This window comes from Actinopolymorpha sp. B11F2, assembly GCF_040195635.1.
In the GTDB taxonomy this organism is placed as follows: Bacteria; Actinomycetota; Actinomycetes; order Propionibacteriales; family Actinopolymorphaceae; genus Thermasporomyces.
In genome coordinates, this window is the sequence record NZ_JBEFTX010000002.1 from 57,672 (window position 1) to 114,317 (window position 56,646).

The 56,646-nt window shown below is 67.3% G+C and carries 53 protein-coding genes and 2 pseudogenes (2 of these 55 running past the window's edge); 28 read left to right on the plus strand and 27 right to left on the minus strand.

The features are described from left to right. Window positions 1–619 carry the 3' portion of a response regulator gene (locus ABN034_RS04155; RefSeq protein ID WP_349689634.1) on the plus strand. It extends 92 nt beyond the left edge of the window, so only the last 619 of its 711 coding nucleotides appear in the window; the start codon falls outside the window, past its left edge; the stop codon is at window positions 617–619. Here ABN034_RS04155 and ABN034_RS04160 read toward each other — a convergent pair. After that, window positions 616–999, minus strand: a complete 384-nt coding sequence (locus ABN034_RS04160) for a response regulator (protein WP_349689635.1) — start codon at window positions 997–999, stop codon at window positions 616–618. The two genes, ABN034_RS04155 and ABN034_RS04160, sit on opposite strands and share 4 nt — an antisense overlap. Window positions 1,000–1,613: 614 nt before the next feature. Here ABN034_RS04160 and ABN034_RS04165 point away from each other — a divergent pair. The 3 genes from ABN034_RS04165 to ABN034_RS04175 all read left to right on the plus strand — a co-directional run bounded on the left by ABN034_RS04165 (window position 1,614) and on the right by ABN034_RS04175 (window position 5,654). After that, on the plus strand, window positions 1,614–2,447 hold the full coding sequence (locus tag ABN034_RS04165) for an aldo/keto reductase (protein WP_349689636.1): 834 nt from the start codon (window positions 1,614–1,616) through the stop codon (window positions 2,445–2,447). Window positions 2,448–2,488: 41 nt separating this feature from the next. Further along, window positions 2,489–4,759: an alpha-L-rhamnosidase gene (locus ABN034_RS04170; RefSeq protein WP_349689637.1), complete on the plus strand. Its 2,271-nt coding sequence runs from the start codon at window positions 2,489–2,491 to the stop codon at window positions 4,757–4,759. A 304-nt stretch (window positions 4,760–5,063) separates the two neighbouring features. Next, window positions 5,064–5,654, plus strand: a complete 591-nt coding sequence (locus ABN034_RS04175; RefSeq protein WP_349689638.1) for a GNAT family N-acetyltransferase — start codon at window positions 5,064–5,066, stop codon at window positions 5,652–5,654. Here ABN034_RS04175 and ABN034_RS04180 read toward each other — a convergent pair. From ABN034_RS04180 to ABN034_RS04205, 6 genes are all read right to left on the minus strand, one after another. Further along, a complete protein-coding gene (locus tag ABN034_RS04180; RefSeq protein ID WP_349689639.1) occupies window positions 5,587–6,882 on the minus strand; it encodes a methyltransferase in 1,296 nt (431 codons plus the stop codon). The genes ABN034_RS04175 and ABN034_RS04180 overlap by 68 nt on opposite strands. Window positions 6,883–7,008: 126 nt before the next feature. Further along, entirely contained in the window at window positions 7,009–8,076 is a 1,068-nt protein-coding gene (locus tag ABN034_RS04185; RefSeq protein WP_349689640.1) for a phosphotransferase enzyme family protein, read from the minus strand. 104 nt (window positions 8,077–8,180) lie between these two features. Continuing rightward, entirely contained in the window at window positions 8,181–10,115 is a 1,935-nt protein-coding gene (locus tag ABN034_RS04190; protein WP_349689641.1) for a glycoside hydrolase family 97 protein, read from the minus strand. After that, complete coding sequence (locus ABN034_RS04195; RefSeq protein ID WP_349689642.1) at window positions 10,112–10,504, minus strand: hypothetical protein; 393 nt, start codon at window positions 10,502–10,504, stop codon at window positions 10,112–10,114. Before ABN034_RS04195 ends, ABN034_RS04190 begins: the two co-directional genes overlap by 4 nt. A 47-nt stretch (window positions 10,505–10,551) precedes the next feature. Beyond that, entirely contained in the window at window positions 10,552–12,252 is a 1,701-nt protein-coding gene (locus tag ABN034_RS04200; protein WP_349689643.1) for a glycosyl hydrolase family 28-related protein, read from the minus strand. A 44-nt stretch (window positions 12,253–12,296) separates the two neighbouring features. Beyond that, on the minus strand, window positions 12,297–12,437 hold the full coding sequence (locus ABN034_RS04205; RefSeq protein ID WP_349689644.1) for a hypothetical protein: 141 nt from the start codon (window positions 12,435–12,437) through the stop codon (window positions 12,297–12,299). A 149-nt stretch (window positions 12,438–12,586) separates the two neighbouring features. Here ABN034_RS04205 and ABN034_RS04210 point away from each other — a divergent pair, with 149 nt between their 5' ends. Continuing rightward, complete coding sequence (locus ABN034_RS04210) at window positions 12,587–13,387, plus strand: sugar phosphate isomerase/epimerase family protein (protein ID WP_349689645.1); 801 nt, start codon at window positions 12,587–12,589, stop codon at window positions 13,385–13,387. Window positions 13,388–13,485: 98 nt separating this feature from the next. Here the strand turns inward: ABN034_RS04210 and ABN034_RS04215 are convergent, their stop codons facing one another. Then, window positions 13,486–13,668 carry an aldo/keto reductase gene (locus ABN034_RS04215; RefSeq protein WP_349689646.1) on the minus strand — a complete coding sequence of 61 codons (183 nt, stop codon included), beginning with the start codon at window positions 13,666–13,668 and terminating at the stop codon, window positions 13,486–13,488. A 52-nt stretch (window positions 13,669–13,720) separates the two neighbouring features. Between ABN034_RS04215 and ABN034_RS04220 the strand changes: the two genes are divergently transcribed. After that, entirely contained in the window at window positions 13,721–15,478 is a 1,758-nt protein-coding gene (locus tag ABN034_RS04220) for a glycoside hydrolase family 97 protein (RefSeq protein ID WP_349689647.1), read from the plus strand. 261 nt (window positions 15,479–15,739) lie between these two features. Here the strand turns inward: ABN034_RS04220 and ABN034_RS04225 are convergent, their stop codons facing one another. Beyond that, window positions 15,740–16,546: an ROK family protein gene (locus ABN034_RS04225; RefSeq protein WP_349689648.1), complete on the minus strand. Its 807-nt coding sequence runs from the start codon at window positions 16,544–16,546 to the stop codon at window positions 15,740–15,742. Window positions 16,547–17,049: 503 nt separating this feature from the next. Next, complete coding sequence (gene ppgK / locus ABN034_RS04230) at window positions 17,050–17,841, minus strand: polyphosphate--glucose phosphotransferase (protein ID WP_349689649.1); 792 nt, start codon at window positions 17,839–17,841, stop codon at window positions 17,050–17,052. Window positions 17,842–18,073: 232 nt separating this feature from the next. Between ppgK and ABN034_RS04235 the strand changes: the two genes are divergently transcribed. Then, entirely contained in the window at window positions 18,074–19,312 is a 1,239-nt protein-coding gene (locus ABN034_RS04235; RefSeq protein WP_349689650.1) for an MFS transporter, read from the plus strand. Here ABN034_RS04235 and ABN034_RS04240 read toward each other — a convergent pair. Further along, complete coding sequence (locus tag ABN034_RS04240) at window positions 19,283–20,530, minus strand: MFS transporter (RefSeq protein WP_349689651.1); 1,248 nt, start codon at window positions 20,528–20,530, stop codon at window positions 19,283–19,285. The two genes, ABN034_RS04235 and ABN034_RS04240, sit on opposite strands and share 30 nt — an antisense overlap. 178 nt (window positions 20,531–20,708) lie before the next feature. Between ABN034_RS04240 and ABN034_RS04245 the strand changes: the two genes are divergently transcribed. Continuing rightward, on the plus strand, window positions 20,709–21,203 hold the full coding sequence (locus ABN034_RS04245; RefSeq protein WP_349689652.1) for a GNAT family N-acetyltransferase: 495 nt from the start codon (window positions 20,709–20,711) through the stop codon (window positions 21,201–21,203). A gap of 82 nt (window positions 21,204–21,285) precedes the next feature. Here the strand turns inward: ABN034_RS04245 and ABN034_RS04250 are convergent, their stop codons facing one another. Beyond that, complete coding sequence (locus ABN034_RS04250) at window positions 21,286–21,792, minus strand: NUDIX hydrolase (RefSeq protein WP_349689653.1); 507 nt, start codon at window positions 21,790–21,792, stop codon at window positions 21,286–21,288. Continuing rightward, on the minus strand, window positions 21,701–22,351 hold the full coding sequence (locus ABN034_RS34265; RefSeq protein WP_502878964.1) for an NUDIX domain-containing protein: 651 nt from the start codon (window positions 22,349–22,351) through the stop codon (window positions 21,701–21,703). Before ABN034_RS34265 ends, ABN034_RS04250 begins: the two co-directional genes overlap by 92 nt. On the opposite strand from ABN034_RS34265, the gene ABN034_RS04260 reads away from it, so the two are divergent. Then, complete coding sequence (locus tag ABN034_RS04260) at window positions 22,244–22,867, plus strand: hypothetical protein (RefSeq protein ID WP_349689655.1); 624 nt, start codon at window positions 22,244–22,246, stop codon at window positions 22,865–22,867. The genes ABN034_RS34265 and ABN034_RS04260 overlap by 108 nt on opposite strands. Window positions 22,868–22,968: 101 nt before the next feature. On the opposite strand, the gene ABN034_RS04265 is transcribed toward ABN034_RS04260, so the two are convergent. From ABN034_RS04265 to ABN034_RS34270, 3 genes and pseudogenes are all read right to left on the minus strand, one after another. Beyond that, entirely contained in the window at window positions 22,969–23,655 is a 687-nt protein-coding gene (locus ABN034_RS04265; RefSeq protein ID WP_349689656.1) for an alpha/beta fold hydrolase, read from the minus strand. A gap of 2 nt (window positions 23,656–23,657) precedes the next feature. Further along, window positions 23,658–24,041, minus strand: a pseudogene (locus tag ABN034_RS04270) (DinB family protein); the annotation flags it as partial. A gap of 358 nt (window positions 24,042–24,399) precedes the next feature. Continuing rightward, window positions 24,400–24,459 (minus strand): annotated as a pseudogene (locus ABN034_RS34270) (hypothetical protein); the annotation flags it as partial. A 122-nt stretch (window positions 24,460–24,581) separates the two neighbouring features. Between ABN034_RS34270 and ABN034_RS04280 the strand changes: the two are divergent. Both ABN034_RS04280 and ABN034_RS04285 read left to right on the plus strand, forming a co-directional pair. Further along, window positions 24,582–25,553: a BadF/BadG/BcrA/BcrD ATPase family protein gene (locus tag ABN034_RS04280; RefSeq protein ID WP_349689657.1), complete on the plus strand. Its 972-nt coding sequence runs from the start codon at window positions 24,582–24,584 to the stop codon at window positions 25,551–25,553. 113 nt (window positions 25,554–25,666) lie between these two features. Further along, entirely contained in the window at window positions 25,667–26,641 is a 975-nt protein-coding gene (locus ABN034_RS04285) for an aldo/keto reductase (protein ID WP_349689658.1), read from the plus strand. Between the two features lie 53 nt (window positions 26,642–26,694). Here ABN034_RS04285 and ABN034_RS04290 read toward each other — a convergent pair whose 3' ends face one another. Further along, window positions 26,695–27,282: a dihydrofolate reductase family protein gene (locus tag ABN034_RS04290; RefSeq protein WP_349689659.1), complete on the minus strand. Its 588-nt coding sequence runs from the start codon at window positions 27,280–27,282 to the stop codon at window positions 26,695–26,697. Between the two features lie 202 nt (window positions 27,283–27,484). On the opposite strand from ABN034_RS04290, the gene ABN034_RS04295 reads away from it, so the two are divergent. Next, window positions 27,485–28,201 (plus strand): VOC family protein, encoded by a 717-nt coding sequence (locus tag ABN034_RS04295; RefSeq protein WP_349689660.1) that lies wholly within the window; start codon window positions 27,485–27,487, stop codon window positions 28,199–28,201. 46 nt (window positions 28,202–28,247) lie between these two features. Here ABN034_RS04295 and ABN034_RS04300 read toward each other — a convergent pair whose 3' ends face one another. Next, entirely contained in the window at window positions 28,248–28,931 is a 684-nt protein-coding gene (locus tag ABN034_RS04300; RefSeq protein WP_349689661.1) for a response regulator, read from the minus strand. Continuing rightward, on the minus strand, window positions 28,924–30,003 hold the full coding sequence (locus ABN034_RS04305; RefSeq protein ID WP_349689662.1) for a sensor histidine kinase: 1,080 nt from the start codon (window positions 30,001–30,003) through the stop codon (window positions 28,924–28,926). Before ABN034_RS04305 ends, ABN034_RS04300 begins: the two co-directional genes overlap by 8 nt. A 116-nt stretch (window positions 30,004–30,119) precedes the next feature. Between ABN034_RS04305 and ABN034_RS04310 the strand changes: the two genes are divergently transcribed. Both ABN034_RS04310 and ABN034_RS04315 read left to right on the plus strand, forming a co-directional pair. Next, entirely contained in the window at window positions 30,120–31,286 is a 1,167-nt protein-coding gene (locus ABN034_RS04310; RefSeq protein ID WP_349689663.1) for an NYN domain-containing protein, read from the plus strand. A 65-nt stretch (window positions 31,287–31,351) separates the two neighbouring features. Next, the gene (locus ABN034_RS04315) at window positions 31,352–32,611 is read left to right on the plus strand and encodes an alpha/beta fold hydrolase (protein WP_349689664.1); all 1,260 of its coding nucleotides are present in this window, start codon (window positions 31,352–31,354) and stop codon (window positions 32,609–32,611) included. A 43-nt stretch (window positions 32,612–32,654) separates the two neighbouring features. On the opposite strand, the gene ABN034_RS04320 is transcribed toward ABN034_RS04315, so the two are convergent. Further along, window positions 32,655–33,647 carry a zinc-binding dehydrogenase gene (locus tag ABN034_RS04320; protein ID WP_349689665.1) on the minus strand — a complete coding sequence of 331 codons (993 nt, stop codon included), beginning with the start codon at window positions 33,645–33,647 and terminating at the stop codon, window positions 32,655–32,657. A gap of 129 nt (window positions 33,648–33,776) precedes the next feature. Here ABN034_RS04320 and ABN034_RS04325 point away from each other — a divergent pair, with 129 nt between their 5' ends. Together ABN034_RS04325 and ABN034_RS04330 are read left to right on the plus strand one after the other, a co-directional pair. Next, on the plus strand, window positions 33,777–34,601 hold the full coding sequence (locus tag ABN034_RS04325; RefSeq protein ID WP_349689666.1) for a phytanoyl-CoA dioxygenase family protein: 825 nt from the start codon (window positions 33,777–33,779) through the stop codon (window positions 34,599–34,601). A 41-nt stretch (window positions 34,602–34,642) separates the two neighbouring features. Then, entirely contained in the window at window positions 34,643–35,404 is a 762-nt protein-coding gene (locus tag ABN034_RS04330; protein ID WP_349689667.1) for an SDR family NAD(P)-dependent oxidoreductase, read from the plus strand. A gap of 75 nt (window positions 35,405–35,479) precedes the next feature. Here ABN034_RS04330 and ABN034_RS04335 read toward each other — a convergent pair whose 3' ends face one another. Together ABN034_RS04335 and ABN034_RS04340 are read right to left on the minus strand one after the other, a co-directional pair. Then, a complete protein-coding gene (locus ABN034_RS04335) occupies window positions 35,480–36,040 on the minus strand; it encodes a GrpB family protein (protein WP_349689668.1) in 561 nt (186 codons plus the stop codon). An 80-nt stretch (window positions 36,041–36,120) separates the two neighbouring features. Continuing rightward, window positions 36,121–37,281, minus strand: coding sequence for a GAF domain-containing sensor histidine kinase (locus ABN034_RS04340; RefSeq protein ID WP_349689669.1), 1,161 nt, complete (start codon window positions 37,279–37,281; stop codon window positions 36,121–36,123). Between the two features lie 562 nt (window positions 37,282–37,843). On the opposite strand from ABN034_RS04340, the gene ABN034_RS04345 reads away from it, so the two are divergent. From ABN034_RS04345 to ABN034_RS04390, 10 genes are all read left to right on the plus strand, one after another. Further along, window positions 37,844–38,932 (plus strand): ABC transporter substrate-binding protein, encoded by a 1,089-nt coding sequence (locus tag ABN034_RS04345; RefSeq protein WP_349689670.1) that lies wholly within the window; start codon window positions 37,844–37,846, stop codon window positions 38,930–38,932. 41 nt (window positions 38,933–38,973) lie between these two features. Next, on the plus strand, window positions 38,974–39,768 hold the full coding sequence (locus ABN034_RS04350; protein ID WP_349689671.1) for an ABC transporter ATP-binding protein: 795 nt from the start codon (window positions 38,974–38,976) through the stop codon (window positions 39,766–39,768). Next, complete coding sequence (locus ABN034_RS04355; RefSeq protein ID WP_349689672.1) at window positions 39,758–40,603, plus strand: ABC transporter permease; 846 nt, start codon at window positions 39,758–39,760, stop codon at window positions 40,601–40,603. Before ABN034_RS04350 ends, ABN034_RS04355 begins: the two co-directional genes overlap by 11 nt. 64 nt (window positions 40,604–40,667) lie before the next feature. Further along, entirely contained in the window at window positions 40,668–41,483 is an 816-nt protein-coding gene (locus ABN034_RS04360) for an ABC transporter permease (RefSeq protein WP_349689673.1), read from the plus strand. An 87-nt stretch (window positions 41,484–41,570) separates the two neighbouring features. After that, window positions 41,571–43,097: an amidohydrolase gene (locus ABN034_RS04365; RefSeq protein WP_349689674.1), complete on the plus strand. Its 1,527-nt coding sequence runs from the start codon at window positions 41,571–41,573 to the stop codon at window positions 43,095–43,097. Further along, window positions 43,087–43,848, plus strand: a complete 762-nt coding sequence (locus ABN034_RS04370) for a FadR/GntR family transcriptional regulator (protein WP_349689675.1) — start codon at window positions 43,087–43,089, stop codon at window positions 43,846–43,848. The genes ABN034_RS04365 and ABN034_RS04370 overlap by 11 nt, the downstream gene beginning before the upstream one ends. A gap of 144 nt (window positions 43,849–43,992) precedes the next feature. Further along, window positions 43,993–45,366: an amidohydrolase family protein gene (locus ABN034_RS04375; protein WP_349689676.1), complete on the plus strand. Its 1,374-nt coding sequence runs from the start codon at window positions 43,993–43,995 to the stop codon at window positions 45,364–45,366. A gap of 23 nt (window positions 45,367–45,389) precedes the next feature. Then, on the plus strand, window positions 45,390–46,211 hold the full coding sequence (locus ABN034_RS04380) for a creatininase family protein (protein WP_349689677.1): 822 nt from the start codon (window positions 45,390–45,392) through the stop codon (window positions 46,209–46,211). After that, the gene (locus ABN034_RS04385) at window positions 46,208–47,803 is read left to right on the plus strand and encodes an N-acyl-D-amino-acid deacylase family protein (protein WP_349689678.1); all 1,596 of its coding nucleotides are present in this window, start codon (window positions 46,208–46,210) and stop codon (window positions 47,801–47,803) included. The genes ABN034_RS04380 and ABN034_RS04385 overlap by 4 nt, the downstream gene beginning before the upstream one ends. A 62-nt stretch (window positions 47,804–47,865) precedes the next feature. After that, window positions 47,866–48,930: a DMT family transporter gene (locus ABN034_RS04390; RefSeq protein WP_349689679.1), complete on the plus strand. Its 1,065-nt coding sequence runs from the start codon at window positions 47,866–47,868 to the stop codon at window positions 48,928–48,930. A gap of 21 nt (window positions 48,931–48,951) precedes the next feature. Here the strand turns inward: ABN034_RS04390 and ABN034_RS04395 are convergent, their stop codons facing one another. The 3 genes from ABN034_RS04395 to ABN034_RS04405 all read right to left on the minus strand — a co-directional run bounded on the left by ABN034_RS04395 (window position 48,952) and on the right by ABN034_RS04405 (window position 51,272). Next, complete coding sequence (locus ABN034_RS04395) at window positions 48,952–50,016, minus strand: MASE1 domain-containing protein (RefSeq protein WP_349689680.1); 1,065 nt, start codon at window positions 50,014–50,016, stop codon at window positions 48,952–48,954. A gap of 158 nt (window positions 50,017–50,174) precedes the next feature. Continuing rightward, window positions 50,175–50,675, minus strand: coding sequence for a pyridoxamine 5'-phosphate oxidase family protein (locus ABN034_RS04400; protein WP_349689681.1), 501 nt, complete (start codon window positions 50,673–50,675; stop codon window positions 50,175–50,177). Between the two features lie 15 nt (window positions 50,676–50,690). Beyond that, entirely contained in the window at window positions 50,691–51,272 is a 582-nt protein-coding gene (locus ABN034_RS04405; RefSeq protein WP_349689682.1) for a dihydrofolate reductase family protein, read from the minus strand. Window positions 51,273–51,490: 218 nt separating this feature from the next. Here ABN034_RS04405 and ABN034_RS04410 point away from each other — a divergent pair, with 218 nt between their 5' ends. Continuing rightward, window positions 51,491–54,313 (plus strand): ATP-binding protein, encoded by a 2,823-nt coding sequence (locus ABN034_RS04410; protein WP_349689683.1) that lies wholly within the window; start codon window positions 51,491–51,493, stop codon window positions 54,311–54,313. Between the two features lie 38 nt (window positions 54,314–54,351). Here the strand turns inward: ABN034_RS04410 and ABN034_RS04415 are convergent, their stop codons facing one another. Next, entirely contained in the window at window positions 54,352–55,299 is a 948-nt protein-coding gene (locus ABN034_RS04415; protein WP_349689684.1) for a serine hydrolase domain-containing protein, read from the minus strand. Window positions 55,300–55,650: 351 nt separating this feature from the next. Between ABN034_RS04415 and ABN034_RS04420 the strand changes: the two genes are divergently transcribed. Then, entirely contained in the window at window positions 55,651–56,478 is an 828-nt protein-coding gene (locus ABN034_RS04420; protein ID WP_349689685.1) for a phytanoyl-CoA dioxygenase family protein, read from the plus strand. A gap of 103 nt (window positions 56,479–56,581) precedes the next feature. Here the strand turns inward: ABN034_RS04420 and glnII are convergent, their stop codons facing one another. Further along, window positions 56,582–56,646, minus strand: partial view of a glutamine synthetase gene (glnII, locus tag ABN034_RS04425; protein WP_349689686.1) — the 3' end only. The gene runs 934 nt beyond the window's last position; only the last 65 of its 999 coding nucleotides appear in the window; its start codon lies beyond the right edge, outside the window — the gene reads right to left on this strand; the stop codon is at window positions 56,582–56,584.

Sequence of the window (56,646 nt, forward strand, 5' to 3'; positions counted from 1 at the left end):
CGTCCTCTTCCGGGAAGGAGTAGTCGGCCTCCTCGACCGGTCCGGTTGGGATGTCGTGGGCCAGGCGGGCGACGCCGACCTACTCGTCGCGCTGGTCCGCGAACTCGTCCCTGACCTGGTCATCATCGACATTCGGATGCCGCCGACCCACAGCGTCGAGGGATTGGAGGCGGCGCGAGAGATCCGCGCGGCGTTTCCGCAGGTCGGAATCCTCGTTCTTTCAGCCTACGTCGAGGTCGAACACGCGATAGAGCTGCTGGCCAGTGGGCGGCCAGTCGGCTACCTCCTCAAAAACCGTGTCACCGACATAACAGAACTCACAGACGCCCTCGAACGGATATGCAAGGGTGGCGCTGTCGTCGATCCGGTCCTCGTACGCGAACTCGTTGTGGCCCAGCGCCGGGCCGATCCACTCGGCGAACTCAGCCTGCGCGAACGCGAGGTCCTCGGCCTGATGGCCGAAGGCCGCTCGAACGCCGGAATCGCCAAGCAACTCTGGGTGACCGAGGGCACGGTGGAAAAGCACATCCAACACATCATGACCAAGCTGGAGCTCCCCGAGACCAGTGACGACCATCGTCGGGTGCTCGCGGTCGTCGCCTTCCTCGAGAACCGTTAGGTCTCATCGACGGCATCGCCAAGGATTCGCCGAATCGCATTCCCGGACAGCACGGATTTGTCCAGGAATCCCAGCGCGGGGCTGTCCTCGACCAGCTCCTCGAAGTCCTTCTCGGGATGACTGGAGATCAGGATGATCTTCGGCGGAGCGTACTTTCGAGACAGCCGAGCGGTCTCAGCCAGGGCGCGGGCGAGCTCGAAGCCGCTCTCCCCACCCAGGTTTATGTCGACCAACGCGACGTCGGGCCAGGACTCCTCTGCCTGGCGAACGGCCTCCGCGTGAGTGGCCGCGACACCGACCACAGCTATGCCCTCGCGCTCGAGAAAGTCCTTGGCAGCCCGGACAAATCGCGCGCTGTCGTCAACCAGAAGGCATCTCATAACACCACGATGGCAACCGGGAGCCGCTCAAGCATCCCCGCTGGCCCGAAGCTTGTCCCGAACCGGTCGAACACGGCCAACTACCCGAAGGACGACATGGGGGAGTGTGGTCTATCGAGCCTCATCCGCAGCATGACGCCTCAGTCCGAGGCTGAAGCGCCGCGCCTGCCCAGGGACCAGGCATCGTCATCTAGCGTCCGCGTAAATGGCTGTGTGCGACGCGACAGGGACTTTGTGTCGCGTCGCACCTTGAATAGTCCTACGACTCACCGTGTCGGCGGTCAGCCGTCGCGGACATCAGTCCCACTGAGGTAACGTTTCCCAGCGCAGAGGTCGGCCCGTCTGCGGCGTCGGCCTCCTCGCAGGTGCAGTACATCAACACCCGTCCCAGCAGGCTCCGACGTCATCGTCGTGTCCCGCCAACGATCCGAACGCGATCTATGGTGCCCTCAAGCAGGCCTGGCAGGGCGGCGCCAAGGTCGTCACCTCCGACTCCAACGCCAAGCCCAGGTGCCGGGACTTGGTTCGCCAACCAGGCTGCTGCGGCAGGCATCGCGAAGTGTCAGGTCAAGACCCATCGCAGACCAAGATCGGCGGTGAGGGGAGGGGGCCGAATGACGGCACTTGTCGGCCGCGTGGCTCTCGGGGTTGCCGGCTTCTCGTTCGCTCCGCGTGACCGGTCGGCTGACCTCGCCACGATCCGATCCGGCATCGATGCGGGGACTGCGATCCTCGACACCGCGCGTGCGTACGCCCACGTCGATGCGCCCTGGTACGGCGAAGAGCTGGCCGCGGAAGCCGCCCGGGGTACGAGCGTCATCGTCGGGACGAAGGGAGGTCATTCGCGAACCGGTGCGACCTCCTGGGACGCGGACATCAGCGAACGTCGGATCCGATCTGATGTCGAGACAAGCCTGCGCGTGTTCGGCGGCGAGTACCTCGATCTCTATTACCTGCACAGAGTCGATCTCGCCGAACAACCCGTAGAGGAAGGCGTCTCAGCTCTCGCATCGCTTCGCGACGAGGGAAAGCTGGCCCGGATCGGACTCTCGAACGTCAGCATCGGCGCGCTCGAGCGGGCTACGGCAGTCGCTCGCATCGACGCCGTACAGAATCACCACAGTTCGATGGGGCGTGAGTCAGCTGACGTGCTTGCTTGGTGCGAAGCCAACGACGTGCCGTTCTTCGCATACTCGCCCGTGCGGTCCTCGGCCGCGGCCCAGGCACCACGTCTCGCGGACATGGCGAACGCGCGTGGTGTCTCACTCCAACGCCTGCAACTACGCGCCCTTCTGGCATCGTCGCCCGTGCTGTCAGTGGTCTCGGGTGCTACCCGACCCGAGACTGTTCTCGACTCGCTGGCGGCAGAGTCCGAGCCATGGGACGACGACCTCGAGGCCGCCTACACAGCGGACCTCGCACTCGCGGTCGCGAGCGCACAGTCGTGAGGGCTGAGCCCGCGCCGCGACCGCCTGGCCGAAAGGTGAACATGTCTGCTTCCTGGTCCGCCGCGATGATCACTCCGTATGCCGATCTTGGTTCGGCTCCGTTGTTCCGCAAGGAGGTTGAGCTCGACGCCGGTCATGGTGGGGTTGAGTCGGCGGTGCTGCATATCAGCAGTCTCGGTGTCTTCGAGGCGGCGATCAATGGCCGCCCGGTCGGTGACGATGTGCTGAGCCCTGGTTGGAGCAGCTATGAGTGGCGGCTGCGTTACCGCTCCTACGACGTCACGACGCAGCTCGAGGAGCGCAGTGTGCTCACGGTTTCTGTGGGTAACGGCTGGTACCGCGGCCGGCTCGGCTTCTCCGGGATGCGCGAGCTGTACGGTGACCGGCTTGGCGTCATCGCTCAGCTGGAGATCGGCTTCGCCGACGGGCACCGGCAGGTGGTTGTGAGCGACGAGTCCTGGACCGCCGTCGGGTCCGATGTCCTGTTTGATGACCTCTATGACGGGCAGATCATCGACGCCCGCCGGCGGGACCCGGACTGGTACACCTTCGGTGCGAAGCAGCAGTGGGGGGTTCTGAACGCGCGCACGCTCGACTTCGAGGTGGCCCGGCTGGTGCCGTACGTCGGTCCGCCGGTGAAGCGGCACGATGTGCTCGCGCCGGTGAGGGTCTGGAGCTCACCATCGGGGCGGACGCTGGTCGACTTCGGCCAGAACCTGGTCGGCTGGCTGCGCTTCACGGTCCGCGGCCCGCGCGGCGCCGAGATCCGGATCCGGCATGCCGAGGTCCTCGAGGACGGTGAGCTCGGGGTGCGGCCGCTGCGGGACGCCCAGGCGACCGACCGGTTCATCCTCAGCGGCGGAGACGACTTCTTCGAGCCCACCAAGACCTTCCACGGGTTCCGGTACGCCGAGATCACCGGCTGGCCTGGGGAGCTGACCGCCGACTCGGTCGAGGCGGTCGTGGTGCATTCCGAGCTGCGGCGTACCGGATTCTTCGAGTGCTCTGAGCCGCTGCTCAACCAGCTGCACCGCAACGTCGTGTGGGGGACCAAGGGCAACTTCCTCGATCTGCCGACCGACTGCCCGCAGCGCAACGAGCGGCTCGGCTGGACTGGCGACATCGCCGCGTTCGCCCCGTCGGCGGCGTACCTGTTCGATGTGGAGGCGTTCCTGTCGGACTGGCTGGTCGACCTGGCCCTGGAGCAGCGCCACCACGAGGGCGTGGTGCCGTTCGTGATCCCGGACGTGCTGAAACTCCTGCCCAGCCCGGCGGAGTTTCCCAAGCCTGACAGCACGGCGGTCTGGAGCGATGCCGCGGTGTGGGTGCCCTGGACGCTCTACCAGGCCTATGGCGATCGCAGCGTGCTGCAGCGGCAGTACGACTCGATGGCCGCGCACGTGCGGCGGGTCGGCACGCTCACGTCGCCGAACGGGTTGTGGGACACGGGCTTCCAGTTCGGCGACTGGCTCGACCCGGACGCCTCGCCGCACGAGCCGTGGAACGCCAAGGCTGACAGGGGCGTGGTCGCCACCGCGTGCCTGTTCCGCTCCGCCCGGATCGTCGCCGAGACCGCGGCGCTGCTGGGGCGTACGGGGGACGCGGCGGAGTTCCAGGCGCTGGCCGACCGGACCCGCACGGCGTTCAACACCCATTACGTCTCGGCCGACGGCATCATCGTCTCGGACTGCACCACGGTCTATACCCTGGCGATCACCTTCGGGTTGCTTGACGAGCAGATCGAGCAGCTCGCGGGCAAGCGGTTGACCGAGCTGGTGGCAGAGAGTGGCTACCGGATCTCGACCGGGTTTGCCGGCACTCCGTTCATCACCGACGCGTTGACGAAGACCGGTCACCTCGACGCCGCCTACGCGCTGCTCATGCAGCGCGAGTGCCCGTCATGGCTGTACCCGGTGACGATGGGCGCCACCACGGTCTGGGAACGCTGGGACTCGATGCTGCCCGACGGCACCATCAACCCCGGTGAGATGACCAGCTTCAACCACTACGCACTCGGCGCGGTCGCGGACTGGATGCACCGGGTGATCGGCGGCATCGCGCCGCTCGAGCCGGGCTACTCGCGGGTGCTGATCGCACCACGACCGGGCGGCGGCCTCACCTGGGCCAAGACCAGTCTCGACACGCCACACGGCCCAATCCGGGTCAGCTGGCGCACCGACGACAGCACACTGACGGTCGAGACCGAACTCCCCGCAGGAGTCACCGGCGTACTCTCACTCGACGGCGAGCCAGACACCGAACTCGGCGCAGGCTCGCACGCCACGCAGGCCCAGCAAACCTCGACGACCTGATCGCCCAACTGGACCCCTGCGGGCACTCGGTGCCTTACAGCAAAGATCCAGGTGTGTGGTCTCCGCGCTCCGAGCGAGAACCTGCAGGATCCGGTCATCGATGATGCCGTCTGCAAGAACTTCGGCCAGGACGAAGAACGCGAGGTTGCTGTCCGCGGCATCAGCTTGACCGACCACCCCGGCCACACCCACGACTGGCTGGCTGAGGTGATCATCGCGACCGGCACCGATCGCTACGACCCAGAGCGCAAAGGACCGCTGCACAGTTCGCGCTCGGATCATCGAGGAGGGCAGGATCGTGGTCATGGTGAACGGCATCACGCTCGCTGCCAAACCGACCTTGTTCGGCGATCTCGTACTGCTGCGGCCGGTCGATGTGGCCGACGTCGATGGCGCGGCCGAGTTGGTCACCGATCCGGAGACGGTCCGGCTCACCGGCACGCATGCGGCGTTGGATCGGGAGCGGCTGGAACGGTGGTACGCGACGCGGAGTGAGCAGGATGACCGCCTCGATCTGGCGGTCGTGGAGCGGGCCACGGAGCAGTATGTCGGCGAGGTAGTCCTGATGCAGCTCGATCAGGACAATCGATCGTGCTCGTTCCGGATCGCGCTGATCGGCGCTCGCGCGGTCGGACGCGGGATGGGCACCGAAGCGACTCGGCTGGTGTTGGCGTACGCCTTCGAGACGGTCGGTGTGCACCGAGTCGGCCTGGAAGTCTTCGCGTTCAACCCCCGAGCCCGGCACGTCTATCAGAAGGTCGGCTTCGTCCACGAGGGAACCAAGCGCCATGCTCTGCGCTGGGACGGAGCCTGGATCGACGCTGACATCATGGCAATCCTGGCTGACGACTGGGCCGCCCATCGAGGCTGGCCAGACGTCGGTGTACGCAACTGAGCCCGACAACTGGCAGTGACAGTTGGCGTTGCGCAAGCACGAGCAGGTTGCGTGGGGTGATCGAGCGATCGCAGAAGTCGCCGACCTGCACGTCGAAACCGGCCTCTTCGAGTCCAACGACGAGATCCATGACGAGCCACAACTCCAATGCGCGGCGAAACGCGTGGCGGACAAGCTCGAGGCGGCGGATCTCGGCACGGCGCTGCTCACCGACGGCGAGCCAATGCGCCCACTGAACTGCGGCCGGCAGGTCTACACCCTCGCGCTGTGCCAGCGCGCGGCAAAAGTCGGTGAAGTCGCCTGACAGCCAGCGCGAAGGCACTGGGCGGAAGGTGCGGGCCGCCTCTCCTTCGAGCTCGTTGCGCAAGGCGATGAACCCCAACTTCCAGGCCTGGTCACGGGCAAGGCGCCGGCGGTCGTGACGCGGAGCCGTCACGGTTTCAGTCACGGCCAGCCGGATGAGGTCGGCGTCAAGAGGCAGCGAGGCGTCGCGGGCGAGCGGACGATAGGCGTCAGCAATCCCGCGGTGGTAGCAGCACGGGGCAATGACGTAGCCGTTGGCGCCAGCGCGTGCCGCACCGCGTACCAGAGCGCGGTGCAGTTCGCCGCAGGCATGCAGGGCGAGTACCGTACGGCCTTTCACGAGGGCATGGGAGTAGTCGTCCAGGGCGTCGGCGCAGAGCACTGTCTGGTCGATGCCGGCGCGCTCGGCGAGCTGGGTGGCGTCGGCGCACAGCTTGGGGTCGATCTCCAGCGATTGCACGGGTACTCGGTCGGCGATTGCGAGCCGCCGCCCCAGGTGCCCCTTCCCGGCGCACCACTCCAGCAGGGGCCCTTGTGCAGGCGGTGTGTGCGCGGCGAAGGCATCGATCTGGTCGCGTTTGCGGCCGCGGATACGTCGGTCGAGGCGAGGGGGCATGGCCGGCAGATCACGGACAGGCAGAGGCGGGAGGTTCACCAGCCGGCCGAGTGTGTCGGCGACCGGAAGCCAGGGTGTGAGCCAGTCGCGGCAGGCGTCGGGGTCGTGGGACAGCCTTTCGACCGTGAGGCTGTCGATGCCGAGCACCGCGTCGGCCAACTCAGGTCGGGCCGCACACCAGTCCGGGCGGCGCACGTGGAACGGCGAGGGGTGCCAGTACGCCTGATGGGCCTCGAGCGCCGCCTGCAACTCGCCAAGACGACGGCGGTGCGCACGGCCAACTGCCGGCTGAGAAAACGAGCGCAGCATCCCACACACCCCTCGATCGGGTAGTGGGCAGCTGCGAGCAACTGCCATCTCGACGGCGGAACGCCACGAGACGACTCTTCGACAACGAGCCGAGCGTGTCACAACACGCCTGGCCCTGACAACCGGCTACCTCGGCATCTCTCCAGTCTCCATGCGCAGCACGGCTTCGGCCTCCGCAAGTCGTTCGAGCATCAACTCCGCGGCGCGGTGGCGGGCGCGGGCGTAGGTCTGCAGCGAGGAGGTGACGGCGGTCGGGTTCACCAGCGGTTCGGCGAGCGGATAGGACGAGGTGGCGGAGTAGACGAGCCCGACCCGGACGCACGCCACCAACTCGGCGGCGGGGACCGCGGGGTAGGCGTGCCGGTACGCGGCGACCAGCCGGGCAACGCCGTGCGGCCAGTCCTCGCAGGCGAGCACGGTGCGCGGGTCGCAGCCGATGCGCGCCAGCTCCCACGCCGCCGGCCGCGGGGTCGGAGGGCTGAAGTCGATGATGCCCGCCACCCGATCCCCGTCCAGCAACAGGTTCGGCGAGGCCAGGTCCCCGTGCACCACCTGGACCGTCAGCGGCGGCACGCCGTCGAGAAGCCGCGCCAAGGTCGGCCACCAGGTCAGCCGCTCCTCGATCGCCTGCCTTGCCCAGCCCATGAAGCCGTCAGCATGGGGCCGCGTGGTGTAGGCGGCAGCCAGCGCCTGGAGGCGGTGCCGGGCGCGGTCGAGGTCGCGTAGGCGGTTGCCGGGGACACGGCCGGGTACGGCGACGGGATGGCGGGCGAGGTGGTGGTGCAGCCGGCCGACCACCTGCCCGACGGCCTCCCAGCGTCCCCCGGATAGACCGCCTTCCGCGGTCTCCACGGCGCCCACGTGCTCCCATACCGACATGGCCGGATCGGGCGGCGAGGTGTGCAGCAGCTCGCCGTTCTCGGCGGGCAGCACAACGGGTACGGGCACGTTGCCGTTGGCGGCGAACGCCGCCAACGCCACGGCGGCGCGCTGGCGATCGAGCTCCGCCCGGTCGGCTCCGGGGTAGGTCTTGACGAACCACACGCTCCCGTCGTGGGCGTCGGCGAGGTAGTTTCGGGTGTGGGTGCCGTCCGGGCCCGGGCGCAGTCGCCGCACGCTGAGGCCGTAAACACCGGCCAGCACGTCGGCAACCTCCCGGCCGCGGTCGACGTCTATGTCCCTCACGCTGCTCATCCTGGCTCCCTCCAGTTCCGATCCCAGCTTCAGGGTGAGCTCCTCGTGGCCATGCTGGCCCGCGACCGCGCGTATCGAGGCTGGGAGTGGCGGAGGGCCGTCGCTCAGCCCGTGGAGTCGCACGTGGTGCGCTGCGGTGTCCACCGGCAGGCGAGACCGGCGAACCCGCCCTCGGCCACGACATCGACCGACAGCATCTCGCCCGCGTTCAGCACTTGCCGGTCGCGGACCAGCCCGGCAGCGCCGTCGTTGACGACCTCGACCAGCCAGAGCCCGTCGGGGAGGTCCAACGCCACCTCAAGAGTGCGCGCGGCTCCCGATGTCCCCGCACCGAGGAACCACCGTTCACCGCTGCGCCGAGCCATCACCACGTGATCGCCGGGCCGGCCGGCGAGCAGCCTGGTGTCGTCCCACACGGTCGGCACCTGTTCGAGGAACCGCCGCGCCTCCGGCCGCGCGTCGTACGCCTCCGGGCTGCCCGCGAGGTTCTGGACGCCCGACTCGAACACCACCGACAGTCCCAGTTCGTGCGCGTCGGAGGTCGGCCGACTCTCGCGCTGGAACGCCATCGGCGTGTAGTCCATCGAGCCGACCTGGTTCCGCGTGAAAGGCAGGGCGGTAAGGTGGCTCGTCGTGAGGTTGCTCGACTTCTCCGCGCCGTGGACACCCTCCATCGTCATGAGGTGCGGCCAGGTGCGGTGCCAGCCCTTGGGGACGGTGGAACCGTGGAAGTTCACCAGCAGGTGGTGCTCGGCCATGTCGGCCAGGGCGTCGTCGTACCACCGCAGCCGTTCCTGCGACTCCGAGTCCATGAAGTCGAGCTTGACACCCTTGACGCCCCACTGCTCCAGCAGCGCGAACCGCTCGGCGCGTTCGGGGGCGGTGTCGAAGTCGGAGAACCGCAGCCACGTCATGATGTCGACACCGCGCGCATTGGCGTAGTCGACGAGGTCCGGCATCCAGGTGAACTCCGGAACCCGGTCAGTCCAGGCCCGCTCGCCGGTCTCCAGGTCGTCGTACCAGCCCGCGTCGACCACGACGTACGGCCAGCCGCGCGCGGCGGCGTAGTCGACGAATCCCTGCTGGCGTTCGAGGCTCTGCTGGGCGGACCGGCCGCCGGCCAGCCACGTCCACATCGCGTTTCCTGGCCGGATCCAGGACGTGTCGGCCAGCCGTGACGCCGGTGCCACGTCGTCGACCATCGTCGACTCGGTCACGGTCGCGAGGTCGCCGACCACCATCACCCGCCACGGCGTGGCCAGCGGCCCGTCCACCGCGATCTGCGGATCCCAGAACGACACGTCGAGGCGGTACGTGCCAGTTGCTGCCTCGTGTAGCAACCTCGGACCGGAGTACGAACCGTCCAAGGCTGACTCGGTGAGCAGCAGATACGTGCTGTCGACCTCGAACAGTGCCGGAACCTGGAAGTCCGCCAAGGGCGCGGATGCCGCGGTGTACTCGAGGAACGGGTTCTCGTAGTCGCGCCGGTGTCGGGCCAGCCACGCCGACGCATCCGCGGGCACGGTGAACGCAGACGCCTCACCGGTCACCGCGCCGTAGTCGGCCGGCAGGATGTACCGGTAAGCGACCCCGTCGGCAGACACGCGTACGACCAACGACAGCTTGGCGCCGCCCTCACCTTCGAAGCCGAACCTCGCCTCCGTCATCGGAGTCTGGCGCTGGATCCGCTTGCCCACCGTCGTGGCATAGCGTTCCAGGACCACGCCGTCGGACCGTCCGGTGAATCGCAACCCGGCGGCCAGGTTGGCCTGCTCGGTGACGATCCCGACCGGCGACGGCTCCAGCACCGTCGTCCCGCCCCGGGACACCGAGAGCGCCACGGTCCCAGCGACCGCGTCGTAGGTCAGGTCCGCGACGGGACCACCCGGATCGGGCGCCCGTACCGTCCAGCGCTCGGCGGCCGCGACGGGCGGCGCCACCATGCCCATCACCAGGGCGCCGACCGCGAGGCCGGCGAGAGCCACCGCCATCCGGCACCGCCGCGACCGACCAGCCGCGGCACCGTCTGCAGCGTTCATCGAAGTCCTCCTTCAGGTCCGACCCCGTATGAGCTTGTCGATGCCGGCCGGGGCACGGCGATGCCGCCGTACTTGTCCCAGCCGTTCGCGATCCGGTCGATGTAGAGGTCGGCCTGGTCGGCGTCGACCCTCCAGGTCCACTGCCCCTCCGACACCGGGCAGGGGTAGGCGCGGATCTGCTCGGCCCCCGCGTGCGCCTCGTCCAATCCGGTCCAGATCGTGCGGGCCAGCTCCTTCTCGTCGTCCGCCGGTGCGCCGCGTACGTAGAGCCAGTAGCCGAAGTACACGGTGGCGACCGCCTGATGGATCTTCGCGGTCAGTACCGTCCCTGGTCGACGGTGGTCCCCCGACCGCGGGGACGGCGCCGCGCCGGTTCCGCAGAGTGTCATCGCCACGACGACGCACACCGGCAATGCCGCCGCGGCAAGTGCCCGCCTCACAACCGCGCGCGGAGTTGGGCAGCGTGCAGATCCGCGGGGACGACTCCCGAGCCGAGCGCCTCCGACACCGACCCCAGATCGCCGGTGAAGTCGCGGGGGAGCCCACTGGCGAAGGTGGTGGCGCCGGCGATGCCGACGACGGCAGCCCGTGGTGCCATGTCGTGGATCGCGATCGCGTACGTACGGCCGTTGGTGACCCGGACGTTCCAGTGCGCGAACCGGGCGCCGAACCGCGGACCCGCGTCGCCCGCGCCGCCGACGAAGGCGTCGTTGGTCACGGTGATGTCGGTACGCACGTTCTCGAACGGCAGTGCCCGGTGGGAGTCGAAGGTGCCGTTCTCCATCACGCCGTCCGACCAGACGTTCCCGGACGCGAGTCCCTCGACGTTGATGCCGTGATGCGTCGAGCCCGACGGCAGCGGCACGGTGGCCCGGTCGATCCGGAACCGGGTGACGAGGTTGTCGTGGGCCTGCACCCGGCAGATGTAGGAGTGGTGGCGCTGCCGGCCGCCGACCGACACGTCCCGTAGGGTGACGCCCTTGCACGAGTGCAGGCCGAAGCCGTTGTCCGCGTTCTCCACGTGGACGTTGCGCGCCCAGCAGTTCAGGGCAGCCGAGAAGGCGGGGCCGTTGAAGCCGAAGTCGCGGTTGTGCGGTTGCTGCTGGGTGAGCCGCATCCGGAGGGTGAGGTCCTCGATCCCGGACTCCCGCACCACCGGGCCGAGCGTCTGCAGGCGCGGCTCCCACACAGTACGGAGGTCGAACTTCAGCGGCTGTGCCAGCGTCACCTGGTCCCCTGACACGTGGATCACCTCGACCGGCCACCTATAGTCGACGAAGTTGGGTGCGCCCGCCCACGTACTGATCTCCGGGCGCAGTCGGGTGGCCCGCGAGTTCCAGTCGTAGGCAGCGGTGCCGTCGACGTCTCCGGCCAGATGGGCCAGGAGGCTGGAGTCCGGGAGGTTGCGGACGGCGAGGAGGACATGGTCCCCGGCGCGGATGTCCCCGGCGTCCTCGACGGTGAGCGTGCGCGCACCTCGGGAAGCGTCGGCGACGACCGGGGTGAGCGTCTCGTTGTCCATCCAGCCCTCGTTGCCGAGGAACTCGGCGTCCCGCATCGACTCGAGCAGGCGCTTCGGCACGAACCAGACCAGGCCGCCGCTCCACGACCACTGGCTCAGATCGCCTTCCCTGCGGTTGAACGCGTACCCCTCTTCCAGGGACTTGTCGCAGAAGATCACAGTCCTGCTCGTACCGAGTCCGCGCAGGACCACACCGGAGTGGTGCATCCGGATCAGCCCCGACGTCTTGTAGGTGCCGGGCGGCAGCAGGACCGCACCGCCGCCGGCCGCCGCGGTCGCGTCGATGGCCGCGTTGATCGCCACGGTGTCGTCGGTGTTGCCGTCGCCCGCCGCGCCGAACGTCTTTGCGTTGACCCGTTCGGGCAGCCGCGGGATGTCCCGCTCGCCGCGGCGGTAGCCGGCGTACGACACGTTCGGGATCTGGGGATGGGTGTCGGGTGCGGCGAGGTACTCCTGCCAGAGTTGAGCCGGTGCCGGGTGGGGCGCAGGTGCCAGGTACGGCGGTGCCGGCTGGGCGACCGCCGCGCGGGCGGAACCGCCCAGGGTGGCCGCACCCACGAGACCGCCACCTGCCATCCGCAGGAGGTCACGACGACGGGGACCACGGTTGCCCATGAGGCGTTCCTTTCGCTCTCCTGTCTGGCGCTCGACCGACGGCGTCAGGCTTGGTCCCCGTGGACGGTGACGCGGGTGAACTGCAGGTGGTCGACGAAGCCGAGGGTGTTCGACTCGTTGGCGCGCCTCGTGTCCTGGCTGTCGCGGACGTGCACGTGCCGGATCGGGAACGCGAGCGCGTACATGGACGGCGTGGACGAGGCGACTCAGGCGACCGTAGGTTCGTTATTTTCGGCCGTCAACAAACTTGTCCGCTACCGCTCACCCTCGGCTGGACACGCGAGTGCGTCGGTAGGCTCGCAGGGACCGACATTCGAGGGAGCGGGTGAGGATCATGAACGCCGCGGAATCCGGGAGCGGCACGCGGTCGGAGCCGGGTGACCGCGCTGTGCCGAACGAGCGGATCGGTGTCGTCGGCTACACGGTGCGTGCCGCCATGCCGGCACCGGACACCGAGGCGACGCTCGCGGCACTGGCGTCGTGCGGATACGTGAACATCGAGCCGTCGAGCGGGCTCTACGGCTATACCGGGGCGGAGCTAGGTGCGCTGATCGACGCCGCCGGCATGAAAGCACCGTCGGTCGGTCTTGGCCTCGGTGAGATCGAGGACGACCTCGACGGCGTCCTCGCCACCGCGGAGGCGCTCGACGCCCGCTACGTGCGGATCTCCGGCTCCCGCTCGTGGGACGCCGCGGAGTACTCGCGCGTGGCCGGCGTCCTCAACGACGCCGGTGCCCGCACCCATGCCGAGGGCATCACGCTCGCGTACCACAACCACGCCTTCGAGTTCGAGGCCGAGAACGGCGGACGCTTGTACGACATCCTCGTGCGCGAGACCGACCCGGACCTCGTCGACCTGGAGCTCGACCTGTACTGGTCCGTCGTCGGCGGCGTCGACCCGGTGGAGCTCTTCACGGAGTACCCCGGCCGGTTCCCGCTGCTCCACGTGAAGGACCGCGCGCCCGACGGCTCCATCGCCGACGTGGGGACAGGCACGATCGACTTCGGGCGGATCTTCGCCCACAGCGAGCTGGCTGGTGTGGAGTACTACTTCGTCGAGAACGACAGTCCGAAGCCAGACGGCATCACCTCGGCGAGGGCCAGCTACGCGAACCTGCGGGCCTTGCGGTACTGAGGCGAAACGAGGGCGACGGCCCGCCGCGTGCCCGGCTGGTCAACCTTGCTGGACCCCGACGGCTGAGTGCCTCGCGACCCAGGGCGCTCTCTCGGTGCTCAGGGCAGCACGCGTTCGAGGTCGGCCCAGAACTCGTCGGGAATATCACGCGCGAACGCGTTCATGTTGGCGCGGATCTGGCCGGGAAGGTGGGCACCGACGAGTACGCTTCGGACCGCCGGCTGGCGCAGGGGAAACCTCAACGCGGCCGCCGCGGCACGGCCACGGGAGGTGCCGGGCACGCCTTCCCGTGTTCCTGCCGTGTGACGTTCCTCGTGTGGAAGGACTGCCCGCATGCCGAACTGGACCCTCGCCGCGGATGACCTGGAGGCCGAGGTCACGCTCTCGGACGCGGGCGAACTCTCGCTGGCGTTACGGCACCGCGGCCGCGACGTCATCGCACCGTCCAGGCTGGGACTCCGGGCGGCCCATGAGGATCTCAGTCAGGGACTTGCCTTCGAGGCGATCACGACCAAGGAGATCGACGACTCCTACGCCACGGTGACGGGCAAGCGACGGGAGCATCGCTACGTCGCCAAGGAGTGGACGCTGTCGTTCACCAAGCGCGGCCATCGCCTCGACCTCCAGGTACGCATCAGCGAGCAGGGCGTGGCCTATCGGTACTCCGTGCCGTGGACCGGCCCGGTGACCGTCTGCGAGGAGGTCTCCGAGTACGTCTTTTCGTCAAGCGCCCGCGCCGTGCTGTTGCCGTACGACAACGGGCGATGCGACTACGAGGAGATCCACCACCACACGTCTGTCGCTGACGCGGAAGAGATGGTGTACGGCTGCCCGGCGCTGTTCGAGGTCGGCGACGTCTGGGTGCTGGTCACCGAGTCGAATCTCGACGCCACCTATGCGGGATCCCGGCTACGGTTCGACGGAGCCGCGTTCCGGGTGGACCTGCCGGATTCGTACGTCACCACCGCAAGTCCACTCGTGACGCCGTGGCGCACGGTGATCACGGGCGACCTCGCCACGATCGTAGAGAGCGACCTCGTCACCAGCCTGGCCGAGCCGTCGGAGGTCGAGGACACCTCGTGGATCAACCCGGGAGCGGCGGCCTGGTCATGGTGGTCCGACGGCGCGTCCGCGAGCGACGCAGAGGCCCAGCGGAGATGGGTCGACTTCGCCGCGGCGCAAGGTTGGCCGTACCTCCTGGTCGACGCGGGTTGGCGCGCGGACTGGATACCCGAGCTGATCTCGTACGCCACCGAACGGGGGGTGGGCATCTGGCTGTGGTCGCACTGGCAGCACGTCGACAGCGAGATCGAGCACCGCGAGAAACTCGCGCTCTGGAAGGAATGGGGCGCGGTCGGGGTCAAGATCGACTTCACCGAGTCCGACGGACAGGACCGTATGAGATGGTTCGACTCGATCCTCGCCGCCACCGCCCGGCTGGAACTGATGGTCGTCTTCCACGGCGGCACGATCCCGCGCGGCACCGAGCGTACGTGGCCCCATTTCATGACCGCGGAGGCGGTCAAGGGAGCGGAGTGGATCAAGCCGAAGCCCGGCAAGGAACCGCTCTATCCGCCAACGCACTACCTGTCGCTCGTCTTCACCCGCAACGTCCAGGGCCCGATGGACTTCACGCCATGTACGTTCACGGCTGTCCGCGAGATCTCTGCAGGGTTCGAGCTCGCGCTGGCTGTGCTCTTCGAATCCGGCGTCCAGCACTTCGCCGACAGCATCGAGGCGTACGACTCCAGGCCGGAGGTGCGGCGCCTGCTCGCCGAGGTCCCCACAGCATGGGACGACACCAAGCTGCTGTCCGGCGACCCCACCAGTCACGTCGTGCTCGCCAGGCGTCGCGGCGATGAGTGGTACGTCGGCGCTGGCTTCTCCGGGAACGCGCGCGTCGCCACTGTGTCGCTCGACTTCCTGGGCGATGGCACGTGGACGGCAGACGTCTACCGGGACGGCCCGGTCGACCGGATCATCGCCGAGACCATCACCGTCGACGTCGGCGGCAAGGTCGACGTTCCGGTCGCCGCCAACGGCGGCTTCACGCTCCGCCTGCGGCGTGGCGGTTCGGAGGCAACCGCATGAGCCACGACCTCAGCAGTCGCGGGCCGCTTCTTTCGGGAGGTCGGCAAGGGTGAGCAGCCCGCCGGTCGGTACCTCGATCAGGTGGACGCCAGATGCCAGCTCGATGGTTCGGTCACTGGCAGGTCGTCCCTGACAGTCCAGGACGGTGGCGCTGGCGGTACAGGGTGTTCGGACCCGGCGAAGCCGTCGCGGGCGAGGGGGTTCCTCGCGACGGGGTGGCGGATGGTGGGCGTGTCATTCACCTTTCCTACCGTCGGGGCTCTACAGAGTGAACATCGACTCGATGGCTACCGCGGCGGCACCGCGAGCCCACTGCTCGAAGGGTCTCGGACGCAGGATCACCTCGCATTCCGCGGCCGCGCCGAACGCCTGGCTGGCGAAGGCGCTTCTGAGCGGGTCTTCGAACAGGTCGAACGCCGACAGCCCCGCGACGTCGCCGGTCACGATGATCCGCTCGGGGCCGAAGAGGTTCGCCATCGCCGCCATGGCCAACCCGATCGCCGACCCGGCCCGCGCGAAGACTGCCAGTGCATTCCGGTCGCCCGCATGCGCGATCCTGATGGCTGCGTCGATGTCCAGCGACTCGTCTCCCATGTCCCTGCGTACCGCCTCGACAATGGGGCCTGTTCCGGCGACCGCCTCCACGCAGCCCTTCCCGCCGCAATGGCAGAGCGCTTCGTCGCCGCCGACGGGGATGTGCCCGATCTCTCCGGCTACACCGTGCGAGCCCGCCACGAGGCGGTCACCCACGACCAGGCCGCAGCCGATCCCGATGCCGACCGTGACCAGGGCGAAGGAGGAGGCGCCGATGCCCTCACCGAACCATTGCTCTGCGACGGTGAGGGACTTGACGTCGTTCTCCACGGTCACGTCGAGGCCCGTTGCCTCCGCAGCCAGCTTCGCCAGCGGGACCTGGTGCCAGCCGAGGAACGGCGAATAGCGGACCAGGCCTGCCCCCCGGGTCGACGTCCCCAGAGACCGCGAGGCCGAGGGAGTGGCAGCGGTCGCCGAACGTGGGTGAGGTCGCGAGCAGGTCGGCCACCAGTCCAGCCAGCTCGGCAACCGCATGCTCCGGCGCGGAAGCGGTCAGTTGCCTGTGCGCGGACGCCTGCACTCGCGCGCGCAAGTCCGTGACCACGCCGATCAGTTCGTTCTCGGTGATCTTCACGCCGGCGAAGAACTCTCGGTCCCCCCGGATCGCGAGTGGGCTCGCCGGTCTCCCCGCCCCGGGCCCGGTACGCTCACTCGCCTGCAGTTCCTCGAGATAGCCGGCCTCGATGAAGGACGGGCGACCTTCGTGACAGCGGCCGAGGAAAGCCCGGTGCGGCGGGCGATCTCGACCCTCGAGACTGGCCCCTGGGTGAGCACCATGCTGAAGACGGTCGCCGCCGCGGGGCTGGTGAGCGGGTTCGGCCGGCGAGCGGGCATGAGGGCAGTCCAACTATTTCCTTCTTGAGGAATTGAATTTGGCCTGCAGTCCCTGAGTTCGGACCTGCATCGTTGACTGAAGTCGCCTGCGCTGCGGCCCCTTCAAGCCATGCCCGTGCGCACGACGGTGTACGCCGCACGGTTCACCGGGCGAGCGACTGGGTGGGGAGACTGGGAGCGAACAACGCCGCGCCGACGATGCCGGCGTTGTTCTGTAGCTGTGCGGGGACGACCTTGGTGCGCAGTTTGATGCGTGGCAGAAACTTTTCGGCCTTCTTGCTGACCCCGCCGCCGATGATGATCAGCTGCGGCCAGAGTAGCTTCTCCAGCAGGGCTAGGTACTCCTGCAGGCGCTGCGCGTACTTCTTCCAGGAAAGGTTGTCGCGCTCCCGGATCGACTCGGCGGCCCAGTCTTCGGCGTCGCCGTGATGCAGCGGCAGATGGCCCAGCTCGCTGTTCGGTACCAGGGTTCCGTCGGAGAAGAGCGCACTGCCGATGCCGGTACCAAGCGTGACAACCACGACGACACCACGTTGGCCCCTGCCGGCACCGAACTGCATCTCCGCGATCCCCGCCGCGTCAGCGTCGTTCACCACCGCAACGGCCCGCCCAGTGGCGTGTGCGAACAACTCCGCGGCGTTCGTTCCGACCCACGCCGGATCGATGTTCGCCGCGGTCTCCACCACGCCGGCCCGGATCACGCTGGGCAGGGTCAGCCCAATCGGCCCACCGACCCCGACCTGGTCGAGCACCGCGACCACCACACCTGCGGTCGCGTCGGGAGTGGCTGGAGACGGCGTGCGCAGCCGGACGCGATCGGCGACCAATCGGCCTGCACCAAGATCCACGTGCGCACCTTTGATCCCCGTACCGCCGATATCGACGCCGACGGCTGTTCCATCCCTGAACGCTCCGCCGCCCATGGAAGTCACCATTCCTCCCCCAACGCTTCGTGAACCGGAACATCGGACACCGGCCGTGGGACCTGGATCTGTCCTCGTCCTTCCACTGTGCCGCAGGCCGGCCGAGGTAAGGGCCCAGTCGTCGGCGCAACTGGCCGGTGGAGTGTGGCCTGAGTCCGGTTGCGTTCTACCGTATGACACGACCGGGACGGCCGGCGATCGAGATCAACGGGCCGGTAAGGATGGGCTCTGGGACCCTGTTCTGGTGACTGACGTAGAGGGGCGTACCAACGCGGAGGTTGCATCCCTGACCGCGCGCCCCGATCGACCGCGCGGTTTCACCCGTTGGATCGCGGCGAATGTCGGCTCGGCGGTTCCTCAGTCGATGGCACCCATCACCTTTGGGCTGGCGACTCTGTCGCAAGGGGACCTCGACGGGGGTGCCCTGATGATGACGGCTATGACCGTCGCACAGGTGATCGGTGCAGTACCCATCGCCGCTGCGGGCCGACGGTTCTCCGTGACTGCCTACGCCCGGGTTCTCACCGCGTTCCGGACGCTCGCATTCGTCGGCCTCGTTCTCGCCATCGCAGGCGGAGCGCCGGTGGCCGTCCTGGTGGTCGCCGCCAGTCTCGCCGGGCTGGTCAATGGGGCGATCTTCGGATTGCTGCGGGCGCTCCTGAACGACATGGTGGCGTCGAACAAGCTGCCGCGCGCGCTCGGCGTCGCCGCGACCGCCAACGAACTCGTCTTCGTGAGCGGACCGATTCTCGCCTCGACGATCGGAGGCGCGTCGGTGGTCGCAGCAGTCGGCATCATGGCGATCACCAGCGCACTGCCCCTGGTGGCGCTCCCTCGCATCGCGCATCGCACACCGTCGGCGTCGACCCGCGTGCCACCGGAGTTGATACGCCTGGACACGATGGTCTGGTTGCTCGCGGCTGCCAGCGCTGCCGCCTGCGTGGCTTCGGTCGAGGTCGGCGCCGTGGCGCTGGCACTGCGCCACGAACTCGCGCCAAGCGCAGCGTTGCTTTTCACGGTTCCACTGTGTGTCGGATCGGTGCTCGGAGGCGTCTGGGTCAGTGTCCGCAACCGCCGCCTGCGGCAGCGGACCGTCGTCGCAATGATTCTGCTGACCGTTGTCGGCATGGTCGCCGTCGCTTGGGACGCGTGGATCGGCTCCGTGATCGCCGGAGTCGTCCTCATCGGCTTGTTTCTCGCCCCGCTCGGGATGTCGTTCTCGCTGTTCATCGACGACGTCCTCCCGCCGGCCCGACGCGCCGAAGGCTTTGCTCTGTTACGTACGTCGAAGTCCGTCGGCCTCATTACCGCATCTGCCGTGATCGCGTTCGGGTCGCTGGCGGCGTCCTTCCTCGTCTCGGCGGCGCTCGCCTTCGTGTCGGCGGTCATCATCCTCACCGTGCATGCACGCGGCGTCGGGCGCAAAGGCTCCGATGAGACGTCCGCCACGGGATCAGCCTGCTGGGGGCGGCGGCGTTCGTAGGCGCCACAGCTTCGACGTGGCGAGCCAGGCAGTCCCAGCCAGCGCGCCGATTGCGCCGACTGCGAGCGTGGGGAGGACTCCAAGAAGCGGCGCCAATCCGGCGCCGACGAATCCGCCGAGTGCGTCTACGCCTTGGACGATGAACAGGACGCTGCCATTGACCCTTCCCCGAAGGGTGCTCGGAGTGAGGAGTTGTTGTGTCGTCTCCTGGTGGACTTCCCACAAGGTCCAGCCGAACGCGTTCACCAGGCGGGAGAGGACCAGCAACGGGAGGGCAGCCGGCCCGACAAGTGCGGCGAGCGGGACCAGGGCGATGCCGGCCGCGCGGAGCAGCGATCCTGTGAAGATGGTTCGTCCGGTCGTGAGCCGCACGCCAACTGCTCGAGCGGCCAGGCCACCCAGCAGTCCGCCGAGGCTTCCGACGGTGAAGATGACACCGATCATGGCGGGGGACAGGTTGAGGTCGCGGGCGAAGAAGACCATCTGGACCGCGTAGACGATGGCGAAGGAGAACACGAAGGTGGCGTCGGACAGGGTGAACGCGCGGACCAGTGGCTGACGCCATGCGAATCGCAGTCCGGCGACAAGCGCGGGCCAGACACTCTCTCGGGTGGTCGCCGAGCGGCTTGGCTCCTGGTGGCGGACACGCCACAGAAGGAGGCCGGAGAGGACGAAGGTCAGCGCTTGGATGCCAAGGGCGGCCGCAGCGTTGAGGATCTGCACGAGTCCGCCGGCCAAGCTCGGACCCGCCGTACGCATGGCGCCGTCGGTAACGGCCAGCTTGGCGTATCCGTCGGGGAGGTGCACGGCCGGAACCAGCGAGGGCAGGTAGGAGCGATAGGCAACCTGGAAGCAGACGTCCAGGGTTCCGGCAAGGAACGTCACGAGGTAGAGCTGGTTCATGGTGAGGATGCCAAGCGCGGCGCATGCTGGCACCGAGCCGACCAGGATGCCTCGACCGGCGTGGGCAATGATGAGGATTGGTCGTCGCGGCAGTCGGTCGATGACGATGCCGGTGAACAACCCGAACACGAGCCAGGGTGAGCCCGCGATCGCCAGCAGGAGTCCGACCTGAGCCGCAGTCGCCTGCAGCGTCAGGATGGCGACGAGAGGTAGTGCGATCCGTCCGAACTGGATACCGAGCAATGACAGGCTCTGTGCGGACCAGCACTTGAGGAAGTCAGGGTGTCGCCACAGGCCATCGAGACGGTTGAGCACGCATGCCTCCTACGCGTGCCCGCCTCTGTCCCTGTACGACGATGTGAAGTTGAGTCCACCGGCCAGGATCAGCCGTGGCCGCAGATCATATGACGGTCGCCGGTCGGTCGACAACAATCGGCACCTCATGAGGAAGGAGCCGGGCACACGCCCGGCCGCGCAGGACTCCAGTCCGTTCGTGATCACCACAGCGTTACGCGGGCTGGTGACCTTGATGAGCAGAAAAACGTTGGCAAGGGGTGTTTCCCAGGTGCTAGACACGACGCCCATGCAGATCACGACTCGTGCCGCGTCCTTGGCGGACGTTGACTTCCTCGTCGGCCTGCTCGGCGACGGCCATCGCCCGGACGCTCTCGATCAGATCCAAGGACGGATCGAGAACAGCATCACCTATGTCGTCTGCGTCGGTGATCGACCTGTGGGGCGGCTTCGCCTCGTTCGCACGGAGCAACACATCGAGATCGCCGGCATCCAGATCGACCCGGCGTGGCAGAGTCAGGGTGTCGGCACCGCGGTCATCAAACAGGTCCTTGACGAGGCCTGCTCAACTGGTCGTCTTGTCGAGCTGGACGTGAACAAGGACAACCCGAATGCCGAACGGCTCTACGCACGGCTTGGCTTCCGACGACTGCGCGAGGACGGCAACGACTACCGCATGACAACGGCCACCTGAGCCACATGTGCACAGGACAGGCGGGGGAGGTAGCCGATCTCTCCGCAGACGGGCAGGGCACCTGGTCCGCCCCGGCGGTCGGCTAGCCGGTTTGAGCCCGCCGGAGCCCTTCTTCGTAGATGGGCTCGAATCCCGACATCGTGGGCAGAGGCCGTACCTGATGCGGTGGGAAGAGCCCGCGGTCGAAGCTCTCGGCGTTGGGCTCGAACAGGCTGAGCTCGATCAGCCTGCATCGGAAGTAGACCTGGGTCGAGATCGGGTACGGCCAGCGGTACTTGGCCGGCTTGGGGAAGAAAGCTTCAAGTTCCTGATACCCGATCAGTTCGATGATCTCCACCTTTGCCGATGCCTCCTCCCAGACCTCGCGTACGGCTGCCTGATCGGGCGTCTCTCCTGGGTCGATGACTCCGCCCGTGATGTCCCAGTCGCGGTCCCGAAGCCGGGTCAGAAGCAACTTGTCGCCCTCGTAGGTCAGGCCGAAGGCTGTAGCGCATCGTTCAAGCGGGGGAAGCTCGTCGGCGATGTACATCCGTCCCTCGGTCTGCGGCAACGAAGGGATGTCGTGCCGGGTCTGCACAAGCTTCCTCATGAACTCCTCCGTGGCAGAGACAAGTTTTCGGCCGACGATGTTCCAGGCGCTCGACAGCCTGGTCGAGGGGGAGAAGGACGACGACGCCGATCTCCTCTTCGACCTCGCGGCGGGCGGTGGCGCGCGGCGTCTCATCCGAGACTGCTGAACCGCCGGGGAAGCTCCACCGGCCGTCCCCGTAAGTGGCTCTCACCAGGAGCAACCGGTCCTCGGCGTCGAAGAACGCGGCACTGTGCGCCTCCCGTTGGGTGGCAGTGGCCCGTGTCGGACTGGCTCTCGTTCGTTTGTCTGGCTCACCGTCGTCACGATAGGACTGAATCACGGCCTGTGTCGGGTCGGTCCGTACGCTGACCGACACCCCGTCGTCCGCGCGGACTCCACCCGCCGACGCCAAGTCGGTGACCCGTCGACCCTCGAGGAGCCGCGAGATCCGTGATGCCAAGGAGTCAGCATGAGGTTGTACGCAGACGCTGCTGGTCGCCGGCTGGGACAGGTTGTGGGAGACATGACCGCGCTGGCGTGGTTGGTTCTCACAGCGCACATCGCTTCGTCGGTGCATGAGCGCGTCGGTGCGTTGGCCGCTCCTGGTCGCCGGCTGGAAGGCGCCGGCCAGGCTCTGCGCAGGCAGTCGGCGGCCGCACAGGGCAGCGTGAACGATGTCCCCGGCGTTGGAGACGCGATCGGCAAGCCACTGAACGCCATCGCGCAAACTGGGCAGACGGTCGCAGCGATCGGGCGCAGCCATCAGAGTGTCGTAGGCGACGTCGCTCTCCTGCTCGCCCTCGGGGTCGGCGCCGCGATGCTCAGTGTTGTCCTGGTGTGGGTGGCTCGACGAATCCGCTGGGTCCGTCGGGCCACGGAGGCCGACGCCCTCTCCGCGTCGGCCGGCGGTACGAAGTTGCTCGCCTTCCGGGCATTGTCGCGGGCGCCGGTCTCGAAGCTTCGGCCGGTCGCACCGGATCCTGCTGGCGCCTGGTTGCGTGGAGACGACGACGCCGTACGACGGTTGGCCGACGTTGAACTCACGTCCCTCGGCCTGCACCTCGCTCGCGCCGTGGGCAGCAAGAGCCCATGACGAGGGCGATGTATCCAGCAAGGGCTGGCTGTGAGCTCTGTGAGCGTGTGAACGCCCGGCAGAAACTCTGAGGAATCGTTCGAGACCCGGTAGCAGCCAGGTCACTTCTCGGCGGCCGCCGCGGCAAGGAGCTGGGCGAGCTCGATCGGCCTGCTGACCATCGGCCAGTGACCCGAGTCGATGTCGACGAATTCAAGGCGCTTGACCCTGGCCAGCTCGGGTAGCTGGCCGGCGCCGATCCACTCCTGAGCTTCCGCGGGAGTGAATTCGGGGCAGATGAGTACGACCGGGACGTCGAATCGTCGCTCGTCCACCAGGCGTACGACGCCCTTGGTCACCCCCTCGGGGACAGGGACCGCGGCTGCGGCGATGCCGCGCCGGGCCTCCTCGTCAAGGTCAACGGAGTCCGGGCCGTCGAATGGCTCCCAGCCCGGGAAGGGCATGGCGCCGTCCTTCGACTCGAAGAAGTCGGCGTAGGTTTCCCCGTCGGCAGACGGGAAGCCGCCGATGAGGGCGACTTTGGCGACCCTGTCCGGTCGCGCCTCGGCGGCCAGCCAAGCCAGGGTGCAGGCGGCGGAATGCCCCACCACCATGACCTTTCCAGACGATGAGTCCACCGCGGCGAGCACCGATGCCACCTGGTCGTCGAGCGTGGCGTACGCGGATCCGTCGCCCTGGCCCGGCAGCGTGAGCGGCACGGCGCGGTGGCCGAGTTTCTCGAGCGGAGGCACGACGTCGTTCCATACGGATCCGTCGAGCCAGAGACCAGCAATGAGGACGATGTCCATGATCAGGTCACATTCTCCAGGGCGGTCAGATCGCGTTCGGCGTAGAGCCGATGTTCCCATTCCTCGTTGAGGACGATGCGCAGACATTCTGCGTGAGGGAAGTTCTCCAGCCGGGGCCAGCCCGGCTCAGTGCGCGTCACCTCGGAGCCGAGCAACTCGTCGGTGAGTGAGTCCATGACGTGGCGGACCATCGCCTGCCGTTCGCGGCGGACGGTGAGCACCTCGTCGAGCGAGGGTCGTGCCTCGCGGTCCCACGGGATGCCGTCCCACCCGGGCGCCTCGTCCCACGGCAGGTCCCACGCGTGCCACGGCGAGGCGTTGCCGAGGATCATCCGACCCACCCACGCAGCGCTCGCGAAGTTCAGGTGCCGCAGCGTCTGGATGAACGTCCACTCGTCGTCGACACTGCGGTGGAGCGCCGACTCGGGGAATGTCCTCGCCCGCTGCGACGGTGCCCTCCCACAACCGTTCCAGGATTGCCCACGCCGTACGGAACCCGTCGGCGTCGTCGGGGCGCATCTTCGCCCGGTCGGGCATGCGACGGTTCAGTTCGGCGTCGACGAGCGGTGCGATGTCGACACCGTTCACGACGACGTTCTGAAGCTCTCCATAGATCTCCACGTTCACCAACTCGACTCCGCGCAGCTGACTCTCGCTGAACCGGCCGCCGCGGATCTGGGCTCCGGTGAAGTCGACCGCGCGCATCCTGGAGTTGTTGAGGTACGCCTCGGTGAAGGTGGCGTCCCGAAGGCTCACCCGCTCGAAGCGTGCGCCGGTGAGGTCCTGGTCGCGGAACTCTGTCATGGGGTGTCACGGTAGGCCATGTTCCGGACGATCTGCTACCGCTTCAATGCCGGGCGCGCGGTAGTGTGAGGGATGCCTACGACAACAGTCTCTCGAGCGCAGCAGGACGACGGCAGGTGGTAATGGGCGACGAGTACGTGATTGGTGTTGACTCTGGCGGCAGCCACACTCGGGTTGTGTGCGTCGACCTCGACGGACAAATGAGGGGGTCGTCGCAGGCTGCTGGGGGCAGTCCTACGCACAACGTCAATGCTAGGGACCATGTTCAGTCCGCCATTCACGATGCGATACAACGAGCTGGCGTTGAGGTTGGCAACGCCGTTGGACTGGTATCCGGCATGGCTGGCTTCGATGGCGAGCGTGACCTGGGCTGGGCTTCGAAATATCTCGATGTCAGTGGCCTCGCGTGCCCGCGCTACATCGTCAATGACGCAGTTGTAGCCCACGCTGGAGCTTTTGCCGGCAACCCGGGGATTATCGTGGTGGCCGGTACAGGCTCCATGATCTTCGGAATTACTGAAGCGGGAGAACAGGTTCGTAACGACCGATACTTCCACTATGCCGGCGGTGCTCGGCACTTGTCCTTCGACGCCATGGCACGCATTCTGACTGACGAGGACACCGAGGCGGACGCGGACCTGGTGCGTGAGGTGTTCCAGTTCTGGGGAGTATCCGACAAGCAGGGGCTCCGCAAGATAGTCCGTGACCACGAGTCTGCGGACCGCAATGATGTCAAACACTCCTACGGCCGAATGGCTCAGCTGATAACAGCCGCAGCGGAGACGTCTCCACTTGCCGCTGCCGCGTGCTGCCAACTTGCCGTGGCGACCTGCGTGGGTATTCGCCTGCTCGCCGGGCATTTCGAATCGACAGTTGTCTCAGTAGCCCTGCAGGGAGGCCTAGCTCGGTCCGTTGCCTTTGCAAAGAGTGTCGAGGCCGAGCTGGCAGCCGCACGAGGGAAACGCATGGACGTTGTCGACCCGGTGCTCAAGCCCGCTGCGGGCGCGGCACTGTTGGCCCTACGGCGAGCTGGCGTGGACACAAACGAGCGGGTGGTCAGGGGACTCGCGGCGTGCGATCATCTCATCAGGTAACGCGCTCCGGACTCGCGTGCGTCGTGGTGCGCTAGCGTGACGCGAATTGGTCTGGAATCTTGGGATCGGATTGGCGGTCCTGGTGGGCCATTCGGCCCGTACAGTCATGCAGCATGGACAAGCGAGTAATCGGTGGTATCGAGGTCAGCGGGTTGTGTCTCGGGGCGATGATGTTCGGGACAACGGTGGACGAGGACACCTCGTTCGCCTTGCTGGACACGTTTTTCGAGGCAGGCGGGACGTTCATCGACACGGCGAACTGCTATCAGTTCTGGGCCGGCGACGGGCAAGGGCATGAGAGCGAAGAGCTGCTCGGGCGCTGGCTGAAGAGCCGCGGACTGGCCACCGGCGCAGGACGCGAGCAGATCGTCATCGCGACGAAGGTCGGCGCCCGGCCCGATCGCGAGCGCGGGGACTCGTGGCCGGCCAACATCGAGGGGCTCTCGACCCAGGTGGTGACATCCCAGGTCGACGTCAGCCTGCGACGAATGGGCCTGGACTACGTCGACCTCTACTACTCGCATCACGAGGACCGGACAGTCCCACTCGAAGAGACGGTTGGCGCGTTCGCGTCGGTGGCGGAGTCCGGCAAGGCTCGTGCGCTCGGCGTCAGCAACGAACCGACGTGGCGGATCGAGCGCGCCCGGCGGATCGCCGCCTCGCACGCATGGCCGTCCTATGTCTGTGTCCAGCAGCGCCACACGTATCTGCAGCCGCGCCCCGGTGCCTACGACGCGTTCATGCCGGCCGCGAGCGGCGAACTGCTCGACTACGTACGAGAAGAAGAAGACGTCACGCTGGTTGCGTACTGGTCGTTGATGGGCGGCGCGTACACCGACCGTGCGGACAAACGGATCGACCCGATGTACGACCATCCCGGGGCGTCCGCGCGACTCGCGGCCCTTCGCTCGGTCGCGGACGAGCTGGGCGCAACACCGAACCAGGTGGTGCTCGCCTGGATGCGGGCGAGCTCGCCGTCGATCCTCCCGCTGTTCAGCGCGAGTTCGGTCACCCAGTTGAAGGAGTCGCTCGGATCGACGGAGCTGACGCTGACTCCGGACCAGATGGAGCGCCTCGACCAGGCCTGACTTTCAGCTCATCCGCGTTGGCGGTAGGCGACGAAGATCGGCTTCATGCGGTCTCAGTTGGTGTGACGTACGCGGTAACGGAGGTGCGTGACGTCTCGATCCTCGAGCCGGCGGACGAGATCGAGCTCGATGTGAGCACTACCGAGGTGGTCGAACAGCCTCCGGCCGTCCCCGAGGAGGACCTGAACCAGGTGGATCTCCATCTCGTCCATCTGCCCGGCTCGGAGAAGCGCTTGGGCGGCCCCCGCCCCGTGGACCATGACCGCGCGGTCCCCGGCGGCCGCACGAGCCTCGCGGGCACAGTCCTCGACATCGGTGACGAATCGCGCGTGGCCGGGCGGCACGTCCTCGTCGTCCACGTGGTGGGTGAGGACGAAGATCGGCACGCCGTCGTGATGGTCGCCCTGCCAACGCCCGGCGAGTTCGAAGGTACGACGGCCGGAGATCACCGCGCCGGTGGCCATCGCTTCGCGGTATACCTGCCCGCTGGGGCCGTCGGACTCCCGATCGTCAAGCCAGTTGAAGAGGCGTCCACCGTCGCGTCCGAGCTCCTGGCCGGGTCGATCGTCCGGGCCAGCGATATAGCCGTCGAGCGACATCGACATGTACAGCCGGATCGGATTGCTCAGCCTGGTCTCCATCTCTCCTCCATGACTGTGGGACGCACCGTTCCCGATCCTCGGTAGGAACGGGAGTGTCACAGGGAAAGACTTCAGATCAGCGACAAACTCATCGGTCCCACGAGTCGGCCCCATGGCCGACAAGAGCGATGTCGCGTCCCAGGCGACGGTGGTGAGACCGGAGACTTGATATGCAAGCCGAAACTTGCCTATCATGTCCTTGATGGTAGATGTCTTTGCTGCGCTGGCCGATCCGACAAGGCGCCTGCTCCTCGACGAGCTCGCGGCCCGGGACGGTCAGGCGCTGTTCGAGTTGTGTACGCGGCTGATCACGCGACACGGCGTCGCTATCACCCGGCAAGGGGTCTCCCATCACTTGGGTGTGCTGGAGGAGGCCGGCCTGCTCGCGGTGCAGCGCGAGGGTCGCACGAAACTGCACTTCCTGCGTACTGACGAGCTGGATCTCATCGGCCAGCGATGGAAGCCCAACCGAGACAGGGGAGCCGGCGTGCTCAAGATCAACGTGACGAGTGTCTTCGTGGACGACCAGGACAAGGCTCTGGCGTTCTACACCGACAAACTGGGCTTCCTGCCCAAGAACGATGTGCCGACGGGCGAATACCGCTGGCTCACGGTGGTGAGTCCGTCCGACCCCGACGGAGTGGAGCTGCTCCTCGAACCGAACGCCCACGAGGCCGCCAAGGCCTACCAGCGGGCCCTGGTGGAGGACGGGATTCCGGCGACGTCGTTCGCCGTCGAGAACCTGGAGAAGGCCCACGCCGACCTCGCCGCGAAGGGAGTGACGTTCGTGCAGCCGCCCACGGCGATGGGGCCGATGATGACGGCGGTCCTCGATGACACGTGCGGCAACCTCATCATGATCGCGGCGCCGGTCCCCGCATCGGACGCGGGGTCTCCTCGAGGGGACAGCGAGTCGTGACCGGGAGCCGCGGCGGCACGCTGCGGGGCCGGCACGTACATCGTCGTCAGGAACGGTTGCCGCTGCGGGGTTGGGCGATGCCGTGTTCCCAGGCCCAGGCGGCGATTCCGACCCGGTTGCGGATGCCGAGCTTGTCGCCGATGTTGGCGATGTGGGTCTTCACCGTTCCCGCCGTGATGTAGAGGTCGGACGCGATCTCGCTGTTGGTCTTTCCCATGGCGATATGGCGGGCGACCTCGATCTCGCGGCTGCTCAACGTCGCTCGTGCGGTGTCGCCAGCTGGTCGGGCTGTGCCGCCGAGAAGATGGCTGAGCAGGCGTACGGTGACCTCGGGACTGATGAGCATGTCACCGCTCATCGCCGCGCGGATGGATTCGATGAGCAGCGTGGGTCCGGACCGCTTCAGCAGAAATCCGCAGGCGCCGAGCGAGAGCGCTTTCGCGACGTACTCATCGAGATCGAACGTGGTCACCACGATCACCCGGATCCCTGCGCTGGCAGGAGATTCCATCAAGGTACGGGTGACCTCCAGCCCGTCGAGGTGCGGCATCCGGATGTCCATCAGGGCGACGTCCGGTCGTACATGGCGGGCGAGGTCAAGCGCGGCGCGGCCGTCGGCTGCCTCGCCGACGACGAGCATGTCCGGTTGGGAGTCGACGATCAGTTTGAAGGCCACTCGGATGTCGCGTTGGTCATCGGCCAGGAGGACACGGATCGGTTTGTCAACCACGGTTCGCTCCCGTGCGCGAGATGGGCATACAGGCGGCAACCGTCCACCTGCCGTGTTCGTCTGGCCCGGCGTTCAGGTCGCCGCCGAGGGCGCGCGCCCGTTCGCGGAGGTTGAGCAGCCCTCTGCCCCCGAGGGTACGGCTGACGCTGGTGATCCGAACGCCATGGCCGACGTCATTGCTGACGTGGACCTGAAGGACATCCTTGTCATCGACCCGCACCTCGATGGTGACCTGCTCCGTCGACGGGGCGTGCCGCCGGATGTTGGTCAGCGCCTCGACCACGATCCGGTACGCAGTCATCTCCACCTGCGGTCGTCGTAGCACCAGACGTTGGCTGCGTTCGTCCTGCGCCAGCGACACGTGACACTGCGGGCGTTCGACCCGGAAGCGCTCCACCAGGTCGGGGAGGTCCGAAAGCCTCGCCAACGGCGGCCGGTGGTCGTGGGAGTCGTGGCTGTCGGCGAGCATCGCGACCAGATCGTCCATGGCGGAGAGTGCCTGCAGGCCGGCCGTCTCGATCCGTTCGAGGGCCGCACGGAGTCGGGCGGGGTCGTCGGCGTGGACGAACCGCGCGGCCTGCGCCTGCGCGACAATTCCACTGACATCGTGTGCTACGAAGTCGTGAAGGTCGTGTGCGAGGTCGAGCCGCTGCGCCTGCCGGGCAGCGGTCACCGACCGGTCCAGTCGTACGGCCGCGATCCGCGGATAACCACCCGTCACCACCGCACCCACCGAGGCAAGTGACCACAACGCGCAGCCACCGATCACGCTCAGCGGCGTCAGCTCCTCCGTCGGCAGGAAGCGCACGATCCACAGGGTTTGCGCGGCCGCGATGACCGCGCCGACCAGGTAGGCCGTACGGGCCGGCGCCCACCGGACGACGAAGGCGAGCAGGAGCAGCAGGGCAACCACCTCGACGCTGCCGATGAGACCAGCGACCTGACTGGGTGCGGAGCCGGTGTGCACGACGTACGCCGTGGCGGCGAGGGAGGCGACGGCGACCACGACCGCGGGGATGACGACCCACGGGCGCGGCCGAGCAAGATCGGGTCGCCATCGGATGACCTGCATGCCCGTCAGATTAGGGCCTGGCAGGCGGCCGACCGCATCGGCCGATCGGCAGATGCCTTGAGAACCTGCCGATCGGGGGATGGTGGCCTTCGGCCGCGACGCGGACAGTGGCTGCCATGAACAGCATCGACGTTTCCTCAGGAACCGCGCATTTCGACGATCGACAAGGGTTGCCTGATCAACAGCTTGGCGGGCCCCACTCACCCGGCCGGCACCACTGGCGTGGCGCCCGGGCGGGGATGGTCCCCTATGTCGCTGCGGCACTGAGCGCGGGCTACGCCCTGGCAGGGTTGTACTGGACCAGCGGAGGTCACGGATTTCCGTTCGGAACCGAGAACGATCCGTTGGCCCACCATCAGTCCGTCCTCGAGCACGTGACCCGCGCGAATGCCGCTCCCTGGGTCGCGGCGGCCGGCCTGTTCGGGGTCTGCGTCGCACTGGCGATGGTTCGCTTGCGCTCGATGGGAGTCGTCGGACGGCTGCTCCTAGGCGCCGCCTGGCTCCAGGCAGTTGTGTACTCCCTCGTCATCCCCGACGGGCGACCGTTGGTGGCGGCAGCGCACATCCCGATTCTCCTGGCCGGAAAGCCGTTCGGGTGGCCGCCGGGGGTGACGATCTCCAGCCAGGTGTCATGGCCGGTCGCCAACCAGCTCATCCTGATGTTCCTCGGTGCGACCTGGGCGGCATCGGCGGTCATCTTCCGGCGCCGCGCCGTGGGGGCCTGCAGCGTATGCGGTCGTACGCAGGTTCCGGCGAGTTGGACGACCCCACAGTCGGCCGCGCGGTGGGGCCGCTGGGGGGTGGGCGCCGCCATCGCGGTGCCGGCCGTGTACGCCGCCACCCGCCTCGCGTGGGCCGCAGGTATCCCGCTCGGTGTCTCCCGGAGGTTCCTCACCGAGCAGGCCGCGGACACCCCCGAGATCTTCGTCGCCGGAGCGTTCATGGCCGCGCTGGCTCTGGGCGGAGCCACGTTGACCCTCGGGCTCGTGCGGCGGTGGGGCGAGGTGTATCCGCGCTGGGTACCGTGGCTGCGGAACAAGCCCGTACGCCCGCGTACGGCCATCATTCCCGCGACGGCGGTCGCGTTCCTGATCACCGGGCCGGGAGTGGGCTGGGTCCGCTCGGCGGTACTCGGCTACTTCCCGGAGGGGGCGATGGGCGAGGACTGGGGGACTGTCGCTCCCGGCGCTCTCTGGCCACTCTGGGGCATCGGGCTCGGTGCCGCCACGTACGCCTACTACCTGCGACGTCGCGGCCAATGTGCCGTCTGCGGCCGCCGATGAACAGGGGGTGGATCCGCCCTTCGGCAGATGGCCGGGCGGGTGCCGTCGGGCGAGGATCGGGCACCATGAAGCGGTTACTTCCCCTCATTCTGGCGTTCGGCGTCTCCGGTCTTGGCGGCCTCGGTGCGTTGGTCGGGGTCGCGGCGGTCAGCGCGACGCCAGCGTTGTTCCTGTCCGCGGGGCTTGTGGTGTTCGTAGGTGCGAGCATCGCCCTGGTCGTTCTGGTGACCCGACGCTGGCCCGACCGGACCCGCAGGCGACGCCGAGCGATCCTCATCGGCACGACTGCCGGGATCATCGGCTTCACCTTCACCGTCGTCGTGCCTCCAGCCGAGCCGGCGCTCCCACCCGAGCCGGTGGCCGGCCAGGCATCCGTCCTCCTGCCGACGGGTTCGCGGATCGCCTACGTGCGGCGTCCGGCGACAACTCGGGAGCACGCCGAGCCGATCATCTTCCTGCACGGCGGTCCTGGCGTGCCCGACCTCGCCGGCGACACGGCGTACTTCGGCCAGCTCACCCGCGACGGCCACGACGTCTACGTCTACGCCCACATCGGTTCGGGGGCGTCGGCGCGGCTGGCCGACCCGGCGGAGTACACCATGGACCGACACCTCGCCGACCTCGAGGCATTCCGCCGCCACATCGGCGCCGACCAGGTGACGCTGATCGGGCACTCCTTCGGCGCGAGCCTGGCCGCCGCCTATGTCGCTGACCACCCGTCCAGGGTGGTGAAGGCGGTGTACTCCTCACCCGGAGACCTCGACCCGGCGGCGGGAGGTGCGAGCCTCACCCCTCGGCTCAGCCTCGGCCGGAAGCTGCAGGTGTACGCGTACCTGATGCGGCCGCGCGACCTGCTGGCGTACACCTTGGTCCAGGTCAATCCGAAAGCCGCACACACGTTGACCGGTGACGCGGACATGGACGCCCGCTTCGACGCCCACTACAACCGGACCCGCTCGGCGTTGCGTTGCGACGGGCGGCCCGGTCCTGAGCTGCACGGCCTGGGCGCCTACGCCAACCTGTATCCGCAGTCGGCGGTCCGGTCACGAGCCCGCGACCGCCGAGCCGACCTTGCCCGCGCCGGCGTACCAGGGCTGGTGATCAAGGGATCCTGCGACTACCTGTCGTGGTCGTCCGCGATCGGCTATCTGGACGTGCTTCGAAAAGGCCGGCTGGTCTACCTCCGCGGTGCTGGACACAACGCCTATCAGGAGCGGCCGAACGCCTTCCTCGCCACCGTCCGGGCCTTCCTCGCCGACGATCCACTTCCAGTGCGCCCCTACCAGGGCCGGCAACAGCCACCCGAGTTCGAAGGACCCGCCTGACCTAGACGGTCATCAAGGCGAGAGGGCACCCGCGCGGCTTCCTCTACCGCCAGTCGAAGATCACGCCCATGGTGGCTGAACGGTCGGCGTCGAGCAGTGCGTACGCATCGGCACAGTCGAGGGGCGTGAACCTGTGTGTGACGAGAGTGGCCATTCCCGCGAAGCGCCCCGACGCCACGAGGCCGAAGAACAGCCGGCGTACCTCGTGTTCACGTTCGCCCAGGAGGTGGCGGCCATGTGCGCCCACCACCGTGAGGCCACGAACGATCAGGTCGGAGCTGAGCCGCTGCTGGGAAGGATCACCTACGTCGCCGACGACGACCACACGGCCATGGTCGGCCACGGCAGCCAGCGCATGAGTGAGAACGTTCGGGTCGGCTGTGCAGTCGATGATGGTGTCCGGCGCCGCGATTCCCGACAGGCCGTCGGCCAGGTCCTGCTGCAGGACCGTGGTGGCGCCGCCCGCCTGGGCGAGGTCGAGCCGTAGTCGCCCACTGCGGTGCACCACGACAACCTCGGCCGCTCCAGAAGACGCCAGCCAACGTACGGCCATCTGACCGATCGGGCCGGCCCCGACGACCAGCGCCGAACTGCCAAGACGGGCGTGCGAGGCTTCCGCGCCGACGAACCCGACCTTGGCCACCGCGAACCACGCGGCATCCTCGTCTGAGACGTCGTCAGGCACCCGCGTGCACAAGCTGGCGTCGGCGACATGGTGCGACGCGTGGCCGAGGAGCGCCACAACCCGGTCACCTGAACCGAAGTCGCCCGTGACGTCGCTGCCGACGTCGATGACCTCGCCCACGAGCGAGTACCCGGGTCGATGGGGATAGCTGAACCACCGGTCCCAGTGCGTTCCGGGTGCGAAGCTGCCGTGGTACACGATCCCCTCGGTGCCCGTACTGATCAGAGATACGCGAGTGCGCACCAGAAGCTGACCAGGATCGAGACCGGGTAGCTCGACCTCGCACAACTCGACCTTGCCTGGCCGCGGAAAGACGACTGCTTCGGCCATGTGCCCCCGTTCTTTCGTCAAGGCACCCAACATAGACGCTCACCTGGGAGGTGGCCGTCGGAGACTACCTGGCGTGCTCGACCCGGATCAGGGGAGATCAGGCTGTCCCACACTCGCCATTGCCTGGCCGAGCTGTGGCAGGTGAGACTGATGTCGACGATCAGTACGACACGAGTGGCGGAAGGGACGATGGTGATGGCGGAGAGCGTTGATGCCGTCGACATGGCAGCGGTCATCCGCGACGTGACGGCTGAGGAGGTCGCGTTCTACGAGGAGAACGGCTGGGTGAAGTTGGACCGGCTGGTCACTCCTGAGTACGCACGAGAACTTCGGCGCGTGGGCGAAGCGCACGAAGACGGCATCCATCCGCCGGGTTCGTGGAACTCCCTCGCGACCGATCCCGGCGTCGAGCCGTTTCGGGCGCTCATGTTCAGCGAGCGCATGGGTCGCAATGCTGAGCGACTGATCAACAGGAGGCGCCTGACAGACGTGCAGGTGCCGTTGCGATACCGGGCCGACCACTTCGTCCGTCGCCCCCCGGGCGGCATCCATGGAACTCCATATCACCAGGACTCGGTCGAACATGGCTCGGATCGGGCCGGCGAGCTGCAGTTCTGGCTTGCGTTGGACGAGGTCACTCCGGAGATGGGTGCGATGCGGTTCCTGTCCGGCGTCCATCGCGCTGGCCCGCTGGGTGCTGTGCTGCGGGACGAGCGGGACCTTCTCGAGCAGTATCCGAAGCTGCTGGATCTCTATCAGCTGTCGCCGCCGTTCCACTACCAGCCCGGAGACGCGACCGTCCATCACGGTTACATGGTTCACGGTGCGCCGCCGAACACGAGCGACCGGGCACGGTGGAGCTACATCTTCTCCTACACACCCGCAGACACCCGCTGGCCGCACGGCGTCACGAAGAACTGGGGAAGCGAGAAGGTTCCGCTCGATGGCGCCAGGAACCCGATCGTGTATCCCTAGGCCGGGGTACGAAACGGCACTGGCGCTCGACAGGAGACACGATGATCGATCTTTCTGGCCGCCACGTCATGATCGTCGGCGGCAGTCGCGGCATTGGCGCGGCCACCGCACGGATGGCGGCTTCCGCCGGAGCGGCGGTGTCGTTGACCTATCGTCAGCACGCCGACCAGGCGGCCGCCGTGGTCAAGGACATCGAGCAGCTGGGCGGACGCGCGAGTGCCTACTGTGCTGATGCCGCCGACGCCGATGCGATGACCCGCGCGTTCGGTGACGCGGTAGCCGCCCTCGGGCCGTTGCAGGGTCTCGTCGTCTCGGCAGGCATCTATGCCGACACCTGGTTGCCCATCGACACCCTGACGACCGAGGCATGGGACCTCGTGATGGCGGTCAACCTGCGCGGGACGTTCACCGCCGTGCAACTGGCCGCCCCGCACATGCGCGCGGCCGGAGGCGGCAGCATGGTGATCTACACCTCGACAGCAGGCCAGTCCGGCGCGGGCGGCAACTCGGCCTATGCCACGTCCAAGGGCGCACAGATCGCGTTCATGCGTTCGGCGGCCAGCGAACTCGCACCCGACCAGATCCGGGTCAACTGTATTGCGCCGGCATGGACCGAAACGGAGACCGCGACCGCCCTCATCGACAAGTTCGGTCGTGAGGCGATCCGGTCGCGGTGTCCGCTGGGCCGGACCGGGCTTCCCGACGACATCGCCGGGCCGACGTGCTTTCTGCTCAGCGATCTGGCGTCGTACATGACCGGATCAACCCTGACCGTCGACGGTGGTCAGGCGATGCGAGGCTGACGACGGCCACCGAGGTGACTGTGGGTCGTTCCGTGACTCGTCACGGGACGTTGCGCTGGGGATCCATGACCGGAGTTACCGAGGAACGTCCTCGTGCGACGGCACCTGGTTACCGTCGATCGATGCGCGTTCGACGTCACTCACACCGCCTTCGGCGAGGATCTTCTGCACCATGGCGTTCTTTCCACGGCCATAGTCGTCGATAGTCGCCGCCGTGGCCCCGACCTGCTTCTTGACCGTGGCGTACTCGTCCCGCAGGTCCGCGTCGGAGCGGAGCGTGTCCCGGACGACGAGGTGGTTGCGCAGCGACAACGACCCCTCGACGACCACGTAGGTGTTGGTGCCGGCGAACCGATCAGGCTCCTTGAAGGCCCACCTCTGCGGAATCCCGAGTTCGCCCAGCGGGCTGAAGCCCAAAGACACCAGGACATCTGAGGCGGCAGCGACATCAGCTTCCACGACAATGATGTCGCAGTCGATCACCGGCTTCGCGGCCAGGCCAGGCACCGAGGTACTCCCGACGTGCTCGATCGCCATGACAGGTACGCCAGCATCGGCCATCGCCTTGGCGTACTCCTGTCGAAGGGCCTCGAACCGCCGCGGCCATGCAGGGTCATAGTCGACAACCGTGATCACGAGACCGCACTCTAGCGACCGTGCTCCTACCTGATCGCGCGCATCCTCCCCGATGCGTCAACGCCGGGCATGATCACGGTCTACGACTGCCGTTCGAGGGGCACGCACCAGGAAAGCGTCGTTCCGGGCGGCGCTGCCGCCTGGACCGCCACGGTTCCTCCCAGCCGCTCGGCTCTATCCCGTAGCCAACCAAGCGTGCTGCCTCCGGCCAGGCGCTCCCCTGACTGGCCGTTGTCGTTGACGGTGAGAGTGAGGTGGTCCGCCGCCACCTGCACGTTCACGTCGATCCTGCTCACGGCTGTGTGGGTGGCGACGTCGGCAAGCGACTCGCGGACCGCGAGCACGAGCTCAGATCCCACGTGCGCGGGCAGGCGGTCATCCAGTCGGCCGCACACCACGAGGCGCGGCGTGAAGCCCAGCACACTGCTGGCAGCGTCGACCTCCTCCACCAACTGCACACTCACCGGTTGTTGGTCCGTGGCTCCGGCTTCACCGCAGGCGAAGACCGCAGGTCCGATCCGGCGGATCGTCTCGTCGATGTCGTTGATGGCGTGGCCCAGGCGTCGGCGGACCTCCGCTTGACCGGCCATACCAGTGAGCACGTGCAGGTGTGTGCCGATGGCGAACAACCGGGTGACAGCAACGTTGTGCAGCTCTCTGGCGATTCGGTCGCGATCCTCCATCACCAGCATCTGGGCGCGGGCCTGCTGCAGGGCCAGTGCCACCTCGCCAGCGAAGACCTCCATCCAAGGGACTTCCTGCTCGGCAATATCGGTATACGGCGAGCCGCATCGCCAACCGGCACACATGACGCCGAGGACGGTTTCACCCGCAACCAGCGGAAGGTACATAGCAAGGCCGATGGCAGACATGGTCTCGGCCAACTCGCTCGGTGGGTTGTAGGCAGGATGACTCGTGATGTCGCGGCTGATGATGCCTTTGCCCGACTGGGCGACCTGGGTCCACAATGCCTGCTTGTTGTTCAACAGGATATGGCCGGCCAGGTGCTCGGCACCCATTCCGTCGGCAGCTTCGACGATCGCGGTGCCTCTCGGATACCTCGGGTCCGCCAGGCTGATCGACACATAGTCAGCCGCGGAGACCTCCCGCAGCCTCCGAGCTACCACCCGTAGCGACTTTCGGAGATTGGTTTCTCGCAGCAACACCCGAGTGATCTCCGATGCCGCCATAAGCCAGTTTCTCGAACGATCCTCTACTTCGTACGAGATCGGAAGGACCATATGACCACCGAGTTGTTGATTGCCACATTTCGCGTACGGCCCATCTGATGCTGTGCCGCACCTCCATGAGGAGCGCCCTACACATGCGGCATGAACAGCGCAACTGGCTCAGGGGGCCGCGGGTTGTCGCACATCGATCTGCTCACAGATGGCAATAGAGGGAGCGTAGCAAGGCTCACTCGAATGGCAAGAAGCGTGCAGCGATGGCCATGGTGAGGAACGGGCCAAGGTCCCCTGTCGGTCAGAGCCCTCATGATTCCTATCTACGGCAAGGACGCGGAGGAAGTAGCCAAGCCTCAGATTGTTCGCAGGTTCTTCCAGACGTCGCTCATTCTTCTCCTCCGCCGTGGCGGAGCAGGTTGACTCGCCCCATGCGCGACGCATATCCGGGCAGGACACGCGATATCGCCACAATGTTCCAAAGTTTAAGCTACTTGACTTTTTCTCTGGCCATGACTTCAATTGCGCCATCTCGGCCGGCACATCGGCGGATCGCCGTGGCGGGTCAGGGCAGGTGCGTCGCAGGTGTGTCTGCCCATCGGCACGGCGTGGAGGGACCACGATGAGTGACAAGAACCAGCTCGACCAGATCACCATCGCGAACGGAGGCATCGACCGGCGGACGCTCATCCGCGGCGCCACCGGGGCGTTGCTGGCTGTGACAGCCTTCGGTCCCGCGGCCTGCGCGAGGAACTCCGGTGGCGGGGCCACGCAGGTGCGGAAACTCGACTTCCAGATCCGTTGGTTGAAGACCGTCGCCTTCGGCGGTTGGTGGGCCGGGATAGAGAACGGCTACTTCACCGAAGAGGGCATCGACCTCAACGTCATTGCTGGCGGCCCGAACCTCGACGTCCAGCAGGTGGTCGCCGGTGGTGGCGTGCCGATAGGTGAGGGGATCACCGACCGGATCATCCGGGGGAAGATCGAGCAGGACCTCCAGTTCAGGATCATCGGATGCCTCTACCAGAAGACGCCAGCCGTCTTCATGTCGCTGGGACAGAACAACTGGACCAAGCCCGCGGACCTCGTAGGCAAGCGCATCGGGACAACGCCTGAAGGCGTGCCGCTCATCGAGGCCCTGCTGGCGAATGCGGGGCTGCCACGCAAAGACTGGAAGTTCGTCCAGAGCGGATTCGACCCCTCGCCTCTCGTTCAGGGCGAGATCGACTTCTTCCAGGGCTTTCGAACCGACCAGGGCGTGGCCCTGGAGCTCCAGGACATGGAGATGAACTACATCACCTACGAGCAGTTCGGCTTCGACCCCTACGATGCACCGATCTTCGTGCTGGAAGAGACCCTGCAGAAGGAGCGGGATCTGCTCGTCCGGTTCATGCGGGCCACGATCAAGGGCTGGGAGTGGGTGGTCGCGAACCCGGCCAAGGCCGCGGAGCTCACCGTCGACAAGTACGGCACCGACGAGCTGCAACTCGAGCAGCAGAAGCTGGAGAGTGAGTTCCAGGTCGATGACGTGACGAGCTCCGACACCGACGAGAACGGGCTGTTCTACACGAGGGAGAAGAGGTGGCAGGACATGATCGACTTCCTTGCCGACGCCGGCTCCCTCCCGAAGAGCATTCCCGCCACGGACATCTTCACGCCTGAGATTCAGGCCGAGGCCATGGACGGGGCAACCTCACTGTTGGACGTCTGAGTGATCGGTCAGATCGAGAACGAGCGACGGGGGATGTCGCCATGGTGCACGTGATCCACGCGGATGCGGTGACGAAGACCTTCAACGTCGGCAAGCAGGCCCTGACCGCGGTCGATGACGTGACGTTCGCGGTCGAGCCGGGTGAGTTCGTCTCCATCATCGGCCCGTCTGGATGCGGCAAGTCGACGATGCTGAAACTCATCGCCGACATCTACCAACCCACGAGCGGACAGCTGTCGGTCAACGGACGGTCACCTCGCGAGGCGCGGCTGGGGCGTGAGCTCGGGATGGTGTTCCAGGACCCGGCGCTCTTCCCGTGGCGGAACGTGCTCGACAACGTGTCGCTGCCCCTCGAGATCGCCGGCAGGCTGAACGAAGAGTCACGCCGACAGAGTGTGGAACTGCTGCACCTCGTCGGCCTGGGCGATTTCCTCGAAGCCAGCCCTGACCAACTCTCCGGTGGCATGAGACAGCGAGTCGCCATCGCACGCGCGCTCGTCCTCGAGCCCAGACTCTTCCTGCTGGACGAACCTTTCGGCGCACTCGACGAGATCACCCGCAAGCGGATGAACCTCGAACTGCTGAGGATCTGGACGCAGGCACACACGTCGGCTCTGCTGATCACGCACAGCTTGTCAGAAGCTGTCTTCCTCTCCGACCGCGTCCTCGTGATGTCACCGCGCCCAGGCACCATCACCGACGATGTACGCATCGACCTGCCGCGACCACGGCAGATCGAGATGTATCGCGAGCAACGCTTCTTCGCGCTCGAGACGCGGATCAGCGACGCGTTGCACCTGACCGCCGGCAGCCCAGAGGTGACGTATGGCCGATGACCCGGCAGGTCCGATCTCGACAGCAGCCGCCGAACGAGCTGCCCGATCGGACGGTCCGAGGCTCGCCGGCGGACTCGGGAGTCCTGTCACCCGGGCCGCGGCGATCACAGTGGGCGCACTTCTCGGGTGGCAGTTCATCGGAGCCCCCGTGTTCGAGTTCCTGCCCGCACCATCGGAGATCGTGCAGGTGGTGGTCGATCGTGCCGCGTCACTCTGGTCGGCGACGGTGAGCACCGGATCGGTCGCCGTCCTCGGCTTCGTCATCGGTTGCACGCTGGCGATCATCCTGGCGCTCGTGTCGCTGGTGCATCCGTCAGTCGAACACGCCGTCCTTCGTCTGGGACTGGCACTGTACGCAGTGCCCCTCATCGTTGTCGCGCCGATCTTCGTGCTCTGGTTGGGGGTGGGTAGTACCCGTCCGCGAGTCGCGCTGAGTGCCCTTGCCGTGTTCTTCGGTGTGCTCGTCAACGCGATCCGCGGGCTCCGGGCGGTTGATCGCAACCGAGTCGAGTTTCTGCGAGTCGTGTCGGCGAGTCCGCTGCAGACCTTGCGATATCTTCGCGTCCCGTCAGCCCTTCCGTACCTCATCAACGGCTTCAAGGTCGCGGCACCGGCCGCTGTCTTCGGGGCGGTCGTCGGTGAGTGGGTAGGTGCCAACGAGGGACTCGGCGTCGTCCTGCTGTACTCGCTGTTCCAGTATCAGGTCGACATTCTCTGGACCGCCATGATCCTGACGACGGTGGTGGCGCTGGCCGGCTACGGAATCTTCGGACTGGCGGAGAAGGTCCTCATTCCCTGGCACGAGTCGGTCAAGACCTCCCGACTGGAGTCGTAGACGTGGCAGCGAAGCGCCGCTCCGCCACCCGGGCGACGACCCTCGCCTCCGGCAGGAGCGGGTGATGGCCCAGACCGTCGGCTCGCCTGAACGGTCCAGGACGAGCTGGTCGCCCACGAAGCTGGTCGCGAGGGGGATCAGTCTCTTCATCATCGCGTTGGTAGTGGGGTTCTGGGAGGCAGCGGTTCACCTCCTGGACGTGGGGGAGTTCATCCTTCCCGCGCCGTCAGTCATCGCCGCGGCGGTCATTCATGAGATGCCCACTCTCGGAAGCGCGTTACTGGCCACCTTGATGGAGGCGATCGGTGGGTTCGTCCTCGCGATTCTCGTGGCGGCCCTGTTGGCAATCGGCGTGCAGCGCTCGCGGACGTTCGAACTGAGTCTGCTGCCTTGGGTGATGGCGCTACAGGCGGTACCCATCGTGGCTGTCACGCCCATCATCGCGCTCATCGTGGGCAGGAACACCTTCACCGCCCTTCTGGTAGCGGGGATGATCTCGTTCTTCCCGATCATGGTGAACATGATTCGGGGTCTCCGTTCGGTGACGGACGAGGGCAGGGAGTTGATGCACGTTCTGGCCGCGTCCGAACGTCAGGTGCTGTGGAAGCTCCGATTGCCGGCATCCCTGCCGTTCGTCTTCGTCGGGCTGCGTGTCGGCGTCAGTGTCGTCGTCCCCGGTGCGATGATCGCCGAGTGGCTGACCGCCTCGCAGGGCCTCGGGCAGTACATCATCAACGAGAGCGTCCGATTTCGTTCCGACAACGTGTGGGCCGGCATCCTCGTGGCAACTCTTGCCAGTGTGCTGCTCTTCTCCGTCGTCACCTACATGGAGAGGCGAGTTGTCCGTTGGCGCCGGGTCGACGAGGGTGAGGACATGTGAGGTGGCGTCGGGCTGACGCGTCATCGAGGGATCAACCACGAGGGCGCGGCTTCTCGTTCTCGTACGTTTTCCGTGGAAGAGGTTGACATGACCGAGGCACAGTCCCATTCCCACCAGTCGGAGTCTCCGCCAGTGCAGTCCCGTCCGATCGCGCCGCTGGACCTTCTCCTCACGGATGCCACCGCTGTCCTCGGTGGAACGGGCGAGTTCTGGGACCTCGACGGCGACCAGTACCACGTCGTCGACGGACGCGCGATCGGCATCCGCGACGGCCGGATCGCCTGGATCGGTCCCACCAGCGAGGCGCGCCACCTGACGAGCCGACGGACGCTCGACGCGCGCGGCAAGATGGCCGTCCCGGGACTGGTCAACACGCACAACCACCTGTTCCAGAACCTCGTCAAGGGTCTGGGCGACGAGATGTATCTCCTGCCGTGGGTCGAGGCGATCATCCTCACCACGAGCGAGGAGATGAGACCCGAGGATGTCTACACGGCCGCGCTGCTCGGTTGCGTCGAAGCGCTCAAGAGTGGGTGCACGTCGTTGCTGGACTTCATGTTCGGACTGCCCGACCCGGAATATCACCGAGCGGTGCTGCGTGCCTTCCGCGACAGCGGACTGCGTGGGTTCCTCGGTCGTGCCATCCGCGATCTCAATCCCGACAGTGGCTATCGCGATCCGTGGTACCTCCCGCTGGACGAGGTCTTCGACCAGATGCGCGAGCTCGCGGCCGAGTTCCCCAGCGAGCTCCCTGTTCCGAGTGTGTTTCCGGCCCCGGGAACGGTCCGGACGGTCACCACGCAGGGCTTGGTGCGCATCGCCGAGTACGCGGATGCCGAGGGCGCCCAGATCACCATCCACATGGGGGAGTACGTCGAGGAGCGGGACCTGGCGATCGATCGCTGGGGGATGAACGCGTTCGCGAAGTGCGAGGAGATCGGATTCCTGAGTCCCCGCGTCGTGGCCGCACACTGCGTGCAGGTAGACGAGGCCGAGATGGAGATCATGGCCAGGACGGGGGTGCAGGTTTCGTACAACCCGGTGAGCAACTGCTACCTGGGCAACGGCATCGCACCGGTCGTCCGGATGCTCGAGCATGGCATCGACGTGAGCCTGGCGACCGACGGCGGCGCGTGCGGGAACACCCAGGACATGCTCGAGGCGCTACGCTTCGGCGCCGTGTTGGCGAAGACCCAACAGCGTGACCCGCGCGCCCTGAATGCCCGCGACATGCTGCGTCTGGCGACCATGGGAGGGGCGAAGGCACTCGGACTGTCTGAGCATCTGGGCGCACTCGAGGTCGGACGGCACGCCGATCTGTTTCTCCTCGACCAATGGCACGTGAAGACAGTGCCTGTGCACGACCCCATCTCGAGCATCGTGTACGGCGCGACGCAGGCCAACGTGGACACGGTGCTTGTCAATGGCGAGATCGTGATCCAGGATGGCGTGTCCACCAGGGTGGATGAGGGATCGCTCATGCGCGAAGCGCAGGCCCGAGCCGACGAGGTGTCGCGCAGGGCAGGGACACGACGCCTCACGCAGGGGAGGCGGTTCACTCCCTTTGGTGCGGACCAGCGAGGCGATAGCCAGGGGAGACGTGATGCGTTCTGAAGAGCCACGTGCACGGTTCCATCCGGTCGTGAACTCCCGGGCGCATGAGGAGGTCGTCGACCAGATCACTCATGCGATCCGCGCTGGCTACTTCGCACCCGGCGACAGCCTTCCCTACCTGGACGAACTCGCCCTGAGCATGGGCGTCAGCAAACCGACCGTGGGTGAGGCGCTGAAGGTTCTGTCGCAGGCGAAGGTGATCGAGACCCGACGTGGGGCGACTGGGGGCGTGATTGTCATCAGCGACATCATTCCGGTCGACGTCCTGGGGTTGACGGCGAATCGGTGGGACCTCACGCCGGCCGAACTCGTCGAGGCTCGCCGTCCGATCGAACTCGAGTTGGCTCGACTGGCCGGCCTCCGTGCGACTCAGCATGACTTCGATTTGCTCGAGGATTCGCTCGCACGCATGGAAGGAATGAGAACGAAGAAACGAGTCGGGAAGCACGGCTGGACGCATTACGACCACCGCTTTCACTACTTCATCGGTCGAAGTGCGCGGAGCGAAGCTCTTGCCGGATACCAGCACCAGATTCTCGAACAGCTCGTCATCCAGTTCGGCGACTACGTCACACGGATCGAGAGCCGCGAAGCCGTGCTGGATCTGCACAGGGAGTTGCTGGACGCCCTGATCACCAGGGACATCGACATCATCGAGAAGGCGGTCAACGACCACCTCGAGCCGCTCGAACGCTTCGTGGTCGGCATGCGACAGCCGCGGTCCGGGCGGACAAAACGCTCTGCGGGCTGATCACGGTCCTTCGCATTCGGGGCCCATACCGTTGGCCTGACTGCTCAGAGATTGTCCGGATTGCTCCATAGGTCGGGCCCACCAAAAACGGCTCGTACCCACCATGCATTGCATGGGAGTCTTATCGGCAGATAAAATAATATCGTGATCTTTGACAATTGTGTGGTCGTCACGATGGATCCGCGACGGCGGATTCTGCGGGACGGCGCGATCGCAGTGGTCGGGTCCTCGATCGTGGCGGTTGGTGACCGCGTGACGGTGCGAGCGCAGTACCCCGACGAGCCGGTCAAGGATCTGAGGGGTTGGCTGGTGATGCCTGGGCTCGTCGACGGGCACGTTCACCTGCCCCAGGCACTTCTTCGCGGATCGGCCGACGAGCTCCCACTCCACCAGTGGATGGCCTCGCGGATCTTCGTCCTCGAAGGCAACTTCACACCTGCGGACGCAAAGGTGTCCGCCCGGCTGGCCATCGTGGAGATGCTCAAGGCAGGGACGACCACCTTCCTGGAGACGCTGGTGCTCGGCCGGCACGCGCTGGGCGAACTTGCCGACGTCGTCGCCGAGACCGGAATGCGGGCGGTTCTGCCACGCGCCGTTGGAGACGGCGGGGGTTACCTCGATGAGGCGCCGCTGCACGAAGGGCTACGGGAGCCGCCGGACATCGCGATGGAGGAGGCCGTCGCCGTAGCCGATCAGTGGAAGGATTCCGAACAGATCAAGATCTGGTTGGGTCCGCGCTCGACCGGCGGATGCCCCGAGCCCCTGCTCCGCGAGGTCGTCGAGACCGCTCGGTCACGCGGCATGGGCATCTGCCAGCACTACGCGATGACCGACCGGGAGCTGGCTTATCTGAGGAACAACTTCGACGCCACGCCGGGGGAGTATCTGCACCGAGTTGGCCTCGTGGGCGCGGACGTCGTTCTGGCACACTGCAGCGGCCTGCCCCCGGAGGAGATCCCCGCTCTGGTGGGCACTGGTACCAGCGTGGTCCACTGCCCCACCGGGCCCGCGAAGATGGGCAGCGGGATCACGCCAGTTCGTGAGCTCGTCGACGCGGGCGTCAACGTCGCGCTGGGGACGGATGCGAACGCCGCTAACAACGGTGCCGATCTCATTCGGGACTTCAAGTGGGTCTCCTATCTCCAGAAGCTCCGTCACCACGACCCCACCGTGGTTCCGGGCGAGGCCGTGCTCGAGATGGCCACCCTCGGTGGCGCACGCGCCCTGTCCATGGGCCATCTGATCGGTTCCATCGAGGTGGGAAAGCGAGCGGACTTCATCGTGCTACGCACGGACGCCCCCCACTGGACGCCCGCGGACTACCCCGTCTCCAACCTCGTCTACTCAGCGACTGGTGCCGACGTGGACACGGTAGTCATCAACGGAGACATCGTGATGGAAGGCCGTCACCTGCTTCACATCGATGAGGAAGAAGTGCTCCGCGACGCGGCCGAGCACTCCCGGAACCTGTACGAGCGGACCGGGCTCGAGGTCCGCACACTTTGGCCGATGGAGTGAGGCCCAGTGTGGGGAAGAACACCATGAACCTTCATGGGCCGATCCCGAAGGAAAGATACCTGCCGTACCTGACGACGACCGATATCGAGGGGTTGCCCAAAGCCGACGCCGCGGTGATTCTGCCGGTGGCCTCCATCGAGCAGCATGGACCGCACCTGCCGATCGTCAGCGACACGCTGATCGGCCAGGTCCTGCTCGGCCGAGCGCTCGAGCGCGCACCGCAGAACGCACGCCTGTGGGTGCTGCCGCCCCTGGTCTACGGCAAGAGCAACGAGCACAGGGCGTTTCCCGGAACATTCACGCTCTCGGCGTCCACGCTCTCCGCCGTCATCCACGACATCGCGGACGGGGTGGCGAGGAGCGGCTTTCGACGGCTCGTGCTCCTCAACAGTCACGGTGGAAATCCCGGTGTTCTCAGTCACGTTGCCCGCGATGTGCGGGAGAAGACCGGACTGATGGTGTTTCCCCTGACGGTCTTTCTCATGGGTCTTCCCGACGAAGAACACGATGACGACGAAGCCCGATGGGGAACCCATGCGGGTGAGTGGGAGACATCCCTCTTGCTCCATCTCGCGCCGGAACTGGTCCGGGCAGAGCGGACGGAGTCGCTGGGACAACTCCCCAAGATGGCCGACGGAATCGAGCACCTGACCCTGCGAGGACCGGTCACCTTCGCCTGGCTTTCGCAGGACGTCTCGACCACCGGTGTCATGGGCGACCCACGCAAGTCCACAGCGGAGCGTGGCCGCGGAACGGCCGACCTGATCGTCGAGAAGCTCACCGCGGTCCTGTGCGAGATGGCGCGGTTCCAGATGCCCATCCCGGCGGGGAGTGATCAGTCGTGACCGCTGGCCCGCTTGACGTCCTGCTCGAGGGCGGCGTCGTGGTCGACGGCACCGGACAGCCCCGGTTCAGCGCCGATGTCGGAATCCAGGGTGACGTGATCGCCTATGTCGGAACAGACGAAGGCGTTGCCGCCAGGACCACTGTCGACGTGTCGGGTCAGGTCGTCGCTCCCGGCATCATCGACATCCACACGCATTCCGACTTCACCATGCTCGAGGAGCGCCACGGCAGGTCGGCTCTGCGGCAGGGCGTGACGACCGAGGTCGTCGGCAACTGCGGCCAGTCCTACGCTCCCATCAGTGACCTCAACGCCGATGGCCTGACCCAGCGCTCCCTTGCCTGGCAGCCAGGCGTACGGGTGGACTGGCAGAACGTCGACCAGTATCTGCAACGTGTGCGTGAAGGTACCGGCACCAACTGCTACTACCTCGTCGGGCATGCCGCCATCCGCAGTGCGGTGATGGGGTTCGACGATCGTCCCGCGCGCTCGGAGGAAGTCAGGGCGATGGTCGGGTTCGCCGAGCAGGCTCTCGACCATGGAGCACGCGGTCTTTCGTTCGGGCTGGAATACCCGCCCACCCGCCGTGCTGACGTGAGTGAGCTGTCCGCACTCGCGACGGTCGTTGGACGCCACGATGCCTTCCTCGGTTGCCACATGCGCAACCGGGACGAGCACTACGAGCAGTCCACGGCGGAGATTCTTCGCGCCTGTCGCGATGCCCAGGCGACACTGCAACTCTCGCATCTCATGGCGAAGCCTGGCCACGCTCCAGGTGCGACCGAGCGGGTCCTCGATCAGCTACAGGAGGCACGTCGAGCCGGTCTCGACGTCGAGGCGGACATGATTCCCTTCGACACCGGACCGGGCTTGGCCACGGCGTTTCTGCCTGGCTGGGCTCTCGAGGGCGGGGCTACGGGCACGCTGCGACGGCTGAGGGATCCGAAGCTGCGAGCCCGGATCCACGACGACAACGACCGGTACTGGAGGTTCGCGGCGACCGGCGCCTGGGACCGGGTGACCCTGGCCTACTCCAGCGCCCATCCGGAGTGGGTCGGCCAGAGTCTCGACGTCCTTGGCCAAAGGCTGGGCACCGACGCGTACGACGCCCTGCTGCAGTTGTTCGAGGACGAAGGCGAGGGCATGGGCCGTGTCACCGTCAACGGACGCCTGTTCAGCGAGCAGCACGTGCGCGACTGCATGACCCATCCGCTCTTCACGATCGGATCGGATGGCTGGCGGGGCACCAGGGACGGCGGGCCGGGCGAAGTCGCCCATCACCCCAACTGTTGGGGCTGGGTTCCCCTCGTGCTCGGTCACTACGTCCGCGAGGAAGGTGTTCTCTCCCTCGAGCAGGCGATCGCCAAGATGACGGGACGGTCAGCCGAACGTCTGGGCCTCGAACGCCGAGGACTCGTCCGAACGTCCTATGCCGCCGATCTGGTGGTCTTCGACGCGGACGCGGTCTCGACCGACTCGAGTTACCGAACTCCCGCCCGCAATCCACGGGGAATCTCGGCCGTCTACGTCAACGGTCAGCACGCGGTCGCGCATGGCGAGGTCACCGGGGCCATGGCCGGCCGGGTGTTGTAGGTGGGTCGTCCGCGCCTGCCAGTGAGCCGGTGTGGATCGTGCAGGGATGGGGAGGCCGGCCCATGAGTCCCACTCATCCATCCGTCAGCGATCGCGAGGGGAGCGAACGCCCGCTGGCGGCGGATCATCAGGCCACCCCCAGCTCTCAGCACGTGCGGGTCGGCGCGTGTGCGGCGGCATCTGCCGCGGTGTTGTTCGGCAGTGCCTTCGTGGCGACGGCGTTCCAGTTGCGCTCCTTCACGCCCACGTCGGCGGCGATGTGGCGCGGCGGCGTCGGCGCCCTTCTCCTCGCTGCCCTCCTCCTGGTCCAGCGGACCAGGAGGCGTCGGGCGACGCGACCTGAGCACAGGGAGCCAGTGGCGCGTTGGGGCCGCCGCTGTCGCGTACTCGTGCTCGGTGTGCTCAGCGGGCCGGTCTTCATCGTCGGGATGAACATTGCCGTCGCAGGCGTCGGTTCGACCATCACGGGCTTCGTCGTCGCGCTCTACTCCATCCTCTCAGCGGCCATCGCCCCGCTGCTTCTGCGCGAACCGCTCCGCGCCCGCGCCGTCGCCGGTCTCGTCAGCGCGCTGGTAGGCACGGGCCTGCTCGCTCAGCTCTCCCTGGCAGACACGAGTGTCTCGGGGATGACGGCGGGGCTGGGCGCGGCTGTCAGCTACGCCTGTTACCTGGTCCTTGGTCGTCGGTGGCTCAGTCCATTCGGTATCAGGCCAGAACAGACCGCCCTTTCGGCGGCCGTGCTGACGGTTGTCGTGGTGCTCGCCTGGCTGGCGACGTTCGAGCGCAGCATGATCATGCCCACGCACTGGCGCGTCGACGCGGTGGTAGCGCTGGTGTGGCTCGGTTTCGTGATGGTGGCCGGACAGACCCTCGTGATGGCCAGCGTGCGTCGTGTGCGCGCGGAAACCTCGGCCTCGCTGCTTCTCCTCAACCCTGTCACGGCGGCCCTGCTGGGCGTGACCGTCCTCGGCGAGAAGCTCGCCACCGGTCAGGTGCTTGGAGGCCTCCTCGTGCTGGTCGGTATGGCCTTGGCCTCGGGCCTCTTCGCCGTCCTACGCCCCAAGCGTCGCCCGACCCACCCGCTGGCGGGCAACAATGATCCACCGCGGCGCGTCCGGAGTCTCTGATCGTTGGGAAGGTCGGAACTGTCAGCTGGCTTCACGCCACTTACGGCCAGAGTCTCGCAGCCTGCGCGGACTCCCCTCCTCACCTACTGTCCGGGAAGGGACTTTGCCCGCATCTCCGTGTTTTTCCAGGTCCGGGAGCATGCTTCGTTGTAGCCGGCCTACAGCGTCGGCCAACTGGAAGCAGGTGAGCTGTACGTCGACCCGCGCGCGGTGCCACTGCGTTATCACCACGGCAAGGAGGAGGCCGGTGAGCACGAGGGCACCGTTGAAAACTTGAAGGATGAAGACGCTCTCCAGCAGGCCGCGGCCCTCGAAAGGTCGATACCCGCGACCCGCGGATTCAATGGTGACTGCGGCCACTAATGAAGCACAGGGTGCCACTCCACTCAACTGGAACCGCAGCGCTGCAAACACAATGAGCGGGAAACCGAGAAATACCAGGCCGAAGGTGAAATTTGCGACTATTGTAAGAGTCAGGGTGGCAAGTAGAAGGGCGACGAACTCAATCCGTCTCGACCATCCGACGTGCCTGACGAGGCGAAATTCGCGCAGAAGGAGTAGGAGCGGCGTCACCACCAGGACGCCCAGCACATCGCTCGACCACCACGCGAACCACAGGTGCAGGAAGTCTCTCGCCGGCCAGGAGTCCGCCGCTACGAGAGCCGCAGTGCCGATGGAGGCGCTCAGTGACATCGCCGCGAACGCGCCCAGGAGCACAAACGAAACCGCGTCCTTGATCCGATCCAACTCTATCCGGAAGCCCACCCGGCGTAGGAGTAAGTAGGCGCATACCGGGGCGATCGTATTGCCAGAAGCGACCAATACCGCCTCGAGTGCGGGCACCGCCGTCATATTTGACAGGAAGGATCCGACGAATATGCCCGGCCACACCTTGACGCCGAACAGCAGAAGGCAAGCCAAGGCAACTCCCGCCGATACCCAGAGCGAGGTAACCGGCAAACCGAGCGGTGTCGTGAGAACACCCAGGTACGTACCGGCGTAATATGCCGCAGCCACACCGAAGACCTGCATTCCGAGTAATGCAGGCGACTTGTTTCCACTGGTCGCGCGGCCAACGCCAAGCACAGGATCACGCTACAACCACTGCGGACCAGAGTGCAGGTGCGAAATGTGACGCCCGCACCATCTTGGCCGGCGATCCTTCGCCTGGACCGTCCCCGCAGAGTTGCCGCCGGGGAAGAGTGCCGAGCGCGACCCCTCGTACCCATCGTGCAATGGCGCCGTTACGGGCTGGGCGGCGCCACGTGGGTCCGGTGGTCCTTGGCGAGGCCGTGGAGCGGGCAAGGCTGCCTTGGCTGTCGGGGACACAGGACCCACAGGTCCGCCGCCGTTGCCTGGTAGAGGCGGTACGGGGCTGGCGCGGCCACCTCGTCCCGGTTGAATCGAGTCACGCCTTCTCCATCGGGACGGGGGTAGATGTCGAGCGCGCGGTCCAGGTCGCTCCCCGACAGTTCGCGCGCCTCGCCGGCGGCGTACACGGCGCGTCCGTGGTACGGCGCAACGGTCGAGTCGAAGATGACGATGCTCACGTGCGGACGCTCGGCGAGGTTGCGTGAGTGCTGGGCGTCGGTGGCCGAGAGCCAGTAGAACTCCCGGCCCCCGGCCGAGGCGAAGTAGACCGGGGAGGTCCACGGGCGGCCGGCCGCATCGACCGTCCCCAGCGTCAGGTAGAGGTTCGTGTCGATGATGGCCTGAGCGTGGGCCGCGATGTCGTGGTCTGTCATGGGCAACATCCTTCGCTACGTGACGATCCGGTACCTGAGGTGGGTCGCGGACGGCGTGCAGAGCACGTCGACCACCTCCATCTGTACGTGTTTCTCGTATGGGTCCTCGAACATCCGCGTGCCGCTGCCGAACAGGACTGGCACGAGGTGGATCGAGATCTCGTCGACCAGGCCGGCCGCGATGTACTGCCGCCCGAGGTCGGCGCCGCCCATGACGCACACGTCCTTGTCACCGGCGGCGGTATGGGCCCGCTCGAGCGCGCCCTCTATGCCGTCGGTCACGAACTGGTACACCCCGCCCGGCGGGTTGTGGGCCGGGGCCTTGTGCGTGACGACGAACACCGGCCGCCGGGTTAGCCCGCTCGGACCGTCCGCGCCCCACCACGGCAGCGAGTGGTCGTAGGTCCGGCGGCCGCAGATCACGGCACCCAGGGCCACGCCGGACCGCTCCAGGAGGTGCCGGTTCGTCTCGTCCGTGTCGAACGCCCAGGCGACCAGCCGCAGGCCCTCGTCGCCCATCGGCTCCTCCGGTGTCTGGTTCGACGCGGTCACGAAGCCGTCCAGAGACATGCTGATGTCGAAGACGGTCTTGCTCATGTCTGTACCCCTGTTATCTCGTCGGTCCGGCGATCTGCCGGCCTGTCGAGCATGGCCCCGGCGGCCGCGGTGGGCCATCCGTGGCCAGCACGGATCCACCACGGATCCACCACGGATCCACCACGGATCCACCACGGATCCACCACGGATCCACCGCCAAACGCGGGCACGGAACGAGCTCGGAACACCGGGTGGGGGACCATGTTGTGGTGGAGCCGATGGAGATCTCGCCCCGGGAGGCGGAGGTGTTGGCTGCCGTCGGCGAACACCAGTCCAACGCACAGATCGCCGGCCGGCTGCACATCTCCGTACGCACCGTCGAGAGCCATGTCTCGTCACTGCTGCGCAAGCTCGGTGTCGCCGACCGCCGGGAGCTGGCCGTTCTGGCCGCACGAGGGGCGGAGCCACCGGCCACCGGCGGCCGGTTGACCGGCATCCCGGACAGCCGCACCTCGTTCGTCGGCCGGTCGCGGGACCTCGACGTCGCGCTGGAGCGGCTGGCCCAGGCGCGACTCGTGACGCTGCTGGGTCCCGGCGGCGTGGGGAAGACCCGGCTGGCCGCGGTCGTGGCCGAGTCCGCCGCGCCTTCGTACCCAGGCGGCGGAGCGTTCGTCGACCTGGTGCCGGTCCGCGCCGGTTTCCTCGTACCAACCGTGGCGGGTGGGTTGGGCGTCACCGAACGGCCGGCACGGTCGTTGGAGGACTCCGTCGTCGAACGGCTTGGCGTGGGGCGGTCATTGCTCGTCCTCGACAACTGCGAGCACCTCGTGGAGGAGGTCGGCCCGTTCGTGGAGCGGGTGCTGTCGGAGTGTCCGGGCACCACGGTCCTGGCCACGAGCCGGCAGCGGCTGGGGCTGAGCGGGGAACACGTCGCGCCGGTACGGCCGCTGCCGCTGGACTCCGACGCCGAGCGCCTGTTCCTGGACCGGGCTCTGGCCGTGTCGCCCGACTTCACGGCCGATCCGTCGGCGGTCACGCGGATCTGCGCCCGGCTCGACGGCATGCCACTGGCGATCGAGCTCGCCGCGGCCCGATCGGCGTCCCTGGGCATCGAGGGCCTGCTCGCGGCGCTGGACGATCAGCTGCGCCTGCTCACCGGCGGTCGGCAGGCCGACGAGCGGCACCGCTCGCTTCGCGCGGTCATCGCGTGGAGCCACGACCTGCTCGACCAGGACGAGAGGGCCCTGTTTCGCCGGTTGTCCGTGTTCGTCGGAGGATTCGACCTGGCCGCCGCGGAGGCGACCACACCGGGCGCGACCCGCGGCGAACTGGCCGACCTCATCGGACGGCTGGCAGACCAGAGCCTGCTCGTCCACGACGGCACCGGTCCGAGCCGGTGGCGCCTGCTGGACATGGTGCGTGCGTTCGGTCTGGAACAACTCGCCGACGCGGGCGAGGCGGACGCGGCCCGGCGGCGGCATCTGGAGTGGGCGGCAGGCACCGCAGCTGCACTGGAGCCCCGGATCTCCGCCGCGTGGGAGGCGGACTTCGATGCCGTCGCGGACGACCTCCGCGCCGCGCTGGCCGGGACGGAGCCGGTCCCGGACGTCACCGCCCACAACCTCGGCCGGTCCCTGGCCCATCTGACGTTCGCGCGCCGGTTCTTCGTGGAGGCCCGCGGCCACTACCGCGCCGCCGCCGACCGGGCCGCCGACGCGGTGGCGGCGGGTCGTGACCTGCGCGCCGCGGCCGATGCCGCCGTCATCGTCTCCGCCGGTCCGGCGGCGTTCGACCTCCTCCTGGACGCCGCCGAGCGGGCGCGCGTCGAAGGTGAGGACAACGCCCGAGCGGCCGCCCTGGCCCAGGCAGTCGTCGTCAACCTTCGCAACCCGACCGGCTTCTGGGGCGCGGTGACCTCCGAGCAGCGGTCGGAGCTGCTGCGGGAGGCGACCGCGGCCGGCGCCGATCCGACCGCGGGCGCACTGCTCGCCGCTGCCCGGGCCTGGCACGAGCCGACCGCGCCCACCGAGCCGACCGAGCCGACTGGGCCGACTGGGCCGACCGAGCCGACCGAGCCGACCGAGCCCACTGCGCCGACGGACCCGACGAACCCACTCACGCTGTCGCGCGCTGCCGTGAACGCGGCCCGGCAGACCGGCGAACCGGCCCTGATCGCTGCCGCCCTCGACCTGCTCGGTGTCGCCGCCATCCGCGCGGGCCGGTTCCGCGAGTCGCAACGCATCCTCGCCGAGCGGATGTGGATCCTCGGCAGATTGGTCGCCCACGAGCCCACCGATGCGGCCGAGATCACCGATGGCTACCACATGGCTGCGTCCGTCACGCTGGCGGCGGGCGACCTGCCGGCAGCCTGCGAGGCCGTGGAACGAGCGCGCCGGCACGACCCGGTCGGCGACCATCCGTACCTGTCGGCGCCACGGCTCATCCGGGTGCGCGCGCTGTCCGGCCGGTTCGACGAGGCCGCCGACGCCGCGCGGGCACTGTGGGACAACTGGGTGCGCGACGGCTCGCCCGCCATGACGTGGATGTCGTCCGCCTTCGCGACGTCCGCACTCGTGCACGGCCTACGCGGCGACGGGCGGTATGAGCTGTGGCGGTCCCGCGCGCTCACGGTCGCCGGCTGCGACGACCCGGCCGAAAGTCCCGACCTGATGGCCGTCATGGCGTTCGTGGACGCCCGGATCGCGATCCATGCAGGCGACGTCGGGGGCGCCGGAGTGCTGGTCGAGCGGGCCTACGCGGCCTTCCCGGAGCGCTGGTGGGAGGGGTACGCCCGCGCCGCCGGAGCCGAGTTGGCCGTCGTCGCCGGCCTCCCGGACGCCGCCGAGCGACTCGCCCAGCTCGAGCATCTGGCGACCGAACACCGGTGGACCGCGGCGTGCTTGGACCGCGCCCGGGGACGACTCGAGCGCGACCCCGACGCCATCGCCGAGGCCCTCGCGGCGTGGGAACGGCTCGACGCGCGGTTCGAGCGGGCGTGCACGCTGCTCCTGCTGCCCGACCGCGAGCCCGAAGGGCATGCCGAGCTGCGCGCTCTCGGCTGCCCTCCGCCCACCCGCCGCCCACCTGCGACGACTGCGTGACCGCGAGGGGTGATCTACGGCCCGGAGGGCAAGACGGTTCAGGTCGTCGCAGCTCTCAGCAGGGCGAGCGCCGTTTCCTGCGCGGGGAAGTCTTCGGTTGGCTCGAGAACGATCACGAGCGCATCCTTGCTGGGAGCTGCGAACATCGCGGCGGAGTAGCCAGGACCGCCGCCACCGTGCCCGACTACCGGTCCGAGTGGACTCTTCGGGTCGGTCAGGACCATCACGCCGAGGCCCCAGCTCACCTGGTCGAAACCAAAGCCGTTGCGGGCCATCGGCACGACGGTGGCCGGATCGTGAAACGCGCCCAGGGGCCTGTTCCAGAAGCGGTGCAGCTCGCGTGCTGTCGTCACGATCGTCCTGTGCGCAACCCAGGCGGGGTGATAGCGGCCACGGACGTCGTGGAGTCCATCGCCGATCCTCGCGCTCACCGCCGGCATCGCGTGATCGAATCCTGACAGGTCAGCTGCGACCGACGCGGCGGAGAAGCCCAGCGCCGGGAGTAGGGACGTCAGGCCACCATGGTCGTCGAGGATCCGGCGGAGAAGCATGTAGCCGAGGTTGGAGTAGGCCCAGGCCCTGCCTGGCCTGAGGTCCGGTTCGGCCGCGAGGACCTGCTCGACCAACATCTCGTCCGTCCACGGCTGGGACGGGTGCGAGTACACAGCGGCGTGGTAGGCGGGAAGAGGTCCGTAGTCGGGAATCCCACCCACGTGCGACAGAAGCTGCGCAGGTGTTGCGTCGAATCGATCGTCGCCGAGGGCAGCGGCGATCGGTGTGTGGAGGCTGATGACGCCTTCGCCTGCGAGCAGCAGAATCGCTGCGGAGATGACCGACTTCGTGACGCTGTAGATCACATGGTGCGCATCGACGTCGCCATGCTCCCACGCTTGGTCGCCCCAGGTGACCAGGGCTGCTCCGCTGAGCTTCGAGCGCTCGGCGACTTCGTGCAGGTCACCCGCACCAGGCGCGGCTTGTCTGGCCATCTCCGTCCCGTCCCCTTCGCGACCTGCGCCGGATCCCCAGCAATACCGAACACAGCCGTGGTGACAGGTGGGCGATGTTCCATACCCGAGGTCGGATCCCCTTTGCCTCCTTGCAGATCCCGCTGGGGGTGGATCACGGAGGTTGGGCGTGGGAGGTCGCCGTCACCGAGCCTAGTGGCGTTGGTGGGTGTCGTCGACAGCCGGCCGTGCAGCGTCCACGGTGAAGCCGGGTGGACCGGTTTTGGCCGTGCCCGACCAGGCGCATCGTGACGTTGACCAGGTCCGAAGGGGCAGCCTAGGTTTCACTGGACTTTTCTCCGGACGAGGTGCCGGGCGATGTGGAGGAGGGCTGTGAACGTCACGACACCAGAGGCCAGCTCGCCCGGGGCCGAGGCCCACGGCGAGGGTCTCCTGGACGACGCCCGTCTCTCCGCGACTCTGCGTACCTTCCGCGACTCCGGAATGGTGATCATCAGGAACGCCTACGACGCCGACCGGATCGCCACCCTGAGGGCCAGCTACGACGACCTGCTCGCCCAAGAGCGGTCAGCACCGAACGGCAGTCGCAGTGTGCAGCCGACAGACGGCCAGAACCACATCCAGATGCAGATGCCGCTCCTCCCACCCTTCGCCGACGTCGACGTCGTGGCTCATCCGGTCGTCGCGCAGGTCCTCGCCGCCGTCCTCGGGACCGACTACCGCTGCTGCCTGTACAACTCCAACACCGCGTTCCCGGGCTCGACCCACCAGCAGGTCCACCGTGATGCGGGTCCCGTCTTCGGCAGCGGGCTCGGCGTACCGACTCCGACGACCGGTGTCGTCCTCAACATCCCTCTCTGCGACTTCACCGAGGAGAACGGGAGCACCGAGGTCTGGCCCGGCTCGCACCTGATCGTGGACCACCCGGACGACGCGGGCGCAGAGCTGACCGACCGGGCTCGTGCCCTCGCGTCGGCGAGGTTCAACATCCCCGTGGGCGCGATCGCCCTGCGAGACCTCCGCCTCTGGCATCGCGGCACGCCGAACCAGTCCGACGGCGCACGCACGATGCTGGCGATCGTCTACCAGCGGAGCTGGCTCGGATGGCGGTCTCCCGCGCTCAGAGTCCCGGCGAAGACCTGGCGCGCGTGGCCGTCCCACGTCCAGACCGTGTTCGCCGCCGCTCCCGTCGATGACTAGGGAGCCACGGCCTAGCTGCGCTGATCCTCCAGAGCAAATGGCGGTAGGGCGCGGATCCCGCCGGTCGCGACATTCTGAGTGACGTCCGAGCCGGCCGGACCACTCAGAGCTGGGCGCTGCAGACGGTCTCGGTGATGAGGCGCGTGACCACGTACGGATCTGCGTTCG

Coding starts and splice junctions, on each gene's coding strand:
- ABN034_RS04405 (WP_349689682.1), bottom strand. CDS start 51,272: ATGAGCAAGACCGTCTTCGACATCAGCATGTCTCTGGACGGCTTCGTG.
- ABN034_RS04175 (WP_349689638.1), top strand. CDS start 5,064: ATGGTGAACGGCATCACGCTCGCTGCCAAACCGACCTTGTTCGGCGAT.
- ABN034_RS04380 (WP_349689677.1), top strand. CDS start 45,390: ATGAACCTTCATGGGCCGATCCCGAAGGAAAGATACCTGCCGTACCTG.
- ABN034_RS04345 (WP_349689670.1), top strand. CDS start 37,844: ATGAGTGACAAGAACCAGCTCGACCAGATCACCATCGCGAACGGAGGC.
- ABN034_RS04415 (WP_349689684.1), bottom strand. CDS start 55,299: ATGGCCAGACAAGCCGCGCCTGGTGCGGGTGACCTGCACGAAGTCGCC.
- ABN034_RS04210 (WP_349689645.1), top strand. CDS start 12,587: ATGAACGCCGCGGAATCCGGGAGCGGCACGCGGTCGGAGCCGGGTGAC.
- ABN034_RS04225 (WP_349689648.1), bottom strand. CDS start 16,546: ATGCGGTTGCCGAGCTGGCTGGACTGGTGGCCGACCTGCTCGCGACCT.
- ABN034_RS04195 (WP_349689642.1), bottom strand. CDS start 10,504: ATGACACTCTGCGGAACCGGCGCGGCGCCGTCCCCGCGGTCGGGGGAC.
- ABN034_RS04390 (WP_349689679.1), top strand. CDS start 47,866: ATGAGTCCCACTCATCCATCCGTCAGCGATCGCGAGGGGAGCGAACGC.
- ABN034_RS04165 (WP_349689636.1), top strand. CDS start 1,614: ATGACGGCACTTGTCGGCCGCGTGGCTCTCGGGGTTGCCGGCTTCTCG.
- ABN034_RS34265 (WP_502878964.1), bottom strand. CDS start 22,351: ATGCACCGACGAAGCGATGTGCGCTGTGAGAACCAACCACGCCAGCGC.
- ABN034_RS04290 (WP_349689659.1), bottom strand. CDS start 27,282: ATGGAGACCAGGCTGAGCAATCCGATCCGGCTGTACATGTCGATGTCG.
- ABN034_RS04185 (WP_349689640.1), bottom strand. CDS start 8,076: ATGAGCAGCGTGAGGGACATAGACGTCGACCGCGGCCGGGAGGTTGCC.
- ABN034_RS04160 (WP_349689635.1), bottom strand. CDS start 999: ATGAGATGCCTTCTGGTTGACGACAGCGCGCGATTTGTCCGGGCTGCC.
- ABN034_RS04285 (WP_349689658.1), top strand. CDS start 25,667: ATGGACAAGCGAGTAATCGGTGGTATCGAGGTCAGCGGGTTGTGTCTC.
- ABN034_RS04250 (WP_349689653.1), bottom strand. CDS start 21,792: ATGAGGAAGCTTGTGCAGACCCGGCACGACATCCCTTCGTTGCCGCAG.
- ABN034_RS04365 (WP_349689674.1), top strand. CDS start 41,571: ATGACCGAGGCACAGTCCCATTCCCACCAGTCGGAGTCTCCGCCAGTG.
- ABN034_RS04310 (WP_349689663.1), top strand. CDS start 30,120: ATGAACAGCATCGACGTTTCCTCAGGAACCGCGCATTTCGACGATCGA.
- ABN034_RS04205 (WP_349689644.1), bottom strand. CDS start 12,437: ATGTACGCGCTCGCGTTCCCGATCCGGCACGTGCACGTCCGCGACAGC.
- ABN034_RS04325 (WP_349689666.1), top strand. CDS start 33,777: ATGTCGACGATCAGTACGACACGAGTGGCGGAAGGGACGATGGTGATG.
- ABN034_RS04340 (WP_349689669.1), bottom strand. CDS start 37,281: ATGGTCCTTCCGATCTCGTACGAAGTAGAGGATCGTTCGAGAAACTGG.
- ABN034_RS04280 (WP_349689657.1), top strand. CDS start 24,582: ATGGGCGACGAGTACGTGATTGGTGTTGACTCTGGCGGCAGCCACACT.
- ABN034_RS04370 (WP_349689675.1), top strand. CDS start 43,087: ATGCGTTCTGAAGAGCCACGTGCACGGTTCCATCCGGTCGTGAACTCC.
- ABN034_RS04190 (WP_349689641.1), bottom strand. CDS start 10,115: ATGAACGCTGCAGACGGTGCCGCGGCTGGTCGGTCGCGGCGGTGCCGG.
- ABN034_RS04220 (WP_349689647.1), top strand. CDS start 13,721: ATGCCGAACTGGACCCTCGCCGCGGATGACCTGGAGGCCGAGGTCACG.
- ABN034_RS04400 (WP_349689681.1), bottom strand. CDS start 50,675: ATGACAGACCACGACATCGCGGCCCACGCTCAGGCCATCATCGACACG.
- ABN034_RS04330 (WP_349689667.1), top strand. CDS start 34,643: ATGATCGATCTTTCTGGCCGCCACGTCATGATCGTCGGCGGCAGTCGC.
- ABN034_RS04295 (WP_349689660.1), top strand. CDS start 27,485: ATGGTAGATGTCTTTGCTGCGCTGGCCGATCCGACAAGGCGCCTGCTC.
- ABN034_RS04360 (WP_349689673.1), top strand. CDS start 40,668: ATGGCCCAGACCGTCGGCTCGCCTGAACGGTCCAGGACGAGCTGGTCG.
- ABN034_RS04200 (WP_349689643.1), bottom strand. CDS start 12,252: ATGGGCAACCGTGGTCCCCGTCGTCGTGACCTCCTGCGGATGGCAGGT.
- ABN034_RS04305 (WP_349689662.1), bottom strand. CDS start 30,003: ATGCAGGTCATCCGATGGCGACCCGATCTTGCTCGGCCGCGCCCGTGG.
- ppgK (WP_349689649.1), bottom strand. CDS start 17,841: ATGGTGACTTCCATGGGCGGCGGAGCGTTCAGGGATGGAACAGCCGTC.
- ABN034_RS04260 (WP_349689655.1), top strand. CDS start 22,244: ATGAGGTTGTACGCAGACGCTGCTGGTCGCCGGCTGGGACAGGTTGTG.
- ABN034_RS04315 (WP_349689664.1), top strand. CDS start 31,352: ATGAAGCGGTTACTTCCCCTCATTCTGGCGTTCGGCGTCTCCGGTCTT.
- ABN034_RS04180 (WP_349689639.1), bottom strand. CDS start 6,882: ATGCTGCGCTCGTTTTCTCAGCCGGCAGTTGGCCGTGCGCACCGCCGT.
- ABN034_RS04410 (WP_349689683.1), top strand. CDS start 51,491: ATGGAGATCTCGCCCCGGGAGGCGGAGGTGTTGGCTGCCGTCGGCGAA.
- ABN034_RS04265 (WP_349689656.1), bottom strand. CDS start 23,655: ATGGACATCGTCCTCATTGCTGGTCTCTGGCTCGACGGATCCGTATGG.
- ABN034_RS04355 (WP_349689672.1), top strand. CDS start 39,758: ATGGCCGATGACCCGGCAGGTCCGATCTCGACAGCAGCCGCCGAACGA.
- ABN034_RS04170 (WP_349689637.1), top strand. CDS start 2,489: ATGTCTGCTTCCTGGTCCGCCGCGATGATCACTCCGTATGCCGATCTT.
- ABN034_RS04350 (WP_349689671.1), top strand. CDS start 38,974: ATGGTGCACGTGATCCACGCGGATGCGGTGACGAAGACCTTCAACGTC.